This is a genomic window from Ferruginibacter sp. HRS2-29, assembly GCF_024343615.1.
Taxonomy (GTDB): Bacteria; Bacteroidota; Bacteroidia; order Chitinophagales; family Chitinophagaceae; genus Ferruginibacter.
The window spans coordinates 1-57671 of record NZ_RJUB01000011.1 but is presented as its reverse complement, the minus strand read 5'-3'; the positions used below and the strand labels follow the sequence as shown (position 1 = coordinate 57671).

General features: G+C 43.3%; 52 protein-coding genes and 1 tRNA gene (1 of these 53 running past the window's edge). 32 read left to right on the top strand and 21 right to left on the bottom strand.

All coding sequences use genetic code 11. From position 1 onward, the window contains the following. From EGI32_RS06260 to EGI32_RS06235, 6 genes are all read left to right on the top strand, one after another. Window positions 1–2729, top strand: the 3' portion of a protein-coding gene (locus tag EGI32_RS06260) for a TonB-dependent receptor (RefSeq protein ID WP_255154524.1). 382 nt of this gene lie to the left of the window's left edge; 2729 of the gene's 3111 nt are visible here — the last part of the coding sequence; its start codon lies off the left edge, out of view; it ends in the stop codon at window positions 2727–2729. Between the two features lie 17 nt (window positions 2730–2746). Beyond that, complete coding sequence (locus tag EGI32_RS06255; protein WP_255154523.1) at window positions 2747–4225, top strand: RagB/SusD family nutrient uptake outer membrane protein; 1479 nt, start codon at window positions 2747–2749, stop codon at window positions 4223–4225. A 222-nt stretch (window positions 4226–4447) separates the two neighbouring features. Continuing rightward, window positions 4448–5515 carry a glycoside hydrolase family 130 protein gene (locus EGI32_RS06250; protein ID WP_255154522.1) on the top strand — a complete coding sequence of 356 codons (1068 nt, stop codon included), beginning with the start codon at window positions 4448–4450 and terminating at the stop codon, window positions 5513–5515. After that, window positions 5505–6803, top strand: coding sequence for an MFS transporter (locus EGI32_RS06245; protein WP_255154521.1), 1299 nt, complete (start codon window positions 5505–5507; stop codon window positions 6801–6803). Before EGI32_RS06250 ends, EGI32_RS06245 begins: the two co-directional genes overlap by 11 nt. 175 nt (window positions 6804–6978) lie before the next feature. Continuing rightward, the gene (locus EGI32_RS06240) at window positions 6979–8679 is read left to right on the top strand and encodes a hypothetical protein (protein WP_255154520.1); all 1701 of its coding nucleotides are present in this window, start codon (window positions 6979–6981) and stop codon (window positions 8677–8679) included. 433 nt (window positions 8680–9112) lie between these two features. Next, on the top strand, window positions 9113–9766 hold the full coding sequence (locus tag EGI32_RS06235) for a hypothetical protein (RefSeq protein ID WP_255154519.1): 654 nt from the start codon (window positions 9113–9115) through the stop codon (window positions 9764–9766). A 143-nt stretch (window positions 9767–9909) separates the two neighbouring features. Here EGI32_RS06235 and EGI32_RS06230 read toward each other — a convergent pair whose 3' ends face one another. Further along, window positions 9910–10251 carry a hypothetical protein gene (locus tag EGI32_RS06230; protein ID WP_255154518.1) on the bottom strand — a complete coding sequence of 114 codons (342 nt, stop codon included), beginning with the start codon at window positions 10249–10251 and terminating at the stop codon, window positions 9910–9912. A gap of 332 nt (window positions 10252–10583) precedes the next feature. On the opposite strand from EGI32_RS06230, the gene EGI32_RS06225 reads away from it, so the two are divergent. The 8 genes from EGI32_RS06225 to EGI32_RS06190 all read left to right on the top strand — a co-directional run bounded on the left by EGI32_RS06225 (window position 10584) and on the right by EGI32_RS06190 (window position 18126). Further along, window positions 10584–12491: a histidine kinase gene (locus tag EGI32_RS06225; protein WP_255154517.1), complete on the top strand. Its 1908-nt coding sequence runs from the start codon at window positions 10584–10586 to the stop codon at window positions 12489–12491. A gap of 3 nt (window positions 12492–12494) precedes the next feature. Continuing rightward, entirely contained in the window at window positions 12495–13241 is a 747-nt protein-coding gene (locus tag EGI32_RS06220) for a LytTR family DNA-binding domain-containing protein (protein ID WP_255154516.1), read from the top strand. Window positions 13242–13371: 130 nt separating this feature from the next. After that, window positions 13372–13761, top strand: a complete 390-nt coding sequence (locus EGI32_RS06215) for a hypothetical protein (protein WP_255154515.1) — start codon at window positions 13372–13374, stop codon at window positions 13759–13761. Between the two features lie 13 nt (window positions 13762–13774). Continuing rightward, window positions 13775–14278 (top strand): hypothetical protein, encoded by a 504-nt coding sequence (locus tag EGI32_RS06210; RefSeq protein WP_255154514.1) that lies wholly within the window; start codon window positions 13775–13777, stop codon window positions 14276–14278. A gap of 80 nt (window positions 14279–14358) precedes the next feature. Further along, the gene (locus EGI32_RS06205; protein ID WP_255154513.1) at window positions 14359–14859 is read left to right on the top strand and encodes a hypothetical protein; all 501 of its coding nucleotides are present in this window, start codon (window positions 14359–14361) and stop codon (window positions 14857–14859) included. 102 nt (window positions 14860–14961) lie between these two features. Next, window positions 14962–16098, top strand: coding sequence for a hypothetical protein (locus tag EGI32_RS06200; RefSeq protein ID WP_255154512.1), 1137 nt, complete (start codon window positions 14962–14964; stop codon window positions 16096–16098). 197 nt (window positions 16099–16295) lie between these two features. Beyond that, entirely contained in the window at window positions 16296–17093 is a 798-nt protein-coding gene (locus EGI32_RS06195) for an MOSC domain-containing protein (RefSeq protein WP_255154511.1), read from the top strand. A 4-nt stretch (window positions 17094–17097) separates the two neighbouring features. Next, on the top strand, window positions 17098–18126 hold the full coding sequence (locus EGI32_RS06190; protein ID WP_255154510.1) for an LLM class flavin-dependent oxidoreductase: 1029 nt from the start codon (window positions 17098–17100) through the stop codon (window positions 18124–18126). On the opposite strand, the gene EGI32_RS06185 is transcribed toward EGI32_RS06190, so the two are convergent. Further along, window positions 18127–18306: a hypothetical protein gene (locus EGI32_RS06185; protein ID WP_255154509.1), complete on the bottom strand. Its 180-nt coding sequence runs from the start codon at window positions 18304–18306 to the stop codon at window positions 18127–18129. 50 nt (window positions 18307–18356) lie between these two features. Beyond that, a complete protein-coding gene (locus EGI32_RS06180) occupies window positions 18357–18614 on the bottom strand; it encodes a hypothetical protein (RefSeq protein ID WP_255154508.1) in 258 nt (85 codons plus the stop codon). Between the two features lie 185 nt (window positions 18615–18799). On the opposite strand from EGI32_RS06180, the gene EGI32_RS06175 reads away from it, so the two are divergent. From EGI32_RS06175 to EGI32_RS06165, 3 genes are all read left to right on the top strand, one after another. Continuing rightward, a complete protein-coding gene (locus EGI32_RS06175; protein WP_255154507.1) occupies window positions 18800–19150 on the top strand; it encodes a response regulator in 351 nt (116 codons plus the stop codon). Between the two features lie 31 nt (window positions 19151–19181). Continuing rightward, entirely contained in the window at window positions 19182–19334 is a 153-nt protein-coding gene (locus EGI32_RS06170; protein ID WP_255154506.1) for a hypothetical protein, read from the top strand. A gap of 110 nt (window positions 19335–19444) precedes the next feature. Continuing rightward, complete coding sequence (locus EGI32_RS06165; RefSeq protein ID WP_255154505.1) at window positions 19445–19624, top strand: hypothetical protein; 180 nt, start codon at window positions 19445–19447, stop codon at window positions 19622–19624. A 35-nt stretch (window positions 19625–19659) separates the two neighbouring features. Here the strand turns inward: EGI32_RS06165 and EGI32_RS06160 are convergent, their stop codons facing one another. Together EGI32_RS06160 and EGI32_RS06155 are read right to left on the bottom strand one after the other, a co-directional pair. Beyond that, a complete protein-coding gene (locus EGI32_RS06160; protein ID WP_255154504.1) occupies window positions 19660–20046 on the bottom strand; it encodes a VOC family protein in 387 nt (128 codons plus the stop codon). A 255-nt stretch (window positions 20047–20301) separates the two neighbouring features. Continuing rightward, entirely contained in the window at window positions 20302–21534 is a 1233-nt protein-coding gene (locus EGI32_RS06155; protein ID WP_255154503.1) for a PQQ-dependent sugar dehydrogenase, read from the bottom strand. Between the two features lie 247 nt (window positions 21535–21781). Between EGI32_RS06155 and EGI32_RS06150 the strand changes: the two genes are divergently transcribed. Continuing rightward, on the top strand, window positions 21782–22039 hold the full coding sequence (locus tag EGI32_RS06150; protein WP_255154502.1) for a hypothetical protein: 258 nt from the start codon (window positions 21782–21784) through the stop codon (window positions 22037–22039). Between the two features lie 168 nt (window positions 22040–22207). Beyond that, window positions 22208–22819, top strand: a complete 612-nt coding sequence (locus EGI32_RS06145) for a ferritin-like domain-containing protein (RefSeq protein WP_255154501.1) — start codon at window positions 22208–22210, stop codon at window positions 22817–22819. Window positions 22820–22987: 168 nt separating this feature from the next. Here EGI32_RS06145 and EGI32_RS06140 read toward each other — a convergent pair whose 3' ends face one another. The 3 genes from EGI32_RS06140 to EGI32_RS06130 all read right to left on the bottom strand — a co-directional run bounded on the left by EGI32_RS06140 (window position 22988) and on the right by EGI32_RS06130 (window position 26578). Beyond that, complete coding sequence (locus EGI32_RS06140; protein WP_255154500.1) at window positions 22988–24031, bottom strand: AI-2E family transporter; 1044 nt, start codon at window positions 24029–24031, stop codon at window positions 22988–22990. A 29-nt stretch (window positions 24032–24060) separates the two neighbouring features. Beyond that, window positions 24061–25845, bottom strand: a complete 1785-nt coding sequence (locus EGI32_RS06135; protein WP_255154499.1) for an FAD/NAD(P)-binding protein — start codon at window positions 25843–25845, stop codon at window positions 24061–24063. 352 nt (window positions 25846–26197) lie between these two features. Next, window positions 26198–26578, bottom strand: a complete 381-nt coding sequence (locus EGI32_RS06130) for a PleD family two-component system response regulator (protein ID WP_255154498.1) — start codon at window positions 26576–26578, stop codon at window positions 26198–26200. 294 nt (window positions 26579–26872) lie between these two features. Between EGI32_RS06130 and EGI32_RS06125 the strand changes: the two genes are divergently transcribed. The 4 genes from EGI32_RS06125 (at window position 26873) to EGI32_RS06110 (ending at window position 30359) form a co-directional block, all read left to right on the top strand. Further along, window positions 26873–29041: a catalase gene (locus EGI32_RS06125; protein ID WP_255154497.1), complete on the top strand. Its 2169-nt coding sequence runs from the start codon at window positions 26873–26875 to the stop codon at window positions 29039–29041. A gap of 58 nt (window positions 29042–29099) precedes the next feature. Continuing rightward, complete coding sequence (locus EGI32_RS06120; protein ID WP_255154496.1) at window positions 29100–29357, top strand: SemiSWEET family sugar transporter; 258 nt, start codon at window positions 29100–29102, stop codon at window positions 29355–29357. 71 nt (window positions 29358–29428) lie between these two features. Continuing rightward, on the top strand, window positions 29429–29785 hold the full coding sequence (locus tag EGI32_RS06115; RefSeq protein ID WP_255154495.1) for a hypothetical protein: 357 nt from the start codon (window positions 29429–29431) through the stop codon (window positions 29783–29785). A 64-nt stretch (window positions 29786–29849) separates the two neighbouring features. Beyond that, window positions 29850–30359 carry a DUF4385 domain-containing protein gene (locus tag EGI32_RS06110; RefSeq protein WP_255154494.1) on the top strand — a complete coding sequence of 170 codons (510 nt, stop codon included), beginning with the start codon at window positions 29850–29852 and terminating at the stop codon, window positions 30357–30359. Here EGI32_RS06110 and EGI32_RS06105 read toward each other — a convergent pair. Continuing rightward, window positions 30338–33346, bottom strand: coding sequence for a PAS domain-containing protein (locus tag EGI32_RS06105; RefSeq protein WP_255154493.1), 3009 nt, complete (start codon window positions 33344–33346; stop codon window positions 30338–30340). The genes EGI32_RS06110 and EGI32_RS06105 overlap by 22 nt on opposite strands. A 437-nt stretch (window positions 33347–33783) precedes the next feature. Here EGI32_RS06105 and EGI32_RS06100 point away from each other — a divergent pair, with 437 nt between their 5' ends. Then, entirely contained in the window at window positions 33784–34125 is a 342-nt protein-coding gene (locus EGI32_RS06100; RefSeq protein ID WP_255154492.1) for a response regulator transcription factor, read from the top strand. An 18-nt stretch (window positions 34126–34143) separates the two neighbouring features. On the opposite strand, the gene EGI32_RS06095 is transcribed toward EGI32_RS06100, so the two are convergent. Next, the gene (locus EGI32_RS06095) at window positions 34144–35808 is read right to left on the bottom strand and encodes an ATP-binding protein (RefSeq protein WP_255154491.1); all 1665 of its coding nucleotides are present in this window, start codon (window positions 35806–35808) and stop codon (window positions 34144–34146) included. A gap of 566 nt (window positions 35809–36374) precedes the next feature. Between EGI32_RS06095 and EGI32_RS06090 the strand changes: the two genes are divergently transcribed. After that, window positions 36375–36845: a group II truncated hemoglobin gene (locus EGI32_RS06090; RefSeq protein WP_255154490.1), complete on the top strand. Its 471-nt coding sequence runs from the start codon at window positions 36375–36377 to the stop codon at window positions 36843–36845. A gap of 51 nt (window positions 36846–36896) precedes the next feature. Here the strand turns inward: EGI32_RS06090 and EGI32_RS06085 are convergent, their stop codons facing one another. The 5 genes from EGI32_RS06085 to EGI32_RS06065 all read right to left on the bottom strand — a co-directional run bounded on the left by EGI32_RS06085 (window position 36897) and on the right by EGI32_RS06065 (window position 42269). Beyond that, window positions 36897–39113, bottom strand: a complete 2217-nt coding sequence (locus tag EGI32_RS06085; RefSeq protein WP_255154489.1) for a xanthine dehydrogenase family protein molybdopterin-binding subunit — start codon at window positions 39111–39113, stop codon at window positions 36897–36899. Between the two features lie 9 nt (window positions 39114–39122). Further along, the gene (locus EGI32_RS06080) at window positions 39123–40100 is read right to left on the bottom strand and encodes a xanthine dehydrogenase family protein subunit M (protein WP_255154488.1); all 978 of its coding nucleotides are present in this window, start codon (window positions 40098–40100) and stop codon (window positions 39123–39125) included. Further along, window positions 40097–40687 (bottom strand): (2Fe-2S)-binding protein, encoded by a 591-nt coding sequence (locus EGI32_RS06075; RefSeq protein WP_255154487.1) that lies wholly within the window; start codon window positions 40685–40687, stop codon window positions 40097–40099. The genes EGI32_RS06080 and EGI32_RS06075 overlap by 4 nt, the downstream gene beginning before the upstream one ends. Before the next feature lie 83 nt (window positions 40688–40770). Further along, window positions 40771–41745: a hypothetical protein gene (locus tag EGI32_RS06070; protein ID WP_255154486.1), complete on the bottom strand. Its 975-nt coding sequence runs from the start codon at window positions 41743–41745 to the stop codon at window positions 40771–40773. Window positions 41746–41900: 155 nt separating this feature from the next. Then, complete coding sequence (locus EGI32_RS06065; RefSeq protein WP_255154485.1) at window positions 41901–42269, bottom strand: helix-turn-helix domain-containing protein; 369 nt, start codon at window positions 42267–42269, stop codon at window positions 41901–41903. Window positions 42270–42391: 122 nt separating this feature from the next. Here EGI32_RS06065 and EGI32_RS06060 point away from each other — a divergent pair, with 122 nt between their 5' ends. The 3 genes from EGI32_RS06060 to EGI32_RS06050 all read left to right on the top strand — a co-directional run bounded on the left by EGI32_RS06060 (window position 42392) and on the right by EGI32_RS06050 (window position 46015). Beyond that, window positions 42392–43186: an SDR family oxidoreductase gene (locus EGI32_RS06060; protein WP_255154484.1), complete on the top strand. Its 795-nt coding sequence runs from the start codon at window positions 42392–42394 to the stop codon at window positions 43184–43186. A gap of 42 nt (window positions 43187–43228) precedes the next feature. Then, window positions 43229–43543 (top strand): nuclear transport factor 2 family protein, encoded by a 315-nt coding sequence (locus tag EGI32_RS06055; RefSeq protein ID WP_255154483.1) that lies wholly within the window; start codon window positions 43229–43231, stop codon window positions 43541–43543. 399 nt (window positions 43544–43942) lie between these two features. Then, window positions 43943–46015 carry a hypothetical protein gene (locus tag EGI32_RS06050; protein ID WP_255154482.1) on the top strand — a complete coding sequence of 691 codons (2073 nt, stop codon included), beginning with the start codon at window positions 43943–43945 and terminating at the stop codon, window positions 46013–46015. A 1075-nt stretch (window positions 46016–47090) separates the two neighbouring features. Here the strand turns inward: EGI32_RS06050 and EGI32_RS06045 are convergent. Next, complete coding sequence (locus EGI32_RS06045) at window positions 47091–47684, bottom strand: hypothetical protein (protein WP_255154481.1); 594 nt, start codon at window positions 47682–47684, stop codon at window positions 47091–47093. A 71-nt stretch (window positions 47685–47755) separates the two neighbouring features. On the opposite strand from EGI32_RS06045, the gene EGI32_RS06040 reads away from it, so the two are divergent. Continuing rightward, window positions 47756–47998, top strand: coding sequence for a helix-turn-helix transcriptional regulator (locus EGI32_RS06040; RefSeq protein ID WP_255154531.1), 243 nt, complete (start codon window positions 47756–47758; stop codon window positions 47996–47998). A gap of 5 nt (window positions 47999–48003) precedes the next feature. Here the strand turns inward: EGI32_RS06040 and EGI32_RS06035 are convergent, their stop codons facing one another. The 5 genes from EGI32_RS06035 to EGI32_RS06015 form a co-directional block, all read right to left on the bottom strand. Further along, window positions 48004–49764 carry a DEAD/DEAH box helicase gene (locus tag EGI32_RS06035; RefSeq protein ID WP_255154480.1) on the bottom strand — a complete coding sequence of 587 codons (1761 nt, stop codon included), beginning with the start codon at window positions 49762–49764 and terminating at the stop codon, window positions 48004–48006. Then, window positions 49761–51671, bottom strand: a complete 1911-nt coding sequence (locus EGI32_RS06030) for an ATP-dependent endonuclease (RefSeq protein WP_255154479.1) — start codon at window positions 51669–51671, stop codon at window positions 49761–49763. The genes EGI32_RS06035 and EGI32_RS06030 overlap by 4 nt, the downstream gene beginning before the upstream one ends. A gap of 1003 nt (window positions 51672–52674) precedes the next feature. Then, the gene (locus tag EGI32_RS06025) at window positions 52675–52932 is read right to left on the bottom strand and encodes a helix-turn-helix domain-containing protein (protein WP_255154478.1); all 258 of its coding nucleotides are present in this window, start codon (window positions 52930–52932) and stop codon (window positions 52675–52677) included. 113 nt (window positions 52933–53045) lie between these two features. Beyond that, window positions 53046–54269 carry a site-specific integrase gene (locus tag EGI32_RS06020; protein ID WP_255154477.1) on the bottom strand — a complete coding sequence of 408 codons (1224 nt, stop codon included), beginning with the start codon at window positions 54267–54269 and terminating at the stop codon, window positions 53046–53048. Between the two features lie 348 nt (window positions 54270–54617). Then, a tRNA-Lys gene (locus EGI32_RS06015) sits at window positions 54618–54690 on the bottom strand. Window positions 54691–54895: 205 nt separating this feature from the next. On the opposite strand from EGI32_RS06015, the gene EGI32_RS06010 reads away from it, so the two are divergent. The 3 genes from EGI32_RS06010 to EGI32_RS06000 all read left to right on the top strand — a co-directional run bounded on the left by EGI32_RS06010 (window position 54896) and on the right by EGI32_RS06000 (window position 57597). Further along, window positions 54896–55705, top strand: coding sequence for an SDR family oxidoreductase (locus EGI32_RS06010; RefSeq protein WP_255154476.1), 810 nt, complete (start codon window positions 54896–54898; stop codon window positions 55703–55705). A 41-nt stretch (window positions 55706–55746) separates the two neighbouring features. Further along, a complete protein-coding gene (locus tag EGI32_RS06005) occupies window positions 55747–56577 on the top strand; it encodes an S-adenosyl-l-methionine hydroxide adenosyltransferase family protein (RefSeq protein WP_255154475.1) in 831 nt (276 codons plus the stop codon). Window positions 56578–56766: 189 nt separating this feature from the next. Next, the gene (locus EGI32_RS06000; protein WP_255154474.1) at window positions 56767–57597 is read left to right on the top strand and encodes a DUF2911 domain-containing protein; all 831 of its coding nucleotides are present in this window, start codon (window positions 56767–56769) and stop codon (window positions 57595–57597) included. Window positions 57598–57671: the final 74 nt, after the last annotated feature.

Genomic DNA, 57671 nt, shown 5'->3' with positions numbered 1-57671 from the left:
GCCAGCGCAAAAATTCCATCACGGGGGCGGTCAGCTCTGTTAACATGACCAATATTTCAAAGACACATATTCCGGATGTTGCCCAGGCATTGCAGGGGCAGATCGCCGGTGTTTTTGTGGCAGCCAATACCGGTGCGCCCGGCGATGGTATCAAGTTAAGGATCAGGGGTGAAGGTACGCTCGGCAACAACGACGCATTGTACGTGGTAGACGGTGTGCCTACCCGCGATATCACTTTTTTAAACCCTTCCGACATCGCTTCCATGACGGTGCTGAAAGATGCGGCATCTGCTGCTATCTATGGTTCACGTGCGGCGAGTGGTGTGGTGGTGATCACAACGAGGCTCGGCCAGAGAGGAAAAACAAATTTTACGGTAGATTATTTTACCGGCTTTTATAATGCTATCAACCTGCCTAAAATGCTGAACGCGGATCAATACCTTTCAGTAAAAGATATGGCCTGGCACAATGCATTTCCCAACAGTACCGATTCGAGCCCTTACATGAAAGATCGTTTCAATGGTACAAAACTGGCAAACATCAATTACCTCGATGAATTGTTTACAACAGGTATCGCCAACAGCGTACAATTGTCTGCCAACGGTGGTTCTGATAAAGTTCAATTCACTTTGTCTGCGGGGTATTATAAACAAAATGGTATCGTGGTAGAAAATCACGATCAGTACGAGCGTTTCAACTTCCGCACCAATGTAAATGCGAATGTTACCAACAGGCTTACGTTGGGTACGAATATTTTGCTGAGCTATCAGAAACAGGATAAGCTGAACTCCAGTGGCGATGCGCCTGGTGTTATCAGGCACGCCCTGATACGCCCGCCGGTTATTGCTATCTATAAGGATCCAAGCGATCCAACCTGGACGGCGGGAAATCCGTATACTGATCTGCCTTTTTATACCAACGAAAACAATGGCTGGAAACCCCAGTATGAATACACTTCCAATCCATTGGCGATCGTACATTTTACAGATGATAAAAGAAAGACCTTCCAGACTTTCGGAAACGTATTTGCGGAGTTTGCTTTCTTACGCGATAAATCTTTAAAGTTCAGATCGAATGTCGGGATCGATATCGCTTTTCAGCATAACAAAAACTTCGCTTCCAATTACGGGGATGATAATAATGCTGATCCGAACGATCCTTTTCCCGGGCAAGGAAGGATCAACAGGCCCAATAACCTGGATGAGAACTTTGGCGAAACAATGACATTTACGCTTTCGCAAACGTTGTCTTACCTCAAAAATATCGGCGATCATTCTATCAATGCAGTGATCGGTACTGAAAATATCAGCAGCAAATCAACCGGTATCGGTGGAAGCAGGCAGAACTTTTTCAACTCATCGGACGCTTTCCGTTATCTTGATTTTGGTGCAACACCCAACATGAGAAGCGGTGGCAGCGAAACCAGCTGGGATCTTGTTTCCTTTTTCGGATCAGGAACGTACGCTTACAAGAACAGGTACTTCGCTACAGCAGCAGTAAGGGCGGATGGTTCATCCCGGTTTGGCGCCAACAACAAATGGGGTTATTTCCCTTCGGTGTCTGCAGGCTGGATAGTGACACAGGAAAATTTCATGCAGGAAGTGAACTGGCTGAGCAACCTTCGCCTTCGCGGAAGCTGGGGTAAAGCCGGTAACCAGGAAATTCCAAACTATGCTTACGAGACTTACGTAAGTCAGACGGGTGGCGTGATCTCTACATCGCGTTATGGTAACCCCGATATCAAATGGGAAGAAACAACCCAGACAGATTTTGGTGTTGATATGGCTTTCCTGAAAAACAAACTGAACATCTCGGTTGATTATTTCAATAAAGTAACGGATGATATTTTGCTGAGTGTTGGTTTACCAGCGGTAACTGTTGGTGTGATCGATCGCACGTATGTGAATGCAGGTTCGGTTTATAACAGGGGCCTTGAGGTAAGTGCAGGTTATCAGAACAACGATCATAAATTTAAATACAGCATCAATGGTAACGTTGGAACGATCAGGAACAGGGTTACAAAATTGTTCACTTACGTAAAAAATATCACCGATAATAATTCACATACTATCACGGCAGTAGGCCAGCCTATCAGCTCATATTATGGTAAAGTGTTCGATGGTATCTACCAGAACCAGGCAGAAATAACAAAGACCTTATTTTCCAATCCTGCAAATACGCAGCCTGGCGATATCAAATTTAAAGACCTGAACGGCGATGGTCAGATCAATGATGATGACAGGACTTACATCGGTAACCCGATCCCTAAAGTTACTTTTGGCGCTTCTTTTTATGGCTCGTTCAGGAGTTTCGATTTCTCCTTCCTGGTGCAGGGAGTACAGGGGGTTGACAGGTACAATGACCTGAAACAGATATTGGATTATGATAGCCGTCCGTTCAATTCTACTACTGCAGTACTGGATGCATGGCATGGCGAAGGAACCAGTAACACTACGCCCCGCAATACTTTGAGCAGCAATGGTGGTGGTGAGGTTTCAAGCGTATTTGTGGAAGATGCCTCTTATGTACGGTTGAAAAATATTGAAGTAGGCTATACTCCTGCTTTCAAACTGAATGGTGTGAACAATATCAGGTTCTATGTTTCGGCACAAAACCTTTTCACCATCACTAAGTATAAAGGACTTGATCCGGAATCTACCTTGCTGAAAGATGCAGGTACGTACCCGTTGTCAAGAGGTATTTTATTGGGAGCAAAAATTAATTTGTAAAAGTTAAAACTAATCAGATGAAACATACTAAAATAATATATCCGGCGCTGTTCTTATTCCTTTTTGCGAGTTGCAAAAAGCAGCTGGAAACTACGCCGATAGGGCTGGTTACGCTTGAACAGGTGAATACCACGCCAACGTTGAACATGATGGAGAGCTCGATCAGTTCGGGTTACCAATTACTATCCAATCGCCTCAACATCCTTGCACAATGGGATTGGCAGGGTGGGCTAGTCTTTCAGAATGATTACATCGTTCAGGATGTGGCATCGGATGATATGCAGAAAAAATGGAACCCCGATGGTGATCAGCCATGGATGGATGATATAGATAACTACACGTTCACTGCATCCAACGGAGGTCCTAACGGGCTTTGGAAATATAATTACGAAGGTATCAAAAGGCTGAACATCGGTATCAGCCTGCTGCGCAACCCTGATATAGAACAGATCACAGGGATTACTACTGCACGAAAAAATCAATTGCTTGCAGAAGGTTTATTCCTGCGCAGCCATTATTATTTTTCACTGGTCAATAATTTCGGTGATGTGCCACTGATATTGCAACCTGTAAAAACTTACCAGGAAGCATTTGAATTTGCAGTACGTGCTCCAAAAGCCCGTGTGTGGGATTCCATTAAAGTAGATCTTCAGGCGGCGATCGCTTTGTTGCCCAATTCAAAATACAGTTCTGCTACAGAAAAATGGCGTGTGTCAAAAGGAGCTGCCATGGCACTTTTGGCTAAATCCCAACTCTATACCGGCCAATGGCAGGATGTAGTGACAACAGTTGGCCAACTGGAAACGACTAACTTTTACAGCCTGAATACAAATTATTTCAGCAGTTTCAATACCGAGTTCACAGACAACGAAGTGATCTTCGCTTATGATCATAAAAGCGGTACTGACCCGCGTACCGGCAATGGTATCTGTGCCCCGCTGGGCTGGGGTTTCTTTGCACCTACAACAGATTTTCTGAATGCGTTTGAACCAAACGATCCGCGGAAATTATATACAGTGAATGCCCCTGCTCAAAATGTAAATAAAATATTGGGTACCATCGACGGAGGTAATAAAGGAAATGATGATGCATCCAACAACAGGATCTATATCCGTTACGCCGATGTATTACTCTGGAAAGCGGAAGCGTTGAATGAGCTGGGGCAATATCCGCAGGCGATAGCGCTCATCAACCAGATCCGTGCCCGTGCCCGTAACTCCGTTGATGTTAACGGCAACCTTCCTCCTGCCGGTACATTGCCCGACAGGCCTGCTTCTACAGATAAAGCAACAATCAAGGGCTGGCTTATTTCGGAAAGAAGGGTTGAGCTTGGTTTCGAATCACAACGCATGCTCGATCTTAAAAGATGGGGCATCGCCAAACAGGTGATGACTGCTCATGGTAAAAATTTCCAGGACAAAAATTATTTATACCCGATCCCACAGGGCGAAATTGATGCATCAGCAGGTACATTGGTGCAGAACCCGGGATACTAAAAGTTCAACAGTTTAAAAGTTCAGAAGGTTCAAAATGTTTTGCGGAGAAAGTATAACCTCTTGAACTTTTGAACCTTCTGAACCTTTTAAACCTTTCAACCTTTTTCAGTGCAATCAATGGTCGGTCTTCATCCCTCCTCTTCATTTTAGGGGAGGCGATGTCGACCAAAGACTGCGATACATTTTACCTCATCCGCCGGGGCGGAAACAAAATTACTCTGCATGAAAGATATCGCAACACGTTTTGCAGGCAATCCTCTATTATCTCCGGGTGACTTGAAACCCAGTATCGACGGGCTTGAAATAGCTTGTTTACTGAATCCCGGGGTTTTTCAATTTGAAGGGAAGACCTGGCTGCTCATCCGCGTTGCGGAAAGGCCGAAGCAAACCGACGATCTTATTTCTTTTCCCATTCTTACAAAATCCGGTGGTATCGAGATCATGAAAATTCCTTCCGGCGATCCCGAACTGGATGCTTCCGATGCAAGGGTGATCAATTACAAAGGATTGGATTACCTCACTACCTTATCGCATCTGCGACTACTTTGCAGCGATGATGGGAAAAATTTTTACGAGCCCGAAGGGTATCCCTTACTCACTGGTGAAGGTATACTTCAGACATTTGGAATTGAAGATTGCCGGGTTACCTGGCTCGAAGAAAAATATCATCTTACGTTTACAGCTGTTTCTGATAATGGCGTGGGCGTTGGGTTACGCACTACCACCGACTGGAAAGATTTTACTTCGCATGGAATGATATTGCCTCCGCACAATAAGGATTGCGCCATTTTTGAAGAAAAGGTAAACGGGAAATATTATGCCCTGCATCGTCCGAGCAGCGTGGATATCGGCGGAAATTTCATCTGGATAGCTTCTTCACCGGATGGCATTCACTGGGGCGATCATAAATGTATCATCAAAACCCGCAGCGACAAATGGGATAGTAAAAGAGTGGGGGCAGGCGCTGCGCCGATCAAAACGGAGCAAGGCTGGCTCGAAATTTATCATGGGGCCAATGAAGCGCACCAATATTGCCTCGGCGCATTTTTACTCGACCTGGAAGATCCTTCCAAAGTGATCGGCAGAACTGATGCCGCCATCATGGTGCCACAGGCAGCCTATGAGCTTACAGGTTTTTTCGGCAATGTGGTGTTTACCAACGGGCACATCCTTCAGCCGGATGGGGATACGGTGACCATTTATTATGGGGCATCCGATGAGTTCGTATGCGGCGCAGATTTTTCGCTGAAAGAAATTTTATCATTATTAAAATCCGATCATGGCCAATAGACTGAAAACTGAAGTGGATCACTTCAACAGCCAGCCGCGGAATTTCCGTGTGCTCACTTTCACCAACATGATCTATGCGCTGGTTTTGCCCGTGATTGATACGTTCATGGCTGCATACATCATGCGTAGCACACACGGCGATCTTACCAAAGTGGTCATCTATCAACTGACGATATACACCGGGATTCCACTGACTTTTTTATTGAACGGATTTTTATTGCAACATTTCAATATCCGTAAATTATATTCAGCAGGTATGATGCTGAGTGGCATTTCAATGATCTATATGATGTCGCTGAGTGAGCTGGATGTAGTAGGATTGGGCATTGCGGGACTTATCATGGGATTGAGCTTCGGGTTTTACTGGGCCAATCGCGATGTGCTGGCATTGGCGATCACCAATGATTCCAACCGGAATTATTATTATGGAATGGAAACACTTTTTTATACCATTATCGCCGTAGTGGTTCCTATCTGTATCGGATTTTTTATTGATTCACGATCCGGCGCAGACTCCAAGCAATCTGCTTACGTGATGATCACCGGGGCAGTATTCATTATCACGATAGCAGCATCCATCATGTGTTTCAGGGGAACGTTCACCAACCCCCCGCAAAAAAAATATGTCTTTTTCAAATTCCATCCGCTCTGGTACAAACTGCTTACGCTGGCTTCACTTAAAGGATTGGCGCAGGGTTTCCTGGTAACAGCCCCCGCCATGCTTATCCTTAAATTTTTTGGGAACGAGGGCGCACTTGGCTCCGCAACATCCATAGGAGCGGTCATTGCAGCCCTTATCATGTACATACTCGGCCGTATTTCAAAACCTTCGGACAGGATAAAAATATTTGCAACAGGCCTTTTGTTATTTGCCGCAGGCGCTGCCATCAATGGTGTATTGTACAGTCAGCTTGGTGTGGTGATCTTCATCCTCATGCTGCTCATCGCGAAACCATTGATGGACCTTGCTTATTTTCCGATACAGTTCCAGGTGATCGACATCGTTTCAAAAATAGAAAACCGGAATGAATATGCCTACATCCTCAATCATGAAGCGGGATTGTATGTCGGAAGATTTTTGGGCGCAGCCACCTTTCTTGTCATGGCACGTTTTGGTTCGGCAGACATTGCTTTGCGATATGCGGTAGTGATCATCGGTGTGTTGCAGCTTTGTTCTATTTTTGTTGGCAGGCAAATCATTGCCCAGGGTAAAAAGATCATGCCTGAAGCAGAACGCGAAATTGATGACAGCCGGGTGATGGAAAAAGTATCGGAAGCGATCGCATAAGTCAATGGTGAATGGTGAATGGTGAATAGTCAAACCTTTGTGGCTTTAAACTGAAACGCAAATTTGTAACCGGTAGTCGGTTGTCTGTCGTCGGTGGTCCGTGGTCCCTGATCCGTCGTCGGTGGTCTCTGGCCTGTCGTCATATCCAGTCTTTTCAAATTATAATCAAATCCAGATGCTCAAAATTTTCAATATATTTTTTTTAGGAATAATCCATTTTTCTGTATCAGCCCAGGTAGCTCAAAAAAACATTCCCCGGGTTGATAAGATGGCTGATATGCCCAAACCCTTACGCATCATAGATTACAAGGCGCTTGCCCTGGATTTTGATAAAAAGATCTACGATTTTAATGCGAAGGGAAAATTCTGGCCGATGATCTGGATCGATAGCAGCAACAGGAATTTTGCCCAGCCTGTAGCGGGTCTTTATACTGCTGTTGGTGATGTGCGACAAGGGTTGCAAAACAATAAAGGCATTTTCCATGAAGCGCTTGCTACTATGGGTGCGGTGATGGGCGCCAGTCTGGTTGGCATTGATAAAAGCAAACAGCAACACGATTATGTGGGCATGCTGAAAAATTATTTCAATAAAGAAACGGGGTGGGATATCATGATGAACAACACCTGCCCGGAAGTGGCGCTGCTTGGCGGCGGTTATGGCCGCGACTGGTGGTATGATGTATATCCAAATGTATTGTTTTATGCTATCTATGATCTTTATCCTGAAGAGCCGGGTTTTACCGAAATTGCCCGCAGCATAGCGGATAAATTTTACCGGGCCGATTCTGTGCTTAATGGAAATTATGATTGGTCGTATTTCGATTATGCAAAAATGCAGCCGATGAAAAACAATATCTGTACTCAGCCTGATGCCGCGGCAGGACATGCGTGGGTATTGTATTCCGCATATAAAAAATTCGGTGATGAACGATACCTCAAGGGCGCTGTGAGTGCACTGAATGCATTGCAGTCGCAACCGCGAAATCCGACTTACGAAGTGTTGATGCCTTTTGCTGCATACCTGGCCGCCAGGATAAATGCAGAAAAAAATATGCAATACGATATGACGAAGATGCTGGCGTGGAGTTTTGATGGCACACCGCTTTGTCGCGAAGGATGGGGTGTACTTGTCGGCAACTGGAATGGAATTGATATTTCGGGGATCGTTGGAAGTACGGTGGATCATGGAGGGTACGGATTTTTGATGAACACTTATGATGCAGCATGGCCGCTGGTTCCGATGGTGCGGTATGATAAATCTTACGCCAAAGCAATCGGTAAATGGATGTTGAACGCAGCCAATGCGGCCCGTTTTTTTTACCCGCAATATATGCCTGAAGAGCACCAGACCTTACCTGGGCTGGCTTCGGTAACCAAAGGTGTTATAGGGTATGAAGGTATTATCAAACAATCATCTTATAAAAAATATGAACACCTGAAAGGCCCGGTAGCACAGGGCGACGGACCGCTATGGGTGGCTGATAAAAATCCGCAGGAATCGCAGTTCAGTGTTTATGGCAGCGGACACGTAGGCATCTTCGGTAGCATCATACGCACTACCAATGTTACCGGCATATTACAATTGAACTTACTGGCAACGGACTTTTTTCACGACAAAGCTTACCCGACCTATTTATATTACAATCCCTTCAAGGCCATAAAAAAAGTCAAGGTGAATGTGGGCAAAACCAAGACTGATATTTACAATACGGTCACTTCTTCCTTCCTGGCTAAAAATGTTTCAGGAAATGTAACGATCACATTAACTTCCGAAACCGCTGCAGTATTGGTATTGGTACCATCGGGTGGAAAACAAACCACTGTTGGTAATCAATTGCTGATTGACGGGGTGGTGGTGGATCATCAGAATAAATAAACCTGATCGGCGTCACGATAAAAAGTTGCTGATGCCGGAGACTGGGTGCCGGACGATACTGGTAGTTGAGTTTTCGCTAATTCTTTGCTACGATATCCGGTACTGGTATCTGGTATCTTGCATCCAATCATCAACGATGGTTGTAAAGGTTGTTTGTTATTACAAAATGTGAACTGCTTGTACCTTTATGTTGCCCGAAATATTCGTCAACATTCTCGGTAGTCAACCCTGGGTAGTCTACTCCGGGTAGTCTACTCCGGGTAGTCAACCTTCGGTAGTCAACCCCGGGTAGTCTACTCCGGGTAGTCAACTCCCGGTAGTCAACCTTCGGTAGTCAACCCGTGTTAAAGTCCTCACCATTCCAAAAGAAAAACAACATTGATTTACGTGGAAAAATACATTTTTTGAAAGAGGTTATTGGATAATTTCGGTGATGCCTATATCAAAAGAATTTACAGCCATTTTCGAGGAAAATTCGATTTTCCACATCTACGCAAAAAGCGTGGGGAATAACTTGCTATTTTATGAGGACGCAGACAAATATCAATACCTGAATAAATACTTTATTTTTCTTCAAGACTATGTTGATACCTATGCATACAATTTATTGGATAATCATGTTCACTTTATTGCCAGAATTAAAGAGCAGCATTTTATTATCGATTATCTAAAAACTGTTCCGAAAGAATTTTTGACATTAACCCAGGCGAAATTCTTAGAAGGGAAATGTTCAGTGAATACGTTGATTAAGCAACAGTTTCAAAGATTGTCGGTTAGCCATACTCAATACATAAACTCATCCTATAACCGGAAAGGAAATCTATTTACCCGCCCGTTCAAAAGAAAACTTATAGCAACAGAAGATTATCTGAAAACAGTCTTTGTATATGTTCACGCAAACCAAATGCATCACAAACTTGCGACTAGCTTTGAGGAGTGCAAATGGTCATCTTATAATGAAATCATCGAAACATATCCTACCAGGATAGCCCGCGACGAAGTGCTGATAATTTTTAACGGATTGGAGAATTTCATTTTACTCCATGAAGAATTAGCGCAGAAATACCTTCAGCACGATTTTGATTAGATACCCCTAACGTTAGTCACGGGGATTTACCGCTCAGTATTCAACTCCGGGTAGTCAACCCTGGGTAGTCAACTCCCGGTAGTCAACCCGTGGTAGTCAACCCACGATAATAATGGGTGAGCGGGTACTCTTCTCATCAGTGTCTACCTCGAAAACCTCCCGGCAACATGATCATATACCTCTTTCTCTATCGCTTCAAATTTCTTTTTGTAAACGATCAGGTATACCGCCATAGGGATGACGATGCCACCGATCAGCAAAATACCCATGGCCAGCAGCATTTTGCCGGGAGTAGGAAAAGTACCTTGTATCAGTAATTTTTTTTGCGTGAGTACGAGTTTGCAGGCAATGGTTGCATCCTGGGCAACTACGATCTCGTTCCTTCCATTATCCGTTACCGTATATTTCTTGCCAAAATGTTTCCACAGGTCATCGGAAAGTTCATTGAGCTGTACCGTTCCCGGAATTAGTTTAAGTGTCTTCATTATTTTGCTGGATTGATTCCGGGTGTAAGATAGTTGAACGCCTTACAGAAATTGTCTCAAATGAAGGTTTTAGCTGTATGTTTGAAAATTCGTCGGCAAAAAGTTTTTATCCGTATCCGATATCAGCGCTGATGAATTTCAAAAACTTCATGAAAATTTAATACACAATTATTGAAAATTCGTATGCTCCCGGTGAAAATGTGTAACTGAATTTTTATGCTTTTTAGTAAAAAAATATATTCTTAGGAAGACAATCTCTGCCCTGGAAAAAAAAATACCAATTGTCATAAATATTTTTGTCAAAAGAAAATTCAGTTATTATATATTTGCTGATGTTCAGTCAGCGAGTGAGAAAAACCACCAAAACAACTTTATTTTTTTTATTCTCTTTCTTCTGTAATCATCAACTTTTTGCCCAGGCAATTGATACCAGCGAAATAAAGACGAATATCCAGGTATGTGTTGATAGCATTGCCACCAATCCACAATTTGCTAAAAGCCTTGCCGGGCGGATGTTGCAGGCTTCTAAAGATATAAAATATCCCTGGGGCATTTTCATGAATACGATGGTCATTGGTACTGTTTCCTGCAATGCAGGCGATTACAAAGAAGCTATCAGGCTGCACGAATATGCATTAGGGTATTGCCGCGCCAATAAGTTCAGGCATAAAGAATCGGTGGTACTGGCTAATATCGGTAAGGATTATAATTTGTCAGGCGACCATAGAAAATCGATCGGTTTTTACCAGCAGGCATTGGTGGTAGCACAGGATATCAGGGATACGGTACAGATGGCGCAGGCGCTGGAAGGCATGGGAGAAATGTATAACAGGATGGGTTATCATGCAGAAACCGTGCGCTATTGTGGCGAAGCAGTTGTTTTATTCAAGCTGAAGAACCGGTACAATTCGGCAAGGATCGCGTACAACAACATCGGCGCGTCTTATATCCAGGCCAAAAAATACGATAGTGCTTCTAAATATATATGGCTTTCTCAATATGAATTTGAAAAAGCTTCACCGGGCGCTCCGCCGCCGGCAGATTTTTACCTGAATCTCGCTCTTTGTTACGATTCATTGGGAAAAAAAGATTCTGCCACTTATTGTTATAAAAAAGCGGTGGAAATATGCGAAGAAACCGGTGACGAAGTTTCTTCACAAGCCGCTTTATACTATCTTGGCGTAGCGAGCGAACGCAAAGGGAAAATTGCAGAAGCACGTAAATATTATAAACAGTCGCTCAAATTCTGCGAAAAATACAACAACCTCGAAGGTATCATAGAGGTCACGAACAGCCTGGCTACTTCTTATGCCTCAACCGGTGATTATGCGAATGCATACGCATACGGCGTGAAAGCTTCAGAAGCCAGCGACTCACTGCTTGGCCGTGAAAAGGTACAGGCGATCGCCGAGCTGAATGCTCGTTTTGACAATCAACAATTGAAAAATGAATTTGACCGGAAAACATTGCTGAGTAAAGTGGAACAGGAAAAAAAGCTTGCCCGAAGGAATATACTCTTGTATACTTTCATTTCCATCGCGGCCTTATTGCTGGCAGGTATTTTCTTCGTGGTGAAATATTTCCGTCAGAAAGCCATCATCAATGCCAACCGGAATAATGAACTGAAACAGCGATTGCTGCTGACGCAGATGAACCCGCATTTCATTTTCAATTCGGTCGATAATATCCAGAGCCTCATTCATGCCAACAAAGATGAAGAGGCTATCAGTTATCTTACAAAATTCTCGAAGCTCACCCGGCAGATACTGGAAAATTCACGCGAGAATTACATCACCCTGAGTGAAGAATTGAATATGCTGGATAATTATATGACGATCCAGAAATTGTTGTACAATAATAATTTTGCTCATACGGTGAAGGTGGATGACAATATCGATCCCGAAACCGTATTGCTGCCGCCCATGCTCACACAGCCTTTCATTGAAAATGCCATCAGGCACGGGTTGAAAGACAGGAAAGAAGGAGGCATGGTGAATGTGCGCTTTTATTTGAACGAGGGCCAGTTGTTTTTTGAAGTGACTGATAACGGCGTTGGAATGATCGTGAAGGAAAAGGAAAAGGCGCAGCGTTCGCTTTCCACGCAGATCACAAAGGAACGACTGGAAAGTATCGCTTCAAAAAAGAATATCATCATCCAGACCTTGAATATCACAGGTAATGATAATATGATCCATGGGGTAAAAACATTTTTTGAAATTCCTTACATTTATAATAATTAAGGTATGTTAAGAACCATCGTTATTGATGACATGCAGAATATCCGGCAGAAAAATGTGGCGGTCATCAAGCAATATTGTCCTACAGTAGCGGTGATCGCGGAAGCTGATGGCGTGGTTTCCGGCGTGGCCGCAATAAAAAAATATCTGCCCGACCTGGTGTTCCTGGATGTTGAAATGCAGGATGGTACCGGATTTGACCTGCTTCAGCAATTGAAGCCGATCGATTTCAAAGTGATCTTCGTAACCGCTTTCCAGGAATTTGCCATTAAGGCATTCCGCTTCAGCGCCATCGATTTTTTACTGAAGCCGCTGGATCCTGCCGACCTGGCGGAAGCGGTGAAAAAAGCAGAAGAAACACTGAGTAAGGAAATGCTGGAACTTCAGTTCAATACGTTGTTTTCGAACATCGAGCGGCCGAGAAACCTGCAAAAGATCATTCTTAAGACAGCGGAAAAAGTTTATTCCATTCATGTGCAGGATATCATCCGCTGCGAGTCTGAAAAAAATTATACTACTTTTTACATGGTCAACGGACAAAAACTGCTCGTTTCCACAACACTTAAAGAATACGAAACAATGTTATTACCCATGGGTTTCTTTCGCACGCACCAGTCGCACCTCATCAATATGCTCTATTTCGACCACTACATAAAAACCGATACGGGCAGCATCATCATGAAAGACAAAACTGCCATTCCCTTATCCGTCAGGAAGAAAGAAGAATTCCTGAATTCCCTCAATTCCATCTGATGCAGATATGCACTGGTCTGCTACGAATGTTCAGACAACGCTATCGAATTTTCATTTGGCCGGGATGTGACGAAAGAGCATACTATTTTGCAACTCTAATTATTATATAACCAAAAAACCAACAACTAACATGACTTCAAGATTCACAATGATCGGGGCCGGAATTCTTACAATTATTTCCGCATGGTTACCATGGGTGACCTTAATGGGTATCTCTCAAAATGGCTTCATGGGCGAGTACAGGGGCAATCCGGGAATAGTATTCGTAGTAGTAGGTGCCATTATCGCTATCATGGGTTTACTCAACAAAAAATGGAGCGCTATCGTCGCCATTCTTTTTTCACTTTGCGTCGCAGGTCTGGGCTTTAAATACTACAGTGATGCAACCAGCGGAGATGCAGCAACAGTAGGCGCTTCAGCAGGTTACGGTGTTTATTGCATGATCGTTGCCGGCCTTGCAGGAATCGTAGGTGGTATCCTTCGTTTCACAGCAAAGAAAAACACGGTAGTAGCAGCCTAAACGATTAATACAAATGAAAAGATCAGCTTTTCTCCTTTCGCTCACTTTTTTCTGCTGCTTGTTTTTTTACCAGGTCAAGGCTCAAACAATTGAGACGGTTACCAGCACCAGGCCGCATTGGATCAGCCTCGACATCGTGGGCATCAACGGAATGATAGAAGTACCCGCCGGTGTAGAACTGATCAGGGACAATCCCGGCTTTCATCTTGGTGATGGCAAAGGGTTTTATTTACAGGTCATTCATACAAAAGAACGATTTGGAAAAATAACCACCGCAGTCGAAAATGATAAGAAACGCCGTTTTGTAAAATATGTACAGGACGATTTTTCGGGCTTTATCGCAGAAGTGAAAGTGAAGGGAAAGACAGAATACGATTTTTATCATTTCATCCATATCGGGCAGGAGAAATATGTGTTGAAAGATTCGGAAAAATTGAGCCATACAGATCTTAAGATCATCTATGAAATGTATGCTGCTGCGAAAACTATTAAAGCGAAATATTTTATTTATAATTAGATTTCAGCAAACCTTAATAGCAGGCAATTTTAAACCGGGTATTAATTCTAAACCAACAAAAGCAACAAAAATAATCAATCATGAAGAAGAGATTTTTGCAATTATCTGTGATCGTAGCAGCATTAGTATTTCAATCCTGCAGCAAGCCTACGGCAGAAACAAAGCTTGACAAATATGACCTGACATTCACCAGCGTGCAACTGTCTGACGTACCTGAATTTATGGATACGAAAGTATCTGAAACCGACACGGATCTGAGTAACTACGATTTCAACATCGGCGGCCATGCAAGGGTTACCATCGGCGAGATCACCGAAAGCGTTTACCCTGTAAACCTGGATATGCTGAAAAAAGCGATCACTGAAAGTCCTGATTTCGTAGAACTGATCGATGCCAAACAACTCAAGAACGGTGCATTCGGAGTTATCTTCAAGGAAAAAGGTTCTGATGGTACCAGCATCATCAAAGATTACCGTTTCTATTTCAAGAAGGGTAACCGTTTCTTCAAGATGAGGCCGGTTTTCAACAGCGAATTGAAAGATCTTGATAAACAAATTGCGGCGTACGAAAGCCTGAAATAAATTTCCCGTTATGAAAACAGAAAGCTGGTTGTTCCCATGGAAGATCAGCTTTCTTTTTATGGTTCGATGAGAAATAAATTACTAAACTAACTTTCTGATTATATGAAATACATTCGTTTTATCCTGGTTCTTTTAGCAGGATTCGTATTTAATGGTTCGCAGGCGCAGATCACAACTTATATCAATGGTAAACCGTTGAAAGCCGGTTCTACGATTGATAAAGCCGATCTGAAAACGCTTGAAATAAGTTTTAAGAATCCCAAATTACCTTCCGTCATCAGCGGAAAAGCCTTGTTGTATGTGCAGATCAATGATGCCAAAGATAGAAGCATCGAAGAATGGTATATCCTGAGAGACGGGTATGAAGCCTTCACCGATTTTTTGAAAAGTACGCCAGCTACCAAAAAATTCAAGGTTTTTGAAGGAAATGAATTCAGGCAGAATGGCAATGACCTCAATTGGGTATTGTCTTCTTCCCTCGGCCAGGATGCCCGCCAGAAAGTAAAGGTGGTGATCACCCTTTTCTTCAGGCAGGAGATCGGGTACAAGGAATACGGGCAGGCAGTTAACCTCCTGGAGCCAGCATCGATCACTGTTCCGCTTTGGGATACAAAAAATCTTTTTCTGCCATACCTCGACCTCAGCATCGATAAAACAAATATCCCTGGCGATATAGATCTTAAGCAGAACGGCCGCCTGGGCGATAAAGGCACAGAGCTGGGTTATCATTTTAAAGATAAGAACGCCAACTTCTACAGCATCTATGCATTGGATAGCAAAGACTACCCGGGGCTGAATGCCAAAGAACTTGCCGATGATTTCATCCATGCGGCGGCATTGTATGCATCCCAGGATTATGTGACGAAGTTCAGCAATTATGATATCGAGAAATATACCATTCCATGGGATGATATCAACAACCTGCTTTCAGAACGCAGAAGGATCCCAAGCCTGAGCTGGAAGAATAATAAGGATATCAAGAAAATGGACCTGATGACCCTGTACACACCGGTGACCATCAACGGCCTGAAAGGCTATATGTTCAGCGGGGATGAGCAAGCCCGCATAGACAGGAGCTCCAAATGGCAGGACAAGGGGAAGTTTGTGATCTACATATTAGAACATCCTTCCAATCCGGATCTTACGTTGGTTACATCCATATCATTGTACAATGAAGTGCAAACTACCGAAGAGATTGACAGTTTCCTGAAAACCGTGATCAATAGCATCAAACATTAAAAAGCATAAGTGGATTTATGACTGACGCAGGCTGAGAGGCCTGCGTTTTTTGTTTAGAGATGAGGGTTTAGGTTTAGAAGGTTAGGGGTTTAGAAAGTTTAGAAATGTTCTTTCAGGAAATCCTTCTAAACCTCTAAACCTTCTGCTAAACCCCTGATCCCTGATCTCTAAACTAATTCTCGTAATTTTGTGAAGCTATGACGGTAAGCCAACTCTATATTTACCCCATCAAATCTCTCGGCGGAATTTCTATGGAAACGGTGAATATAACCGACCGGGGTTTCGAATACGACCGGCGCTGGATGCTCGTAGACGACCAGGACCGGTTTGTTTCACAAAGGGAAAATCCGATCATGGCTTTGTTGCAGGTGGAGCTGACGGAAGACGGATTGAAAGTATTTCACAAACAACATACGGATCAGTTTTTACACATTCCCTTCGGGCCTTATTCCTCCGATACAATCAAGGTGCGGCTCTGGGATGAAACTGCGGTAGCAGTATTGGTAAATAAAAATGTTGATGCATGGTTTTCAACTATGCTCAAAATGCCCGTTCGACTGGTATACATGCCTGATGAATCGCATGTAGTGGTGAATGAAAAACATGGTATTTTCAGCCTCACCAGTTTTTCCGACGGGTATCCCATCCTGTTATTAAGTGAAGCTTCGCTGGAAGATCTGAATAACAAACTCGCAGAACCTCTGCCGATCGACCGGTTCAGGCCCAATCTTGTGATCAATGGAACAGGTGCATTTGAAGAAGACGGCATGAAAGAATTCCGCATCGGCGATATTACGTTTTATGGAGTATCGCTTTGCCCGCGGTGTGTGGTCACCACCATCAACCAGTTTACTGCTGAAAAAGCAAAAGAACCTTTGAAGACATTGGCTACTTATCGCCGTGCCGGCAACAAGATAAATTTCGGCGTGAATGTGATCGCCGGAAATACAGGACAGATCAATATTACCGATAAAGTGGAACCAATAAAAAATTAAAATCATGGAAATAGGAGTAGATAGTTTTGCGTCGGCCATGTATGGCAGCAACGAATTGAGCAGCGTGGATGCAATGGCGCAGTTGCTCGACAGGATAGCATTAGCAGATGAAGCAGGGCTGGATATTTTTGGTATAGGCGAACATCATAAAAAAGAATTTCTCGATTCGGCACCTGCGGTCATCCTCGCGGCTGCTGCGGCAAGAACCAAACGTATAAGGCTCACCAGTGCTGTAGCAGTATTGAGCACGGCCGATCCTGTGAGGGTTTATCAATCTTTCGCCACGCTTGATCTGATATCGAAAGGCAGGGCAGAACTCGTTGTGGGCCGGGGCTCCGCCATTGAAGCATACCCGCTTTTCGGTTTCGACCTCGATGATTATGATGCACTTTTTGCAGAAAAACTTGATCTTCTGCTACGCATACGCGATGAAGAATTTATTACCTGGTCGGGAAAATTCAGACCAGCGATGAAGGATCAGCCTGTGTATCCGCGTGCCCTACAGGAAAAATTGCCCGTGTGGCTGGGTGTTGGCGGTACGCCGCAATCCTTTATCAGGGCGGGGTCGCTGGGACTGCCCCTGATGGTGGCGGTGATCGGGGGTGAAACAGAACGCTTTCGTCCGCTGGTAGACCTCTACCGCGAAGCTGGTGCCAGGGCGGGTTTCAAGCCGGAGCAACTTAAAGTAGGGCTTCACTCACCGGGTTATGTAGCTGCTTCGGATGAGGTGGCAGTAACGGATTATTATCCCGGTTATGCAGCACTATGGACAAAACTTGGAAAAGAACGCGGATGGCCGCCGGTGACCAGGACACAATTCGATCACCTTATCGGGCCAGCTGGCGTATTGGTGGTTGGCGGCCCGCAACTGGTGGCGGAAAAACTGCTCAGGCATAGCGAAGCACTGGGCGGGGTAGACCGCTTTACCTTCCAGATGGACAACGCCGGGCTGACGCATCAGCAGCTGATGAGCTCGATTGAACTCATCGGAACAAAAGTGATTCCTCTTGTAAAAGAAAAACTGAAGCCCTGATCATTTGCCGCGAAGTTCATCACCCGTTTCCCCGGCTTCATCATCGTCCAGGCCATCCGCCCCTTCATCGTCATTTGTTTCACCGAGTGGTGGTTCGGGTGTGGAAGGTTTGTTGTGCCCCTGCTGTTTTTGTTCGGGAGATAAGGGTTCACCCTGATGTTGTAGGTCTTTTTTATCCATCTTGACAAAAATTTTCAGTTGCAGATTCTTAATTCTTAATTTTTAATTCATCATTTCCTCGTGTACCATTCAAGGTATTCCTTTCCTTTTTGCGTAACATAAAACGCCATATAAGTTCTTTTCGTGGTAGGGCTTGTATACATCCTGGAGGTGAAAAGGCCCCGCTGTATCAGCCCTTTGGCCGATTGTGTCTTGTAAGTATCGCATGGCTCCAGGGTCTGCAATTCACGCTCGTGGCAATCCATCATCATTTCAAGCATGGCGGGGGTAAGTGCTTTCATTCCCGAGAATATCTTGTTCTTATTCATATTTATTGATATATGCAATAGCTGTGCCTTCATTTAAAAAAAGCTCTGAAATTTTACCTTTTACGTATAAGTCCTGAACCAAACGGGGTAGTTTTTAAGTTTCGAAAAATATCGATAAATACTTCCGATGGTGAATTGCTTCATTAAGCGTATCTTAGTTACTCCATCAAACAACTAACCTTGCTATGGCGAAAATTCTAATTGTTGATGATTCACAGGAACTACTTGAACTTTTTTCACTTGCCCTTTCCAAAAACAATCATGTAAGAACGGCTTCCAATATTGCGGCGGCAGAAAAACAGTTGCTTCATGGGGTAGTACCCGATATAGTATTCATTGATGTAAATCTTGAAAATGAAGATGGACGGCAATTTTGCCACGCCCTTTCTCTTGAGTACGCGTTACCGTTAGTACTCATCTCCGGCGATCCGGAAAAGCTGGATAATTACACCAGGTTTGGCGCCATAGCTGTGCTGGAAAAACCTTTCAATGGCGAACAGGTGGAAGCGATGATAAGGGCCGTAGTGGAAAAATAATGCGCCAAAATCAATGCTATAATATTAACCGGTGATACTGAAAGCCGGCGATGTGCTTTTTATTCCCGCAGGAAAATTCCCTACTGCCAAAAATATCGGCTCGGTCAAAGCGGTTGAACGGGCCAATTATATTGTAGAAAAGGGCAAGCTATTGCTGACATTGAATCAAAGAGGCGGGTTATAAATAAAAGCTGATTATCAGCATCTTGCAAAATTAAGTAGAAATAAATCTACAGCAGGATGATAGTATGTCTTACTTTATCGGCTAAGTAACTGTTGTAGGTTTGCGTTGCAATGCTCAACTCAACTATTTCAGAAACGGATATCCATCTTCGCCTCGAGGAACTCATGCATCTCTGGGACAGGGGCGAATTATCGCAGGTGCTCAAGGAGTATGTGATAAAATACCTGCCTTTTCTTCAGCTGGTGAATCAGCACGAATTTCCCGGCAATATTTCAGTACAGCCTTCCTGAAAATTTTTTGATGGAATAAAACCTTCCTTTCATATTTACATGTAAAATACATTGAACCTGTGCCCATCGGGATCGGCGAATACAAACCCATAGTACCCCTTGCCAAATTCCTCCGGCCTCGAAACGATGGTGCCACCGGCCTGCAAAATTTCTTTTTCCCAGCTGTCCACTTCTTCTTTGCTTTGGGCAGAAAGGGTGAAAATTATTTCATTGCTGATCGTTGACTCCGTTATTGGTCCTTTCATGGCCGGTTCCAGTATTTCTTTCAGGAAAAAATGGATGATAAAATTTTCATCCCCAAAGAAGAAACTCGTGAGTTGATCGGACCAACCATTCGGTTTGAATCCAAGTGCTTTGTAAAAATCCGTGGTTCTTTCCAGATCCCGTACACCAAAATTCGCCCAGATCTTTTTTGTTTTCATGGATCCTGTTTTATGATCTATAATGTCTATTCTATTAGAATGAATGGAACAAATAATATGCCCATAGCCGCTGTATTTTGACAGGAATAATTTTATACCGAAACGTTTGTATATTTAATTGCAATGAAATATTTCCCCACTATACAGTTACTCTCCGTTGGGTTATTCCTCCATTTCCTGCATAAAATAAAAAACGCTTAGATCAAAGATCTAAGCGTTTTTCAAAAAAATAATTTGTATTACTCGCGGTTGCTATCAGTTTGTTCTGTCGATGCGATACAATCTTCCTTCATCCGTAATAGCGTATAAGGCTTTATCGGGGCCTTGTGTGATATCGCGAAAGCGTTGGCCTTCGCCCGCCAGCAGGCGTTCTTCGCCAATGATCATTTCGTTGTGTACAATCAATCGTGCAATATGTTTGCCGCTCAGCGCACTTACAAAGAGATTGTTTTCCCATTCAGGAACGCGATCGCCTTTGTAAAATGTAATCCCACTTGGGGATATTACGGGATCCCAGAAATACCTCGGCTGTTCCATCCCTTCCTGTTGTTGTATGGCTGCGCCTATTGGCTCACCGGTATATTCAATGCCGTAAGTGATCACTGGCCATCCGTAATTATATCCCGTTTTCACCCTGTTGATCTCATCGCCGCCGCGTGGGCCATGTTCGCTTTGCCAGAGTGCACCTGTAATAGGGTGTATAGCAAGCCCCTGTGGATTTCTATGCCCGATGCTGTACAATTCCGGCAACGCCCCGCTTCCCGTAAAAATCGGATTGCCGGCAGCAGCGCCGCCATTTTTATTCAGCCTGATAATTTTCCCCAGCGCTGTAGATACCGATTGGGCTTGTGGCCGTGTAGCAAGAATGGAACGTTCGCCGGTGCTCACCAATAAACTTTGCGTAGCATCAAAAAGTATTCTTCCGCCATAATGAAGGGTGCTGTTGGCTGCAGGCCCGGCCCTGTATATCACAGTGGCTCCTTCGATGGTGGTTTCATCAGCCGACAATTTTCCTTTGGCCACTGCAGTCAGCGTACCTCCTGAAGCATTTTCGGAAAATACCCAGTATATCATCCTGTTGGTAGAAAATTCCGGGTCGATGGTAACACCCAGCAGGCCTCCCTGGTCGGTTGAATTTACCGGGAGTATACCCGTGATATCATTACTCACTGTGCCTGTAGGAGTAACGATCTTCATCGTTCCTGCCTTTTGGGTGATCAGTAACCGGCCATCCGGCAGGGCTGTTATTCCCCAGGGTGAAGCGAGTGTGGAAGTGAGAATGGTAGACATGTAAGGAGTCGTAGTAACGGCGCTTTTAGCCCTTGTCTGTTCGGGAAAGGCCGGTGCATACCCTGTATTAGGTGGAAGTGTTTCTACCGGGTCGCCCATGCCGGGTTGCGGCCCGCTATCATTGATATCGTCTTTTGAGCATGCCTGCAGGCAGAGCATAAATGTGGCCAATATGGTAAGTCGGGTAAAAGGTGTCATAAGTTATATTTTAGGTGTTAATGATAATTTGGGATTAATACAAATTCCCTGCCTTAATTTTTTGGGAAAGATTTTGTTCCACAGGTTGTAGAAAAATGAGGACGAGGCATTGAGCAGTTGAATACCAACCCTTAGCTGTCTAACCGTACATTTAGCGTACACTGCGGGAAAGATGATCCGGCCTGAATGGGGCGTAAAAAATAATCTGAATTACAACCTTGATCAGAACTGGTCACCCCAATTGATTATGAAATTATTTCGAAAAGTATTGCTCATCACATCCATCGGTTACATGCTGATCTGCCTGCTGCTTTTTTATTTTCAGGAAAGCCTTATTTTCTTTCCGGAAAAATTACGGAAAGAAGATGCCTTTTATTTCGATCAAAAATTTGAAGAAATATATGTGCAGACTAAAGATGCTAAATCCCTCAATGCTGTGTTGTTTAAACCGGACAGTTCGAAAGGAGTGATTTTTTACCTGTATGGAAACGCCGGTTCGTATTGAAAAGAGAGGGCCGAAATTGTTGGAGGTGCATCGGAAATGGCATTTTCAAAATGCGGGATACAAAAAATAAAACCAGGGTTGGGCAATGACCGATCGTACATAGTTGTTGGCATAATTATTATTATACATACAGTATTACTCACACAATTCTTAAAACAATCAAACACTATGGCAACGAAAGCAGCAGCAGGTAAAAAATCTGCTCCAAAAAAATCGCCCGCAAAGAAAACGGCCCCAAAGAAAAATTCGTCATCATCCAATGGTAAAGTACCAGCTAAGAGCGATGCGGCTTCAGGGCTTCGCGATCTTTTTGAAGATTCACTGAAAGATATTTACTGGGCCGAAAAAGCCCTCACCAAAGCACTTCCGAAGATGGCAAAGAATGCCACTTCGCCTGAATTGGTAAGTGCATTGAACGATCACCTGGCCGTAACCAAAGAACAGGTTTCGAGGCTGGAACAGGTATTTGAACTGTTAGGAAAAAAAGCGCAGGCTAAAAAGTGCGAGGCAATGGAAGGGCTCATTAAAGAAGGTGAAGGCATCATGGAAGAAACGGAAGAAGGAGTAGTAAGGGATGCAGGTATCATAGCTGCCAGCCAGAAAATAGAGCATTACGAGATAGCTACTTATGGCACGCTCGTATCTTTTGCCGGCACCCTCGGTGAAGATGATGCAGCGGCCCTGCTCGAAGAAACGCTTAACGAAGAAAAGGATGCAGATTCCACGCTCAGCGAAGTGGCGGAAACCGCTGTAAACCTGGAAGCGGCCGAACAGGATTAAACCAGATGATGAAAACGCGCCTTCGGGCAAGAACGCCTTCGGGCGTTTTTTTATGACCTGATTTTTTGCAACACTATTTGTTGAAACATTTCCCCATGTGACCGATCTGCATAATCCTCAGCTATATCAGCAGGTAGATGAGCCGTTTTTTCACAAATAAATTTCGCCTCACTTTTTATCTTCACCGATCAAAAACCCAAAAGGTTGCAGATCGTTTACATGGTCGAAAATGATCTCGCCAATGCCCATCACCGGGATAGCCACCACCATTCCCGGAACACCCCAGATCAATTCCCCGGCCACAATAGCGAGGATGCTAAACAACGGGTTCAGCTTTACCTGTGCACCCACCACCAACGGTTCGAGTACATAAGTTTGTAAAAACTGTACTACCCCATAAGTGATCAAAACACCGATCACCATGTTGGTGCCGCCACCTTGCGCCAATGCCATGATAAGCGTGATGCCGGTACCGGTGATGTTTCCCACGAAAGGGACTATCTCCAGTAAGCCACAGAGGATGGCAAAAAATAACCCATTTTTTACACCCACTATGCTGAAGCCGATCCCATACAATACCCAAAGCATTACGATCATCAAACCCAGCCCTGATAAATATTTACCGGCAGCTTTGGCAGATTCGGTCATCACTTTTTCCGCGGTTTTTTTATGACCGGTATCAACAAGTTTCAATACAAACTTTTTCAAATGGAGGCGCAGCAGCAGGAAGAGAAACATATATACCAATACCAGGATGGTATCTACCAGTAAACCCATTATTCCACTCATGATGCCGGCAACCAATGCCCCGGCCTTTCCTCCACCTGACGACTGCTGCTCTTTCATCATGGCATCCTGTTGTGCCTGCGGGATACCGAGTTTATCGCTGATGGTTGTTTTAACCTTGCTGATAAGCTCGCCTCCCTGCTCCTGGATGTCGGCCATATCTTCCGCAAGCCCCGAGATCTGCCATCCCAGCAGCATAAAGATCCCCGCAATAAGGAGCAGGAAAGAAAATACGGCTGTAAAAGCCGATAATCCGCGGCTGAGATTTTTCCTCTCCAGCCATTGACAAAACGGAAGGAACAACATCGCAAGGATGCCTGCAATTGTAAGAGGAACAAAAAAAGGCTTTCCAAAATACAGGACTACTACTGATAATATAAACAGAAGGATAACCTGGTTGGATCTGAAAACGGGGGGTAAACTCATGCTGAAATAGTTTTCTTTGCTTAAATAATTCAGGCCCGCGATACCGACATTAAATTGCCGGACTGTTCCGCATCTTTTTGACTCATCTTTTCTTTCATATCACCCACTATGAGTGCGGAGGCGTGATCGCAAAAGTCAAGTCCGGAATAATCAGGATTATAACCTCCCATAAAAGGAACTGCCATGAGGTATACCCGTGGGTTGGCAACGCCCTTTTCATCCACGATATTGAAACTGTCGGATATTTTAAATCCATCCACCACCAGGTGTTTCTTTCCGTGAATATCTGTGAGGATTTTTTCAGGCATTTTTTCTTCAAATCCGGTTGCACAGCTGCTATCCCTGAATGCAAGGGTCGCCTGCGAAAGGCATCCATTATCCGATAAGGAACTGAAAGGGAATTCTTTTTTCGATAAATGTGGCTGCCCTGTACAATTCACGTACGATTGGTAATGGGTGATTATTTCTTCACCGTTTTCATCCGTGTAATGATAATTTATCCCGCCGGCCGGATCTGTTTCCACCCGGCTGTTTTCATCCACGGTAATCATCTCAAGCCTGCCTGCATCGTGCAAGGCGAGCAGTTCTTCGCAGGAATCCTGGGGAACAAATGCGATAACGATGGAAATCAGCGGCATCAGTGTTTTTTGCAGCCTCAGCATATCTTCCGCGGAAAAATGTTTGGCCGGGTAATTCATTTCATAACTGAGTATCGCCAGTAACTCTTTCCAGTATACCGATTTTTCTTTTTTGATGGAATTGGCAGCTTCCCTGTATTCAGCAGCAAATAATTCGAATGGGTCAAGACGCTCCCGCATGGCCATCACTTTTTCTACAAATTCCTCCATCTGCATGTCACGGATAGTTTCATACAACGCCGGATCTTTATGTTTTAAAATTTCTTTGTAATCTTTTTCAAAGATGTAATCCAGCGACAGGAAACCATCATTGTCAGCCATGTGCCTTGCGATCTCTTGAGGCGTCAATGTTCCTTTTGCAGATAAACGCGGATCATCGAGGTGAAAGCGAACTGCAGGCAGCAATCCTTTTAAGGAATGCAGTACGATCTTAAATTCGTTGGCATCGGGATGGGGAAAATACCTGGTAGTGCCCTCCTGTTCTTCGAACTTCCCATTGTTGCGGGCAATAGTCCTTATCGCGTCAATAGCGGTTAACCCACTGCCCCTTATTGCCACTGCATGATTACAAAGCGACTTGAGCTTGACAGGAGGGTAGGGTGAATCATAAAATCCCGGTGCTTTTCCTTCCTCTGTTACCGGCCAGAAATGCCCGGTGCTGATGATGGCGGTTTTGTAAGCAGCGGTGTAAGACTGGTTGCATTCCACAATTACATAGCCCGAAAACCTGAGGTCGATAATATCCGTTACCTGTGTGTTGAGGAATATCCTTGTTTCAATATTTTTTTCTTTTGCTATATCAAGCAGCAAACTGAACTGGTGCCGTAGATACTCACCGAATACCAGCCGGGGCAGCACCATGAATTCGTGAAACGTTTCGCGATCGAGCCCGTTCTCAATAAGTAACGCCGATGGCGCATCATTTTTCACCCAGTGTACCACGGTAGTCACCAGTGCTGGTATTTCATTGCCCGATACATTGGTGATGTGCTCGTGTCCCGAGCCATTGGGGCTGTAGGGCATACCCATACCGAGTTTGTCGGTAGCTTCAAAAATATGCACTGCATAATTTTCCATATCAGACCGGAGAAGGTTTTTGAAAGCGAATAATCCTGCCGGGCCGCCCCCGATGATGGCTATGCGGTGTTGTTGATTTAAAATGTACTGTTCATTCATATGCTTGCTGATTGTAAAAAATATATTTCTATAATTATGCCAAGAGGGGAATTACGGGAAGCCTGCCGGAATGTGGATGCATCCGGTAAATCAGCAGTTATTTGTAGATTATTCTATACGTTTCGGGATAACAAAAGCCATCGCAATGGTGCAATGGCTCTGAGATTTCAAAACGGGATTACATTTCAAACGAAGGTTTCAATTTTTTGCATCAAGGTTTGGTATTTCTTCCGGCATATCGCTTAGATGGCTTTTAGGTATTTAAAGTATTTACCAAAATGATGCTTAAATTCTACAAAAAGTAGGAATGGGGAATTACGGAGACTCTCTTACAATACGATCACAGGGAAATTTAAATTTCGTCCAATACCCTGTTAAGCTCAAGAATGACTTTGGCAGTTTCAAAAGGTTTGTAAACAAATCCGCTTGCGCCGCAATGCCTTGAAACGTATATCACATCATCGTTGCCGGATAATAATATGATAGGAATGGAAGCGGTGGTCTTATTGTGCTTAAGCTGCACACAGAGGTCGGCCCCGTTTAAATTTTTCATCGAAAGATCCATAAAGATCACATCCGGCTTATTTTCGTGGATACTGTCGAGCAGGTGGTTGCCATTGAGTGAAGTAAATACGGTATAACCCTTTGTGCGTAGCGAAACACTCAACAACATCAGCAAATCCGGCTCGTCGTCTACGGCAAGTATTTTAATATGGGCAGGATCGTTGTTCATACTTATAATAAATCAACAATACTGCCCATGGCTCAAAATGAGGATAACTTTCAGAAAGTTCAAGAAAGTAACATGTTGGAGAGGTATTTATTCGTGCATCAGTGGCAGCTAAAAGCGCCGAACAGGATTTATCCCCTTCCTGTCTTTCCGGTAACTACATCGTCATTTTTTAATCTTATAAAGCATTGTTGATGTCCCTGATCCGGGTACCTCCACGTGTAGTATTTCAGGCATATTCCCACAATCCTAGCATGTGTTTTGAAGTTATCAATCATCACCTTTAAAACTTTTGACATGGCCACCAAAAAAAACAAACAAATTTTATCCGATAAAAAAGCGGATGATCTCAGTCCTGATATTGAAAATGCCGAAGGGCAGTTTCTGACCACCAACCAGGGTTTGCGGATAAGCGATAATCAAAACTCGTTGAAATCGGGAGAACGTGGTGCTACCTTGCTGGAAGATTTTATACTTCGGGAAAAGATCACGCATTTTGACCACGAGCGGATACCTGAGCGCATTGTGCACGCCCGCGGATCAGCGGCGCATGGGTATTTTGAAACCTACGAATCGCAGGCACACCTCACCAAAGCCGGCTTCCTGCAAAAACGCGGGCAACGGACCCCTGTATTCGTTCGCTTTTCTACAGTGGCGGGATCGCGGGGTTCCACCGATTTGGCCAGGGATGTGAGAGGGTTCTCCGTAAAATTTTATACCGACGAAGGAAATTACGACCTGGTAGGAAACAACATGCCCGTATTCTTCATACAGGACGCCATTAAATTTCCCGATCTCATCCATGCTGTAAAACCCGAACCGCACAATGAAATGCCACAGGCGGCATCAGCGCATGATACTTTCTGGGATTTCATTTCACTGATGCCTGAAAGTATGCACATGATCATGTGGGCCATGAGCGACAGGGCTATTCCCCGAAGCCTGCGCATGATGGAAGGATTTGGGGTACATACATTTCGGTTTATAAATGCCGAGGGAAGATCCTCCTTTATTAAATTTCACTGGAAACCGTTGCTGGGTGTTCATTCTGTGGCGTGGGATGAAGCTACCAGGATATCAGGTAAGGATCCCGATTTTCATCGCCGCGATCTCTGGGAAGCCATTGAGAGCGGGGCGTTTCCCGAATGGGAACTGGGCATACAGGTGGTAGCGGAAAAAGATGAGCATAAATTTCCGTTCGATCTCCTCGATCCTACAAAACTTATTCCTGAAGAAATGGTGCCCGTACAGCGCATCGGTAAGATGACGCTCAACAGGAACCCCGATAACTTTTTCGCGGAAACAGAACAGGTGGCCTATCATCCCGGTCATCTTGTGCCCGGAATTGATTTTACAAACGATCCTCTGCTACAGGGCAGGTTGTTTTCCTATACAGATACCCAACTATCGCGATTGGGAAGTGCCAACTTTCATGAAATTCCCATCAACCGGTCTGTGAATACAGTACATAACAACCAGCGCGACGGGCATATGCGCCAACAGATCAATAGTGGCAAAGTGGCTTATGAGCCCAACACGCTGGGAGGGGGTTGCCCTTTCCAGGCGGGCCGTGCGGCGGGAGGGTTCAGTTCATTTACAGAACGCATAGATGCAAAAAAGATTCGGGGAAGGAGCCGGAGTTTCTTCGATCATTTCAGCCAGGCCACATTATTTTTTAACAGCCAGGGCGAAGCGGAGAAAGCGCATCTTACGGATGCTTTAAGATTTGAGCTCAGTAAGGTACAGGTGCCGGCAATCCGCGAGCGCATGGTGGGGCTGCTTACACAGGTGGATAAAAAACTGGCGGCAGATGTAGCGGATGCCCTTGGGCTGAAAGTGCCGGCCGGGCCTATGCTTCCCATGAACCACTCGGTACCGGCCAATGAAAATCCGAAAAATTTTCAACCGGTGAAACTAACCTTGCCCATTGAAGCATCTCCTGCACTCAGCATGGAAAATACCCGCAAAGATTCCATACAAACCCGGCAGGTGGCCATCCTGACAGCCAACGGGGTAAATGATGCGGCCCTTGCGAAAATGAAAGATGCCTTGCTCAAAGCCGGGGCACAATGCAAACTCATTGCGCCAAAGCTTGGTTTCATCCAGGGGATTTCGGGCGCTTCCTTACCCGTAGACCAATCGTTTCTTATTGCAACTTCGGTTGTATTTGACGCGGTATATGTGGCAGGTGGCGAAGGCTGTATACAACAACTCATAGCGGAACCCGATGCATTACACTTTGTAGAAGAAGCGTACAAACATTGCAAGCCCCTCGCATTTGAGGCGGATGCCAGGGAGCTGGCAGAGTATACTTATCTACATCATAAGTTCGATGAGGAAACATACGATCCGACCGCTGATGGGGTGATCATGCCCGGGAAAGGAAATTTCCCCAACGATTTTATCAACGCTATCAAACAGCACAGGTTCTGGCAGAGGGAAAAAGCCGGAAAGATACCTGCCTGATAATTTTATCCATTCATGTTGCAGGTGTAGCATACCTGCAACATTTTAAACCCTTCTGATGGATCTCATAACAATGGTAGGCCTGGGGGCCAGTGTGGCCACAGGGGCATCGCTGTTGCCGCAGCTTTTTAAGATCATTCGCGATAAACAAGCGGAATCCGTATCCTTATGGATGCTGGCTGTGCTCTTCCTGGGGCTGGCGGGATGGGTATGGTACGGGATATTGAAGAACGACTGGATCATCATCATCTCCAATAGCTTTTCGATGATCGTCAACCTGGCGATAGCGGTACTGTCGGTACGGTATAAAAAATAATGCCCCATGGCAGGCAGTATACCCATTGGTATGGTGCTGTTTTTGCTGATCAACCTGTAAAACATTTTACCATGCGCAACGAATTACATTTTGAAAATGGCGACCTTACCGGTGAAATATCCGTAACATTTAAAGAAGGGGAAACACTCAATGAACTTTTTTCGAGGTACATCCACGATTTCAATGCGGACCGACTGGAAGCTTATGCGGTAAGGCTGCTGATAGGCAAAGAAACTATTCTGACGCTGTATGCCGCCGACCTGCGCAGGCAGGAAAATACCACTGTGATCACGGAAAAGATCCCCGTAAAAAAATTCAAGATCCCGGATGTATCCTTATCGGAACTGGTGAGCCTGTTTGGCGAGATCAACCTCACCCTTACCAATAATAATTTCCCCATCAACGAGATGCAGGTCATCAATAAATGACGTTGGCAGGTAGCAAATATATACACCTGGTAAATATTGGTATGGCTTTGGTAAATGCTCTGGTATGAACCCGTCTTCTTTCGATTATAACCTGGATTTCGCTTCCATTGATTTTCGCCAACAGCCTGAATTGTACCGCACCGGAAAAGGGGAGCAGGGTGTGTTGCTGGCAGAGCCCTACAAATCGGAGATACTTCCATACTGGAGATTCAAGACGCCCGAAGTAGCCAGGATCTCAGCGAAGAAGATCTACGAATTATTTGTAGCCTATGGAAAGCAAAAAGATTTTGCGGGCATGGATATGGCCCGGAAATTTTTGCAGATGGGGTATACCCGCAGCAGGCGGTATGCCAATCATAAGTCTGGAAAAAAATATGAAGGGGATGTGCCCGCCGATAAAAAGGGGCAAAGCGGCAGCCATGGAAGAAAAGAATTGCCGAAAGAAGGAGATGATGAAAAAGCTGAAAGTGCAAAAATATTTTACAGCTACTGGATGAAGGCCAACTCCAATAATACCTACCGGCTGTTGTTGGAGATGCATAAAAAATCCGCCTACAATGGGAGGGTGAAGTAAAACGTAGATCCTTCTCCAGGTTCACTTTCCACCCATATCTTTCCTTCGTGGCGTTGTATGATCTCAGCACATACATAGAGGCCGATGCCAAAGCCTGCAATTGAAACAGGCTGATCTTTTACGCGGTAATATCGTTCGAACAACTTCTGCTGGTCTTCCGGCCGGATGCCCATACCCTCATCGGCAACGGACACCTGGGCAGAGTTGCCTGTAGAAATGCAGGCCACATGTATGGTGGTTCCCAGGGGAGAATATTTTGCTGCATTGCTGATGAAGTTGTGAATTACCTGTCCTATTTTTTCCCTGTCACCAATTACAAAAGTTTCTTCTACCGGTGCAAATATTACCGTGTGGGTGGTTACGGCGATCACCGTTTCCTGCTGCACTTCTTTCAGCAGCAAAGCCATGTCGAACCTGGAACTGTCAATATGTATTTTGCCAGATTCAAGTCGGGAGATATTCAGGAACCCATTGATCATGGTCGTCATTTTCTTCACCTGTTTATTCGCCATGTCCAGAGAATTCATAGTGAAGTCGTCATTGCCATTCCTGAATTTTTCCTGCAGCATCTGCACATAAGCAGTGAGGGAAGTTAACGGCGTTTTCAATTCATGGCTCACCATACCGATAAAATCATTTTTCCGCTGCTCATCTTTTTTTGCTTCCGTAATATCCGATACCAGTCCCACCATTTTCACCGCTTTTCCACTGCTGTCATATCTTGCTTTTCCATAAGCTTTGATCCAGTGCCGGGAACTGTCGGGCCAGGCTACTTCATATTCAGACTGGTAAATACTTTTGTTTTCAATCGCGATGGCTACCAGTTTTTTTATTTTATCCCTGTACTCTGGCAGCATAGCGTCAAACAGATCGGGATAGTTGAATATCTCGTCTTTCGAACGGCCATAATATTTTTTGAACTGTTCATTGCACTGCATGGTGCCGGAAGCAAGGTCAACCTCGGTAGATCCGAGTGAGCCTGCGTCGATGGCGATGTTGAGCCGGGTGTTGATGTCTGCTATTTCTTTGCGGGCGTTCACCTGTTCCGTAACTTCTGTCAGTACCTGCAATATACTGTCTATGCGGCCTTCCTCTTCCATGATAGGTTGATAGATGAAGTTGAAATAACGCTTTTCGGCAATACCGTCTTTTATAATTTCCGCAATATTTTCTACGCCGTAATATGACTGGCCGGTGGCACGTACTTTATTGAGTATATCTATAAAAGGCTGATCCGCCAATTCCGGTAATACATCAATGAAACGCATTCCGTTTACCGCTTCCGTTTTGCCCCATATCTCCAGCATCCTGTCATTTACGCTATCGATGATAAATTCTTCTCCTTTAAAAACGTTCATGGCAACGGGAGCCTGTTTCACCAGCGAACGGAACCTTTTTTCGCTGCTTGCCAGGTTTGCGATCAGCGTACGCATTTTGGCCTGCGAGGTCATTTGTTCGGTCACATCCTGCAATACACCGCTCAGCCGGGTAGGTTCTTTATTTTCATTAAAAAGCGCTTTACCTTTCGCCCTCACCATGCGTGGCTCTGCATTGAGCTGGTTAGGTGAGATTGTATAGGATGTATCGTAATTACCGTCCGATTCAAAAGTGATGGCATGATTGATCGCTTTGATCACCCGTTCACGATCGGATGGCAATATCACATCTGTAGCTTTATCCAGTTCTATTTCCTCTTCGGGTTTAAGCCCAAACCAGGATTTCAGCAGTTCGTTGCCCGTAAATCTTCCCGTTGTGGGATTGAAATCAAACGTTGCGAGTCCGGCGGCCTCAATCGCCAGCTGTAATTCGTCCTGGCTGATGCGCAATTTTTCATACAGCTCCGCGAGTTCTTCGTTTGCCCTGTATTGTTCCTCGTTAGAAGCCACCAGTTCTTCATTCACGGCAGCAAGTTCTTCGTTGAGACTGGCGAGTTGTTGGGCGCTTTCTTCCACTTCCTGTTTTGCCAGCATCACATCTGTTACGTCTGCCGCAGTGTTCATTACACCATAGATTGTCCCGTCTTCTTCCCTTAATGCGGTGAAAATATAATTGAAATAAAAGATCGTTGGCACCCCGTTCACCACGAGGTCGATACGTTGGTTGCGGGCTTCAAAAGTAATACCTGTGGTAAATACGTGGTCGAGCTGTTGGTACACCAATTGGTTATCGAGTTCGGGCAGTACCTCGGAATAAAGCCTGCCCACAAGATCGTTCCCTTTGCCCCATACATCTGCAATGGCCTGGTTGACAAAAGCGATGCGCATTTCGCGGCCGATGTAGACCCCTATAGGAAAAGGGGCGGCTTCTATGATGGCACGGGTACGGTTTTCGCTGGCCGAAAGTTTTGTAATCGACTGGGCGAGTTTTTCGGTTCGTTCAGTTACCCTGATCTCGAGCGCTTCATTAAGGTTCTGCAGGCTGCTCCTCGCTTCGTTGAGTTCCTCGTTGGCGGCGCTGAGTTCTTCCAGCGTTGAGGCAAGGTCTTCGTTGGTGGTTACCAGTTCTTCGTTGGTAGCCGCCAGTTCTTCATTCAGGCTCTGTTCGCGGTTGAGCGCTTCGTCCTTAGCCAGCATTTCTGCCTGCAGTTCCCTGCCCAGGTGTAGCTCGGTTACCTCGGTTGCCGTATGTAATATGCAGTCCACTTCGCCGGAAGCATTGCGGATGGCACGGTATACAAAGTCGAAATAATAGGTTTGTAAAGTCCCGCTGCGCATCAGTTGCGCCGGAGTGTCGGTACCTTCATAGGTGATGCCGGTAGCCAATACCTGGCGTAACAGCCCGAAAAACGGCTGGTCATGCAGCTCAGGTAATACATCGATCAGCGACTTCCCGATCACGCTCCTGTCGCGGCCCCATAAAGCCAGCATAGCATTGTTGGCGCTTTGTATGGTGAGTTCTTCCCCGGTGTATATCGCCGTAGCATTATGCGATAAGGAGAGGATCTCCAGTAATTGTTCCTTGGTAAAACGGGAAGATTGTGACTGCATCTATAAAATTGCTTATAACAAATATACTTTAAGGTACCTTAATCTGAATGATTCTTTTCCACGGCTGATGAGGTCAACCCCTAATACCCCGGTATTTTTTATAGCTCTTACAATTACCACGCCATTAGGTATTACGCGGGTAGGTCCTGGCAGGAACAACTACCAATGTGTTTTGTCCGGAGGAACAGAAAGGATCCGTTACCACGTATCTATTGCACAGTGGCCCCGGGTTTGAGGAACTAGTAACAAATTGTTTTCCGATGATCCAACAACCTGTACCAGAATATCCACAAGCGTTCCGGATGCTATTTCAGCGCTTTTGTTAAAAGCGTTTAATCGTTTCCGGTAGAACGCCAGTTTTCAACATTTTACAATTGCGGCACTATTGTAGTGGGTAGGGGGGCTCTGTATAGAATGCGGGAGAAAAAATACTTACTATGGCTAATGTGTTGATCGTGGATGATTCGAAAGAATTGCTCGAATTATTGTCCCTTACTATTTCTAAGAATAATACCGTGCGTACTGCTATTGACGCAGGTGCAGCAGAAGCGCAGCTCAATAAACTGAAGCCAGACATTGCATTTGTAGATATCAACCTTTGCACGCAGGATGGGCGGCAGTTGTGTCACCTGCTGGCCACGGAGCATCAGGTTCCGGTAATACTGATCTCGGGTGATCCTGTTAAACTTGAAAACTTTTCCCGGTTCGGGGCAGTGGCAGTATTGGAAAAGCCATTTCGTTCGGATGAAGTGGAAGCCATGATCAACGCGGTGTTATAGCGAGCGGCTGAAATAGATTCACGAAGGCAGGTCCGCCGGCAGGGTGAACCAGAATGTACAGCCTTTCCCGGGGGCACTCTCCACCCCGATCTCCCCATCGTGACGACGGATAATTTCGGCACAGATATACAGGCCAAGTCCGAGGCCTGAATATTTTTCCCGGTCGTTCTTCGCCTGCCAGTAACGGTCAAATATCCTTTCCTGTTGTTCGGGGAGTAAGCCTGGTCCGTGATCTTTTACACACACATGTACAAAATTGCCGGTCTTGCCCGCGCTGAGGTAGATGGTATTGCATCCCGTAGCATATTTCACCGCATTGTTTACAAAGTTCACGATCACCTGGTCGATTCTATGCTCATCGGCAAATACAAGGATATCTTTTTCACATTCTATGATCAATTCGTGTTGCCCGCCAAGACGAACATGATTGCAACATCCTCCCAGCAATTCGGTAATACTGAAGATCGTTTTCTCGAGCTTCAGTTCGGCCTGGCTATAACGATGCATATTCAGCAGGTCGTCTACGAGGTGGTTGATCTTTGTCACACTTTTTCCGGCAGTATCCAGCAAGCCGGAGACCATATCATTTCCGATCTCCTCTTTCATGATGTCCATCAACTGTATGCTGGCCTTCAACGTAGTGATGGGTGTTTTGAGTTCGTGGCTGACGATCGCCAGGAATTCCTCCTGTGCCTTTTCCGTCCCTTTGCGCATGGTGATCTGTTGCATCACGCCGGCAATACGTTCTATCTTTCCCGAATTATCGTAACGGGGCTGGCCCCAGGTGTTTATCCAATGGGGTTCCCCATTCTTCCAGGTTATCTGGTAATCTATATCAAATATTTTATTTTCTTCTATGGCAGCAATCACCGCCCTTTGCACCTGCAGTTTCTGTTCGGGAATAATGGACTGAAACAGTTCCTGGAAATTGAACTCCTCATTATCTGCTAACCCGTAGTTGAGCCGGCAGGTATCGGTACAGTTTACTTTTCCCGTGTTAAGCTCAATATCAAACCAACCCATCCTTCCGGCGCGTAATGCCATATCGAGGTTGCTGTTTATTTCCGAAATTAATTCAAGGCTCTGTTGCTGTTGGGTATGTACCTGTCCCAGACTCTTTGAGGCCAGAGACAGGGCATCATTGGCCTCTTGCAATTGCTCCACTTTCCTTCTCAATTCCAGTTTATCCATCACCTGTTTGCCCAATACTATCAACGCTTCCTGTTGTTCGGGGCTGAGGCGGCGGGCCTGCTGATCCAGCACACACAGTGTACCGAGTGCCATCCCATCTTCATTTACCAAAGGAACCCCGGCATAGAACTTCACATTGGTGGGACCCGTTACCATAGGGTTTTGATAAAAACGCTGGTCCTCCCGGGTATCTTCCACTATCATGATCCGGTCGTTTGCCGCGATGGCATGTGTACAAAAAGAAAACTCCCGGAGGTTTTCTGTCAGTTCAGTTCCAAAATGAGATTTGAAAGTCTGACGGTGCTCGTCGATGAATGTGATTAACGCAACCGGAACTCCACAGATAGCTCCTGCCAGGGCGGCAAGCTCATCAAAATCCTGTTCTTCGGCTGTATCAAATATTCCATACGATGCCAGTGCGATCAGGCGTTGCTGTTCGTTTTCAGGATAAGGAAAAGGCGATGGTGAATCCGGATTTCGCTGTAATTTCATTCCGATATGGCTGCCTGGTTATGGAGAACCAAAATGGAACGCCTGTAGCAGCGTTAAAGGTAAAGGTATTTATGGGCTAAAACCGATGGTGTGTATAAGAATGACGGTCAGTATTGACCAGGTATCGGGCAAGCGGCACGAACCACTACAGCAGGAAGAAAAAAAGGGAGTAGATAAAAATGAACTCCCGTTTTCAAGGTAAGAGAAGTCTTTCGGATGGGATATTGTATTGAATGCAATATCGCTACATGTGTGCCAACCCGGCTAAAATATTTTTCGATACTGATGTAGTAAAAGTTTTATAATAGAAAAGCGTCGTTCATTTTTGTAAACGGTGGCCCTGGCCGGTGTTGTATATCAACAGCGCTGGTAGGAGCTAAGTGACATCCTGCCGGTGTGGCATATGTTCAACAAATCAGCAGGGCTCTTATCCATTTGCCGGTATTGCACACAGTATAAAAATAGCAGATAGCAGACGGGAGCCCTAAGTCGGCCGAAAACGAACGACTAAATCGTATATTTATGCAGGACAAAAAAGCGGTCCCTGTTTTACAAATACCAGCAACATGAAAAATATACCAACCCTTTTTGAATGGGCAGGCGACATGAAAACCTTCGAGCAATTGTTCAACAGGTTTTATGATAAGGTGCTCAAAGATGATCTGCTGGGTGAAGTATTCAAAAACATGTCGCCCGAACACAGGGTGCAGGTAGCGCATTTTGTGGCGGAAGTATTTGGCGGCGATAAACTTTACACGATGGCAGACAATGGAAGCCATGCAGCCATGATCGGTAAGCATATCGGCAAGATGCTTACGGAAGAAAAACGCCAGCGCTGGGTACAGCTTTTATTGCACACAGCGGATGAAGTGGGGCTCAAAAGCGATCCGGAGTTTCGCTCGGCATTTGTAGGATATATAGAGTGGGGGTCGCGCCTGGCCGTCATCAACTCACAGCTTACCGAAAACCCTATGGAGGAGGCGGAGCCCATGCCCAGGTGGGGTTGGGGCGAAACCGGCGGGCCATATGAGCCTTGAGCCGCAAATATGGATGACTTATTTGTACCAACACCACTTTTCGCGAAAACTTTATCCCATCAATACCTTATCCGGTGTTATCGGCAGGTCCCGCAGCCGTTTACCGATAGCATTATAAATTGCGTTCGCAATTGCCGCGGCTGCACCAATGATGCCAACTTCACCCAATCCTTTTGAGCCGGAGGGGTTGCTGTTTACATCCGGTTTGTTTACAAATATTACTTCTACAATGGGGGCGTCTGCATTTACCGCGAAGTGATAACCGGCTAGGTCGTTGCCGATGGCTGTCCCCAATTTTGGATCGATGAGCTGTTCCTCCATCAATGCCATCCCGATGCCGCCTACTACCGCACCGGATATCTGGTTGGCAGCTGCTTTTTCATTTACAATCGTACCACCATCTGCAGCGCATACCATTTTTTCTATTTTTATTTTGCCGGTTTTGGTATTCACTTTTACCATGCAAAAATGTGCAGCCGAAGAACAAAAGGCCAACTGTTTTCTTTCATCGCCGGGTGCTGAACTGGCTTCCACTTCCAGCACCTGCAGGTTGTTCTTTTCCCAGATGACGGAGTAGGGCACAAACTGCTGGTTGGTGGTTTTGTAAGAAATTCCATTGTCCGACAAAATAATGTCGGCCCCCACTACATTTTTATAGGTATCATTCTCAGCGGCGGCAAAGCCGGCCAGTTTCATCTTCAAAGCATTTACCGCGGCAGCCACCGCTCCGCTGATGGAAGAAAGGCCGGTGCTGCCTCCCTGGCTGGGGGCAGGGGGAAGGTTTGAATTGCCCAATTCGATCCTGATCTTTTCTTTGGAAATACCGGTGGCGTCTTTTGCTATGTTTTGCATGGCGGTACCAGTGCCGGTTCCAATATCTGTCATGGCTGTCTGCACAGTGATGCTGCCGTCTTTCAGCATTTTTATTCCCGCGCTGGCGTTGCTCCTTCCGGCATTCCACATGCCTACTGCCATACCGTAACCTGTTTTCCAGTCACCGTCGCTGATAGCGCCTATAGCGGCTTTCCTGTTCTGCCATTGTATTTTTTCCGCAGCCAGTTTTATACATTCATCCACAAAATTAGTCGACCATTTCTTCCCGCTGTCCGGGTCTTTTTCAAGCGCCAGGTTTTGCAGGCGAAGTTGAACGGGGTCAATGTTCAATTTGTAACTAAGTTCATCAATGGCACTTTCAATGGCGAAATCACCGGTGCAATCCCCCGGCCCACGCATCCAGGTGGGCATACTGAGATTGAGCGGAACGGTGGCCGATTCTGTTCGCAGGTTCGCGAAATTGTACACCAGCCTTGCTATACGGGTGATGCCTTCATTGAAATTATCATACACGCAGGTAGCATGCCGTGCCTGGTGCAATATGCCGGTAAATTTTCCGCTGTTGTCGGCACCGATCTTTACCTTCTGCCACGATTCAGGGCGATAACCCACCAGTGTAAACATCTGCGGCCTTGTAAGCACTAATTTTACCGGCCTCTTCACCGCTTTGGCACCAATCACGGCGGCGAGGCAATGCGGCCACACCCTTAACCCGGAGCCAAATCCGCCTCCCACAAATTCGCTCACTACATGTATCTTCTCTGCAGGGATATTATACAGTTTTGCAAACATCCGTTGTACGTTATTTACACCCTGGTTTTTGTCAAACATTTTCAGTTCGTTCTCAGCCGTCCAATGCGCAATGGTGGCATGCATTTCCATCGGGTTGTGCACTTCGTTTTTGATGGTATATTCCGCTTCCACTACAGACGGCGTTTCAGCCCAGCTGTCAGCGGTACCCCGGTCTTTTCCGGCAGTTTTCAGTTCCGCATTTTTATAAGACTTTTCAAAATCCACATTGAACTGGTCTGCCGCATATTCCGCCGTAATCAGCGAAGCCGCGTAGGTAGCATCTTCCAGCGTTTCGGCAATCACCATCGCAATCGGCTGACCTTTGAAATAAATTTTATCCGTATGAAATACCGGCAACCCAAAGCGGGCTTCCTTTATCTTCGCTTCATCCGCAAACGCAGGTACCATCGGCCTGTTGAGATGGGTGATCACATCGATCACACCCTCGACCTGGCGGGCATTACCCACGTTTATACTTTTGATAATTCCCGCGGGTATGGTGCTGCCTACGAGTACGGCATGGCACAAGCTGGCCACTTCATATTCCGCGGAATACTTGCCGCTACCGGTTACTTTGGCGGTGGCTTCCACTCTTCCCTCCGGCGGAGCAGAGAGGCTGATAGTATCGTCAAAAAATCCCATAGTATAATATTATGCGGTTAAACAGTTTTGTAAAGCAGTTTCAATAGCGCCCTGCAGCATGACAGTTTTAAATTTGTTATTGGCCAGTGGTTTGGTTTCGCCAACGGCGATGGAAGCGGCCTGCCGGAAATTTTCAGCCGATGGTTTCTTCCCTTTCAAAAATTGTTCGGCTTTATACCAGCGCCATGGTTTGTGCGCTACGCCGCCCGAAGCCAGCCTCGCCTCGCTGATAACCCCGGCTTCCATATGCAGCGCTGCCGCCACCGATATGAGGGCAAAAGCGTACGAGTCGCGGTCGCGGACTTTCACATACGCAAAGTTTTTTTGAAACCTGTTGCCCGGTATTTCTACAGCAGTGATCACCGCATTGGCCGGTAGATTATTATCGAGCTGCGGGGTAGTGCCCGGCAGGCGGTGAAAATCTTTGAAGGGGATGCTGTGTTGTTTTTTATCCCTGCCTGTCACCAGTACATTTGCCTCCAAAGCGGCCAGCGCTATGCACATATCCGATGGATGTACGGCCACACATTGATTGCTGTAGCCAACGATGGCACTCATGCGGTTGTCGCCATCCATGGCCGAACAGCCTGTGCCGGGTATTCTTTTATTGCAGGGCACCGTGGTATCGTAAAAATATGGGCAGCGGGTCCGTTGCAAAAGATTGCCCGCGGTAGAAGCCATATTGCGTATCTGCGGCGAAGCGCCTGCCAGCACAGCTTTTGCCAATAAAGGAAATTGCGAAAGTACTTCTGCCTGTGAAGCAATGGCGCTGTTTCGTACCATCGCGTCTATGCGGATGCCCTTGGTGTTCGCGGTGATCGCTGCAGGTAAAGCATTGGTTACATCCAGCAGTTCTTCGGGCAGCGCAATATGCTTTTTCATCAGGTCGAGCAGGTTGGTGCCCCCGGCAATGAATTGCGCCTGGTTTGTCTTTTTGATCAATGCCTGGTCGGCGGTGGCAGGTTTTGTAAAAATGAATGGCCTCATATCGCAACTTTTTGAATAGATTCAACAATACCATTATAGGCCCCGCACCTGCACAGGTTGCCGCTCATGAATTCTTTAATTTCGGCTACCGATCTGGTGTGGCCTTCGTTTACACAAGCCACGGCCGACATGATCTGCCCGGGTGTGCAGTAGCCGCATTGAAAACCATCGCATTCAATGAATGCCTGTTGCATGGGATGAAGCTTATCGCCATCGGCCAGTCCTTCAATGGTGGTTACATTTTTGCCGGTAGTCATCACGGCGAGGGTGAGGCAGCTCAATACCCGCTGGCCGTCTATGTGTACCGTACATGCCCCGCATTGCCCATGATCGCATCCTTTTTTAGTGCCGGTGAGGTGGAGGTTTTCGCGAAGCAGGTCGAGCAGGGTAGTCCGCGAATCGGCTTTCACTTCATACGCTTTCTTATTGATGGTTACCGTCAGCGGCATTATTTCCTTTGTCGGTATCAGACGCTGTTTCAGTTCTGTATACAGCGCTTTTGCCTTTGGGGGTATCAGCGCCAGGGCGCCGGCAAAAGAAGTTGTTTTTAAAAAGAAACGCCGGGAGAAGGATTGCTTTCTTTCCATATAAAGTTGTTTGACTGAATATTTACTGGTATGAAGTGAAAGTTACAGCAACTTTTGCGCCTAAGTTGAATTTTCTGATTCATTCAGTTTTTTACCTGATAAAAAAGACTCAGTAACTTTTTGCGTTTATCTGTCAACGGGTTCTTCATAGGTTCGTATTGCCCTGTTTGTTTACCATCCTTTACCACTACCACCTTGAAAGGTTGGTTTAGCTGTTGTGTAAGGTGATATACAGTTACTAATTCGGCCAGGTCTTCGTGCCAGCTGGCGGTGGCATATAGAGAAACAAAAGGAGTATTCCCGAGTGCCTGGTAAACTTCCGTTGCTTCCGAAGTGGCGAACCGGCGGCCTCCCGGCCTGAACCGGTTTTTGACTACCAGGGAATCTTTAAGCGGCCATGCAACGGTGTTGATGTTTGCCCATATACCTTTTGAAAGATCTTCCCCGAAAGTACCCGGGAGAGTTTTGCCTGTAACGGTATCGGTGGCGATTAGGTGAACGGAACCATCTACCACATGGGTACCTTCATGAAGCAGCACATAGGTGAATGCGCTCATCAACCCTGCCTGTATCGAAACCCTGTACGAAGTATCTTTATTTTCATAGCAGGTAAGTTCTTTTTCCGTAGCCCATTCTGAGATCTTTTGATGCAGGATGCCAGCACGAAACGTGATGTGGTACAAATTAATACTATCATCTTTTGTGACAGGAGAGGTGAGGGCGGTGTTGGGCATATTGTCCAGGAAACTGATACTTTTTAAATGCTGTTTCAATACCCGTTGGTGCAATGGCGTAAGAGCCGCAAAGGCATTAACTATGATGGCCTTTTCGGCTTTTGTAAGTGGATGTTCTGTTGGCGACATTCCTGCATCCCTGAACATTTTCAACACATCGTCCGGTGTTGTTGTTACCCGGGAAAAAAGTGCTTCGCGTGGGTTAAGGCCGTATTTACGCTGTACATCACGCAAGGCTTTGGGCTGCGCAAAACCTGTGTTCAGGTTTACCAGGAGCAGCGCTGAAAGTGCCAGCATGTTCAATTGTCTGTAAAATATCTTCACTGCAACAAGAGGTTTTGTAAGTGTGAGGTTAAAAATTTATAGAGAAATTACATGGTTGATTTAGTTTGCTATCCGCATAATTGACAAACCAACACCGTTCCGGATAAGCAGCCGCATACAATGCTGAAGTTTTCCTGCGGTATGGCTGTTATTGATCATTGATTTTCCGGTTGCAGCCTTTTTAAGATCAGCTCCCTCAGTCGGTCCTGGTGTTCATCCCCCCAGTTTCCCAGGGCTGATAGCACGGGGATCAACGATTTTCCAAATTCGGTGAGACTGTATTCTACTTTAGGGGGAACTACAGCAAAAATTTTTCTTTCTACCAGCCCGTGTTCTTCCAGTTCTTTCAGCTGGATGTTCAATACCCGGCGGGTAGCATCAGGGATCTTTCGTTGCAGTTCACTGGGCCGTTGATGCCCCTGGTGGATAAACCATAACAAACGGATCTTCCATTTGCCGTACAGCACTTCGCCGATCAGGTCGAGGCCACAATCCAGGTTTGGTAAAATCTTTCGTGCATACATCCTGTAAAATTAAGGTATGTTCCAAATAGCGGCATAGGGGAAAAATTTATCCCTATCCGAATCGTATTTCCGTACTTGTCTGTCGGGTACATAACTACCAATTTTGCATAAAAGAAAAAACAATGAACAACCATTTTAATTTCAACAACGAATTGTCCGGCAAAACTGCACTGGTAACCGGCGGTACTAAAGGAACGGGCCAGGCCATTGCCGAACGGCTGGTACAGGCGGGCGCAACTGTAATTATAACTGCCCGTAACAAACCCGAAATTACCCCGGCAGGCCAGCATTTCATCGCTGCAGACCTGGCTAAGCCTGAAGGCACGAATCAATTCGCGGGAGAAGTAACCGCCACATTCGGAGGGGTCGACATCCTGATCAATGCGCTCGGGGGGTCGGAAACAAGGGCAGGGGGCTTTTCTGTGCTCACCGATGACGATTGGGAAGATACCCTGCAGACCAATTTACTCGCGCCTGTGCGATTGGACAGGGCTTTTCTGCCCGCGATGCTCGCTAAAAAAAGCGGTGTGATCATCCACATCGCCTCCATCCAGGGAAGGCTGCCCCTCTACGAATCCACCTTGCCTTATGCAGCGGCAAAAGCAGGGCTTATCAATTACAGCAAAGGATTATCGAAAGAAGTTTCTCCCAAAGGTATCCGGGTGCTCACGGTTTCGCCGGGGTGGATCATGACCGGGGCTGCCAAACGGATGATGGAAAGGATCGCAGCAGGATCTTCGATTTCCATAGAAGCGGCCACGCAAAGCGTGATGGATGCGCTCGGAGGGATCCCGATGGGGCGCCCCGCCGAACCGGCAGAAGTAGCAGAACTGGTGGGCTTCCTGGTATCACCAAGGGCGGGTTATCTCACAGGTGCCGAATATGTGATCGATGGGGGAACGATACCTACTGTTTAAAACAAAAAAAATAAGAAATAAGAAACAAAAAAAATAAAAAATATGAATACTCCAACCGTAATTGAACATTTGGTAGCAGCACAAAACAATGCTGACAGCCAGGCATACGCCGATTGTTTTTCAAACAATGCCATTGTGCACGACGAAGGAAAAACACACCAGGGAAAACCGGCCATCAAAAGCTGGATCGAAGAAGCGAATGCACGTTATCAAACGCGGATGAAGCCGCTTGAGTATTCCGCTGCTGATAAAACTTTAAAGGCTGAAATTTCAGGTACGTTCGATGGCAGCCCCATCGTGCTTACATACCATTTAGCATTCACAGAAGGGCTGATTCAATCACTCAGCATTATTTGAAAAAAACAACGGGGATCGTAGAAGCTGATATCAACAAAGAAACGACGTATCACAACATATCAACCTGTTATTTTATCAAATTAATTTTACAACAAAATGAAAAGGTGATCCATGTACCCGGACGTATTGTAACTTCCGTTTTTGGAGCTAACCTTTTTGTGCAGTGTAAATGATTATTATCCTTTTGGATGCTGATGCCAGTGATCGTTTTCCCAGCCTTTACCCCAGAAACCGGTATAGCCTGCTTCGTAGCATATAAGCGCGCCGAAGACAATAACTGTAGAAAGCTTGTAAATTCAAAATATTTTTTCTTTATTTGACACTAATATAAAAGGTTTTAAGCCAGCTTGTTTTATGCCAAATTACCAAAGCGACCACCATTTAACTAAAAATAACTCTATGAAAAAAAGTATCATTACCTTTTGTTTGTTATTGATTGCTTTTATCGTTACAGCACAACAGCCAATCATTGTTTCAATAGGCGGAGGCTTTAATAATTCCTCTTCCGGCTCAAAATCCAAAGCTTACCTGGGTAATGGCTATAACCTACAGGGAGACATATTTATTCCTTTTGAACGTAAAGGCTGGGACGGGGCTGTAAAAGGCAGCAGGAAATTTGTCTGGGGTGCAACTGCCGGCGGAACTTACTTTACTTCTAAAAACCTGATGCCTGATATTGCCGGCACGCAAGCGGCGTATCAACTATACAGCGGAAGTTTGAGCATAACAAATGATCAAAATGTAGCATCATCTAATAGCGGCTTTATAGCCTCAGTGGGCTTACAGGCGAATTTTATTGTTGGCTCATTTATTCTGTCTCCTTCTTTAAGCGGTGGTTATTTAAGTATAAAGCAAAATGGTTTTGCCCAACGAAGTACAGCAGATTCAAAGCCTGTTATTCTAACTGAATTACCACAGACAAAACACTCAGGCTTTACCGTCATTCCACAAATGCGGATTAGTTATTCTGTTACAGGGAATCTGAATATTTATACTTCCACCTCTTTTTTAATGGGACCCAAAATCACTACTAGTGAACGTAGATTGGTGCCAGCAGGTGGCTTTAATGATCAACATACTTATGAGCCTAAACAGCTTTCGGATGGAACAATGACTGAAAAATCAGTTAACACTGCTTACCAATCTTTGATGATAAATGCAGGTGTGAGTTGGAGTATTCCAAGAAGTTCCAGGCACTTAAAAGGAAAAGTTACCAAGCCTGGTGATAATGGCATGTTACGTGCAACCCTTAGTACAGACAGTACCAAAAAAGCCGGTGGCGCTGTATCATCTTCTTATGCCGCGGGAAGGGCTGTGCAGACAGACAGCACAAAGAACGGCGGGATGCCTGGGAGTTTGTCAATGACCCCGGCCACCGCACCGCAAACATATCGAACCGGTAATTCAGATAGCACTAAAAATCCTTTGTATGAAGCAGGTGGCCATAACGGTAATAATCCATTGCATAACCCGTCAGTATTCGCAAAACCCGGGAACCCTATTGGTGGCATTATTGTAAAAGGGGGCAAAAATCCCGGGCCCCGTGACATGATTGCAGTTTCAAATGAAAATGGTGAAGTAACATTTACCCTGACCGAAACAGGTGAATATACATGGCAAATTATTATGCCTGAAGCGCCTGGAAAAAGTATCAGTGAGCAGGGCGTAAAAGGTAACCCACCTGCAAAGAATAAAAGAATTGTAACAACATATAGCGGTGACCGCAAAAATGAAGGTTCAAATCAAGACATATTGGCCGCTCCGGGAAATCCTATCGGTGGTATAATTGTAAAGGGGGGTAAAAATCCCGGCCCCAGGGACATGATTGGAGTTTCAAATGAAAATGGCGAGGTAATATTTACCCTAACTGAAACCGGCGAATATATATTGCAAATAACCATGCCCGAAGCTCCTGCAAAAAGTATCAGTGAACAAGGTGTAAAAGGTAACCCTCCTAAAGGAAATAAAAGAAAAGGAAGAACTGGTGATGGTCGTAAAAATGACGCCTCAAATCAGGACATACAAGCGCTTCCCGGAAATCCTATTGGTGGTATTATTGTAAAAGGAGGTAAAAATCCTGGCGGGAATATGATGGTAATTATCAGTAATGATAAAGGTGAATTTGAATTAAACGGACTGGAAACCGGCAATTACCAATTCACTCTCACTACACCTGAAACACCACAAGGAAAAAGTATCAGAGAAGGAGTAAAACGTAACGAAACTACAGAAGCAGCCAGGCCCGGTAACCCTATTGGTGGTATTATCGTAAAAGGGGGCAAGAACCCCGGTGGAAATATGACAAACCTTACGGTTAAAGCGGGCATCATACAGTTTGATGTGCTGGAAGCAGGAAATTATAAGTTTAACATTCAAACTCCTGGAAATACGAATGGAAGCAAAAAAGAAAAAGAGAAGGTCAAAGAAAAAGCTACGAGCGGATTAAAGGATACCTTAAAAACAAATGTTTGATTATTTAAGGTACAGTCTCATAAACTGCGTAAGTGATCAGGAACCGGGAGTACCCCAAGTTCCGGGTCACTTTTTTTATAACTTTAAAACACAGTTTATTTTATAGACAACGAACAACAACTCACGGATGCTTTTTTAAAGCAACTTAACACGGGGGATCAGCTCAACAGTTTTTAGTCCAGCTCCCAAAGCGAGGTATTGAAAAGATTCTGGAAGGGGAACTGGATGCCCATCTGGGCTATAAGTCCTTTGTATTTACTTCAAATTCTGTAGAAATTTCACAGCGTTTCCCGTCAATAGTTATTCGTGCACAAATTGGGCACTTGTCTTTGCTGGTGCGATTTTTTTCTGAGCTAAAGAGAATAGTTTGTTGTTTTTGAGTGTTCATGGTGGTGACCTTTAAAGTTTAGAAATTTTCTTAAATGCACCTCAGTTCTTAATAATCGATTCGAATGATGAGTATGCGATTCCGTTTAGAAATCGGTTATCAAAATAAGGACTCTTTTAGGTGACCGGACTATGATACATCTTTTACGTTTGCGGGCATAAAAAAACGCTTAAACCATCTGATTTAAGCGTTTTTAGTATCCTTTAGAATACTTTCTGTGAACTGGCTGGGAATGCCACCCAAGTTCTGGAAGCCTTATCTGTAAAGGGTTTCATGATTATATAAGTTTAAAGGTTACCAATTAGGTTACCAAATGAATGATTTTGAGCTTTCGGTACAGGTATCTTCGGCTAGAATAGTTATAAACTCTTATAAAATTTTCTATGAGAATTTTGATTAGCCGATACACGCATTAGGGGCTTAAATTTCATCTTATGCTATTTATATTATAATAGCCCATAATTGTTATTTGATGGATGATTCAGCCTAGAAAGCGGCTTTAGGTACATATCAGGTCTTTTATGCTGATGCAGTTTTTTATTTACTGTAGAGGTTGGTTCTGATATGAATCAAAAACTGCAAAGGCACATACCCCATCCCCCAAGTTGCTACGCAACGACTAGGGGCGTTGGATTAGAGGTACTAATACTAAACACATATATCTTGACTTTTTAGCTAGGAAAAAATTTATTGTAACTTTTTGCCGTCTACAATGATAGCTTTAATATTTGTTATCATCAATGCATAATTAGCTGTAGGGAAGTCTTTATCTGTATAGACAAAAAATATAGAGGCATCTTTAGTCCCAATACCATCCACAATAAAATCTGATTTTTTATTCCGATAGTCTAAGACATAATGAATCTTGTTTTGATTAGCCTCGTTTATCCTTACAACTTTCGCAGGGGGAGAGAGATTATAACTGGCATTACTAAAAGTTTGTACCTCTTTTCTTGTAATCTGCCCCGCTGCTATCTTTTTGTCATAATAAAATAGTATTCTGACAACGGTATCAATTTTAGAACTTTCACTATTTGCTAATTTGAATACAGTCACTTGCGGTTTTACTAAGTAGTACAGTGAATCCGAATTCATTTGTTGATCATAATCACTCGTAATCATGCAGAAATTCGCCTCTGAATAAAGTAATGGGTGATTATTGTTCATTTTTCTAATTGAAACAGCATCGCCAGTATATTGCAGTATTATATCTTTTTGATCCTGACATTTGGAATCTAATGTAATGCCCATAAAGAAAACTGAGAAGATTATAAAGCGCATATAAGAATATTTATCGCAATATATGGAGAATTCTCCATTGTTACAATAAGGGCATATTCTTCTCTTTGAGTGTGAAAGAAAAATCTCCTAAAAGGGCTTATTACATTAATAAATCTGCGTTAACACTTGTTGGTGCTAAAATTCGGGAGATACGTTTATCGAAAAACTTATCAATAGAAACTTTGGCAAATACTTCTAGTATGGATTATTCTCAATTGGCTAGAATGGAGACTGGTAAAGTGAATTTTACAATTTCATATTTATTTAGAATTGCAGAAGCCTTAGGACTAACCCCAAAAGAATTGCTTCCGTAGATAAGTTAAACAAACTCGATTTTTTTTAGAAATTTTTTTTCGATTTCTCCTTTCTGAACAGCATCTTCAATTGCAATAGCCAATAAGTATCTAGGTCTTGACATAGCAACATACATCATTGTCTGATTTTCAGTAAATTCATCAACACAAGCTTCTAAGTCTCCAATTGAAATAGAACGGCGATCTTTACCAAGAAATAGTAGAATTGAATCTAATGTCATTCCTTTTACTTGATGAATTGTTGTTACTGGAAAGTTCCACTTCCGCTTTTGTTCAGTAAACAAATCATTCATCATTTTCTTGTGTGCAGGTCTAAATGTACCTTTTTTAAGTTCCAAATTTACTGAAGTCGACAAGTTAAGGACGCTAGTTAATTCTTTTTGAACGAATGAAGTCCAATCATTTAAGTTTAAATTGAAATCGGAAAATTTATTAAGCATTTGATTTAATTTACTATTCCAGTCATAGTCAACTTTTAAATCAGCTAGAATTTTTCGTTTATCAGTATAAGTTATATCTGGAGCTTTTATATTGATTGCAATTTCCCTAAAATTATCAATTGCAGTTTTAATCTTAGCATTACGTAACTCTGCAATGCATGATATTAATTTAATACCATTGGGGTTTTTCCAATAGTTCATCGCTCCGTTACCATCATCATTCAATAAACTCGACAAAGTTGTACCCCTAGTAACAGCTTGATTTCTCGTATAGTCTTTACATAATTCTTGATATTTTTTTAATGCTTCAGCTTCATTCCCTTTTGAAAACCGTATTATGTAAATAGGTAATTCGGTTTTAAAATTAGTTCTAGCGGTAATTTTGTAATCGCCAGCTTTTCGTAAAATAGCATATGTATCTATAATCGATTGTGTTGATCTCCAATTGTCACTCAACTCTAAGCCAGTCCACAATGGGTCATTGAATTTTTCTATAAATGTTTTCGGTTTTGCGTCTCTCCATGCGTATATGCATTGATAAGGGTCGCCCACCAATTCTAAATTTAACAGGCCATGTTCAACTAACTTATCAAAAATAGCATGTTGGATTTCGGATGTATCTTGAGCTTCATCGATAATTATATGCTGAAATCTTTTTAAAAGTCCTTTGCAGACATGAGGGAATTTATTTAAAATCTTGTATGCAACTACAATCGAATCTGAATGGGTCAATATTCCATTTCTAAGCTGCCATTCCTTGATTGTCTTAGCATAATTTTCAAATACAGCAATCTCAACTTTATTCGGATCTGGCTTTTTCCCATCGTATGTATAATTATCGTTTAAATCCTTACTAATTAAGCTTGGGGCATATTGGAAAAGCAATATATCACCGGTTTTAGAAAGATGCTTTGCAATACTTTTTTTCTGTTTTGAGTCGTATTTAAATAAGCCAGGAATCATCATACTATCTAATCTGGAAGCATTTTCCAATATTGTAGGCCTAATAAACTTGCTAGTTAAAAGGTAAAAGTAAGGGAGTGTAATATAATTATTTATAAATGAATCAATCGTTGAAACAACATTTGGATATTGAATGCTTTTGTGGGAAAAATTTGAATACCTTTCCTTTATTTCTTCTTTTGCAACATTTGTGAATGATAAACAGGCTATCCCACTTTTAAGATTTTTTTTTGCAGATGCTTCGATTAATTTCCAAAGTTTATATGATATGATTGTAGTTTTCCCACTTCCCGGACATGCATTTAAAACAATTTTACCTGTAGCATTCAAATAATTTTCTCTTTGTTTATCAATATCAATCATAGGCAATTTGGTGTTACAAGATGACTAAATGCTAAATCAATATAAATTGGGATATTGAAAGAATCTTTTGCTTTATCAATATTACCTAAAATAGCCAACGAAAATTCCTGTGCAAAATCTACTTTTCCTGTAATTGTCTTCCAGAATAATATTGATATTTTAAAATGCTGTTCCTCCGTTAAGTCCTCATCAAAATCTTTATAATATTCTACTATACTATTATATTTATCTGACTCACTTCCTTTAACAAATTGAACAAAAAAATTATCTTCTATTTTAGATTTTTTCGATGAAATATTATTGAAAGAAATCTCAAACTCGAATGTTTTGAATGAATTCTTAATTGTAATATTGTTATTATTATTTTTTGCAGAAATCAAGTTGGGAATTCGAGAATTTATTGGGGCAGTCGTAATTTCTGTAAATAAATTATTTAATTCTAGGTAATCATCTTTTAATAAATTCAAAAAAGAATATTTACTATCCTTGGATTGGGGAAACTGATCTCCATCGGTAATAATGGCAATCTTCTTGTTTATTCGTTTGGCGGGATTAATTGAATTAAATAGATGAATGAATGGGTAAAAAGATGTTCCTCCGACATTTACTAATTCAATCCTGTGATCTTGTAAATCGCTACCAGTGAGTTTAAAAAAAGCGGGTAATAATAACTCTTCTGTCATGCCTTCGAAGAACAATGCGCCACAAGCAAATAATAGTTGACTCTTCGTGACATCTAGATATCTCTCAAGTTGAGCTTTTCGATTATTAAAATCAACTTGTTTTAAAAAAACCTTTTTCACTGTGTCTTCTACAATCGATTCTGATAATCTATCATTAAAGCATTCATCTATCCTTAAAGCTATTAAATTTAAAACAATTAAATTCTCAAGTTTAGCTTTTGAGGTCAAAGTTGGGGAATGTGAGGTGATGAAAACCTGTGTATTTTCTTTTATATTTTCTTTGAGAAAATTTAGCAGATTTAGCTGTAATTGCGGATGCAGGTGCGCCTCTGGTTCTTCTATTAAAAGTGCAAAATGGGTATTACTATCATCCTCTGTTCTATGCGCTGCGTCGCCAAGAATAGTAGCCGTGTAAATCAAGTTATTATGCCCAAGGCTATTTTGCTGCAATTCCAAACCTATGCCTTCTAAACTTTCTATATTGAAAGGCAAAAATGGTTTTATTGTATTGATGAATGGTTCAGCTTTAGGCTCATCTAATCGCAGCCCGATTTTATTATTTGTTGTTCCAGTTTTATAGATTGCTTCCAAATTCGTATTTACATTATCCTTTGCTTGTTTAACAGCACTTTGATCTAGTAAAGCTTTATTTGCTGTTTCTATAATATCTTCGTATTTTTTTTTAGAACCTTCTTTATTGACCCTTCGCATTACCAATTTACCTAAAATATTATTTTTCGCATTTAACAAGTCCCTTGTACTATCTCTCAATGCATCTAAATAATAATGTTGAAATAATTCAAAATTCTGATAATCTGCTTTTTGTCCTTCGATTAATCCAGTATAATAACTACTTAAAGGGTTTTTGTTCTCTCTATATTGGAATTTTAAAACTACCTGAGCGAAAGTATCTTCTGCTTTTTCACCAAATATTAAAAACTCGTAGAATGCACCTTGCTGCTCGATCGACAAATCTTTAAATTGGTATTTAATTTCAATATTTTCTTGTAATATATGAGTACGTGAATCGACATGGAAATCTTTATTCTCAAGATATATATCTTTTTTTGTGTTAGAGAAATTATATAGAATCCTGATCGCGTCAATAATTGCAGATTTAAAGCTTCCATTTTCTCCTATAATAATATTCAAGCTTTTATCAAATTGGATATTAAGTTTATTAATTCCTCTAAAATTTTGAATTTCCAGATTTGCTAGGTACATGATTGGGTAGGGTTAAATTTTTGTATTCAAATATACCTTAATATATCTAAAAGTTTACTTCTACAAATGCCAGTTCGTCTAGTTAAAAAATGTTATTTCTTAAAAGTAGCCAGGTACACGAGAGAAGGGGCGATTACTAAATATTTTAAGTTTATTTGATAAAGATGGATATTCCAAAAACTTCACTTTTTTAATTCGTTACGTTTAAAATTCACTTTAAACATCTTAGGGAGGAATGATATTCCAAACTGGTTTAAAGTATAAAATGAGCCATTATACTTAAATTGTAGGACTAAAATTTCATATAGAAACCCATAAAATGTCATAAAATGCACCAGATATAATTTTAATTAATTTAATGAATTATATCTTAAATGCAGACATTTTATTAATTAAATTGATGAAAAAAACTTTTAAAATAGTCTCTCTAAAATGACTGATTATCAGATATTTACCCTATCTTTATATTGTATTAGTGTTTCATCAATCGCTTGATCAATAATGTCGTAACTGATAACGGTCAAGTTGAAATAAAACTATTAATACAATGGCTTTGTAGGCCATGTCAGAACAAAATATCATCAGCCTTGATTTGGAAGTGGAAACACCGAGGGCTGCAAGATTTCTGATGGTAATCCCTAAATAAGTCGCTGTGAGTTCTCCCTAAGTGGTTGTGACCTAAAAACTCATTGATAACGTTAAAGTATCTAAGGGGTTTAATATTCGAGTACGAGCTTCTTCATGTACACGGAAAAATATTAAACTCTATGAAAAATAGCAAAGGCCAGCGATAAAATAAGGACTGATAATCTACACATATTCTTCTTAAGCAGGTGGTTGGTAAAACCCACCTTAGCCCTGCTTTTTGATTTTTTTATTTTACTTTAACTCTGCTTTACTAAATCAGTTTTTCGGGAGAATATATCTTATAAAAAATAGGTGCAAATGCATAGCACTTACACCTTATTGTATCCAAATACTAACTTCTATTCTATTTAGAATATTATGCTGCGTTCATTAATCTATTTTTATACATTAATTCGTTTATTTCATCTTGCAAATAGTAATATCTACCTCCGAATTTACTACTAGGAAGAGTTCCATTCATACGGTATTTACATAAAGTAGTATCTCCACAATTAAGTAACTGTTTTGCCTGTTTCGATGTTAAAAATTTTTTACTTTGCTCAGGTTTTAAAGATACCTTTTCCAATACTTGATTGAGTAAGCTTTTTAATTCAAAAAAATCTTCTTTTGTCATTAAGTCCAAATTCATCATGGTTTTTAAAGTTTTTGCAGCAACCTTTTGGTTTAAATTCCAAAAGGCTGCTACGGTTAAAAATTTGATTGTTGTTATTTGTAGTCATCAAATCTTTAACAAGCAAAAACTTCAATTTTACTTCTGTTTAAAGCCATTTCAGTGCTTATTCTTCCATCTGTCATCTTTGCATATATCTGAGTAGTTCTTATGTTCTTTTGCCCTAACATCTTGCCTACACTTTCAATTGAAAAGCCGTTTGCAAGCATTATTGTTGTTGCAAAAGTGTGTCGGGATAAATGGAAATGCAGATTTTTATTAATGCCTGTAAGTGTTGCAATTTCTTTCAGAAATTCGTTCATTTTTTGATTGCTTCTGATAGGGAACAATACTCCTTTATACAAGCATTCTTTATTATCCTTGTACTTTTCAATTAATCTTTCTGCCTGTTCAAACAATGGAATATTGCATCGCTCATTAGTCTTAGTAGTATCAACTGTAAGCCATCTTTTTCCATCCTCTCCAATATAGATGTTGGAAGGTGTAAGCTTGCCTACATCACTATACCTAAGACCCGTATAGCAACAAAAAAGGAATATATCTCTCACATAAGTTAGCCTGTCTGTAAGGAACACTTTAGAACCAAGTAATTGCAATTCTTCTTTGGTAAGAACGTCCCTTGTAGGGTTCTTGTAGGTGCATTTAAAATTTCCGAATGGATTTTTGGTTGTCCACTCATTAGCAATTGCCAACTTGATCACAGTTTTTAAGTGTGTAAGTTTCTTCATTGCTGAGTTACTACTTAAACCATCTTGAAGCTTTAAAAAAGATTCAAAATCTGTCAGGAACTTGTGAGAGATTTCATCTAAGGCAATGTCTGTAGCATTATAGCAATGCTTCAGAAACTTTATTATTTTGCCTTTAGAAACTTCATAATGATTCAATGTACCCAAAGCTTTGCCTTTACCAACTTGTTTCTTTATTTGAGCATTGTGATACTCAAATACTTCTAAGAGGTTTTTCTTTTGGGTGGGCACTCCCAAAAGACGTTGTTTGATGACATTCGCTGTTAAACTGGAATTGTTGGAGAGAGAAAATTCATTCTGTATTTGCAGAATTTTGGTAGTGGTAATAGCAATGTAATTATTAACTAACTTACTGTTTTCAGATTTGCCCTTAGCTTGTTTTCTTTGAGCATCCCATTCGGCATCGTTAAGATAATAACCACTAGCTATTTCTACCTTTTTACCATTGGAGGTAATTCTAAGGTAAAGCGGTGCTTCCCCTTTTTTATTCATTTTAGACTTGTATAGCCAAAAGAGGGTTTTGATATTTCCCATCGTTTCAAAATTTGATTATCGCTTCTCGTTGAGAAGCCTGATTGAGTATTAAATTCTTACTCAAATACAGGTCAGGCAAAGTTTAATGGGTAGTGCCTTAACTATAATATTTTACCAATTTTGACTTACAATATGTAAAGAACTTTCTACCATAAAAGTACGAAATTGTGCCGAGGTGATAAAATATATTTTCTGTATTTGAGAAGGTTACCAGTAGATATTTTAAGGTTACCGGTAAGGTTACCTAGGAGTTTGTGGAAGAGTGGGGAATTATGGAGGTTCTAAAAACACAAAAGCCTTTAAACAATGAAGTCTAAAGGCTTTTAATAATTTGTGTGTTGTTAGTTGTGAACTGGCTGGGACTCGAACCCAGGGCCCATACATTAAAAGTGTATTGCTCTACCAACTGAGCTACCAATTCATCGTTATCGTGTTGGATCTTTTTGCACTGTTGCAAAACAACCAATTTTGTAACCCCGTTTTGTAATTGGGAGTGCAAAAATAAGGTAAAAACTTATTGCAACAAATTATTTTAAAAAAGTTTTTAAAAATAATTCAGATTTATTCTGAAAATAGTTTGTAAACAGCCGTATATCTAACTTATTTTTGCCTAATAATTTATTTCCATGAGCGATTTTTTTAATAATAAAGTGGTAGCCATCACCGGCGGCAGCGATGGAATTGGAAAAGCACTGATAGACCTGCTGCTGCCCATGGGTGCACGTGTGGCTACCTGCGCCCGCAACCAGGATAAATTATACGATCTGCAGCTCAGTCATTCTACAAGGCCCCTGCATTGCGTAGTGGCCGATGTAAGCAATTTCAACGATTGCAAGATGTTTATCGAATCTACCTTCAAACAATTTGGCGGTATCGATATCCTCATCAACAATGCCGGTATCTCCATGCGTACACTGCTGAAAGATGCGGAGCTGGAAGTGTTTAAAAAAGTAATGGACATCAATTATTTTGGTACAGTATATTGTACCAAGCTGGCATTGGATTCCATCATTGAAAGAAAAGGAACCATTGTAGGCGTATCGTCTATAGCCGGCTACCGCGGATTGCCGGGGCGCAGCGGGTACAGCGCCAGCAAATTTGCACTCAACGGCTGGCTCGAAGCCATCCGCACCGAAATGATAGATGAGGGGGTGAACGTGATGTGGGTGTGCCCGGGTTTTACAAAAAGCAATATCCGCAACGCGGCGCTCAACGGGAAATCGGAAGCACAGGGCGAAAGCCCGCTCAACGAATCGTCGCTGATGAGCGCCGAAGAATGCGCTATACATATACTTAAGGCGATCGAAAAAAGAAAAAGGACATTGGTGCTCACCTTCAAAGGAAAACAAACGGTTTTTATGAACAAATTTTTTCCTGCATGGACAGACAAACTCACCAAAAGCTTTTTCTTCAAAAACGGCAAGCTGGTAAAATGATGCCGCTCGTCTTCACTCATTATTTCATTTAAAAAACACGCATGCCGTTACTCACTCTTACCAGCGACATAGGTATCCAGGATTTCATGCCGGGCGCTATTAAGGGGCAACTGCTGCAAGCCAATAATAGTTTCAACATCATCGATATCACCCACCTGCTTTCGCCTTTCAATTACCCGCAGGCGGCGTATGTATGCCGGAATGCCATCCGCAATTTCCCAAAAGGTACTTTTCACCTGGTGCTCATCAATCTTTTTGATGAAAAACCCGAGCACCTGCTACTGGCCGAGCATGACGGGCATTTCATCGGCTGTGCCGACAATGGCCTGCTCACCATGATACTGGAAGAAGTGCCCCAGAAAGTAGTGGCGCTGCACCTCGAAAAATCGCAGCAGAAAAATACCTTGTATTGTGTGAACGTTTTTGCGCAGGCATTCAATGAACTGATCAAAGGAAAAAAGCTGGAAGAGATCGGAGATGCTTCGGTATCGATCCATGTGAAGAACCCGCTGAGGCCGTTGCTCGGCAATAACTGGATAGAAGGACAGATCATCTTCATCGATAATTTTGAAAACGTGATCGTAAATATCAGCAAGGAAGAATTTGAAGAACAACGAAAGGGCAGGAGCTTCAACCTTATTTTTAAACGCGATGAAGAGATCGATAAGATAAGCGAAACCTACGCCGATGTGGCCGAAGGGGAAAAACTGGCGCTGTTCAATTCTGCCGGGTATCTCGAAATTGCTATCAATAAAGGAAATGCCGCAGGGTTATTCGGGCTCCAGGGCTACTCGGAAAAACAACACAGCCTCCAATCCCAGCTGATGAACAACCGGCTGATCTATCAAACGGTAAAAGTATATTTTCAATAGTGAATAGTGAATAGTGAATAGTGAATAGTGAATAGTGAATAGTGAATAGTGAATAGTGAATGGTGAATGGTGAATGGTGAAAATATGTGGGTTGCAATAATTAATTGAAGTTTTGAAATTGCGAACTTCTAAACTTCTAAACCTCTAAACCTCTAATCTCTTTCATAAACTAAACTCTCAACAACAAAAATGAAAAAATTATTTACATCCCTCGCCCTTCTTGCCTCATTTGCCTTCGCGAATGCCCAGGTCAAATTTCCGGCGCCATCGCCTACACAAACCATCAAACAGGATTTCGGCATCGGCTCCATTGAGATCGTATATTCGAGGCCTGGTGTGAAAGGCCGTACCATCTTTGGCGGACTGGAAGCATTTGGTAAAATGTGGCGCACCGGTGCCAACAAGGCAACCAAAATCACGCTGACAGAACCCGTAGAACTGGCAGGCAAAAAACTCGATACAGGTTCTTATGCCATCTACACCATCCCCAACATCGACACCTGGGAGATCATCATCAACAAAGGATTTAACAACGGCGGCCTGGAAGGATATAAAGAAACGGACGATGTGCTGCGTTTTAAAGTAGTGCCTTCAAAATTGAAAAACCGGGTAGAAACTTTTACCATTCAATTTGATAATGTAAAACCTGAAAGCTGTGGCATCACGCTCATGTGGGACAAAACATCGGTTACCATACCGGTAACGGCCAGCTTCAGGTCCAAAGTAAAAGCACAGATCGAAGCAGGATTGCAGTCGGAGAAAAAACCGTACTGGGAAGCCGCACAGTATTACAACGAGTACGAAAAGAACCTGCCGAAAGCATTGGAATATGCTACAAAAGCAACCGAAGAAAATGGAAAAGCTTTCTGGATATTTCTGTACAAAGCAAAGATCCAGCAGGAAATGGGCGACAAAGCCGGTGCATTGGCCAGCTCACAAAAATCGCTGGAACTTGCTGCTGCCGCAAAGAATGATGCATATGTAAAAATGAACCAGGACCTGCAGAAGAAACTAAAATGATTTTTGCCGGGAAGACGGGAAGAAAATTATATGAGCCTCCAAATATTTTGGGGGCTTTTGCTTTCTTCCCGTCT

Coding starts and splice junctions, on each gene's coding strand:
- EGI32_RS06235 (WP_255154519.1), top strand. CDS start 9,113: ATGCCTATATCAAAAGAATTTACAGCCATTTTCGAGGAAAATTCGATT.
- EGI32_RS06030 (WP_255154479.1), bottom strand. CDS start 51,671: ATGTACCTAGCAAATCTGGAAATTCAAAATTTTAGAGGAATTAATAAA.
- EGI32_RS06080 (WP_255154488.1), bottom strand. CDS start 40,100: ATGAGGCCATTCATTTTTACAAAACCTGCCACCGCCGACCAGGCATTG.
- EGI32_RS06055 (WP_255154483.1), top strand. CDS start 43,229: ATGAATACTCCAACCGTAATTGAACATTTGGTAGCAGCACAAAACAAT.
- EGI32_RS06105 (WP_255154493.1), bottom strand. CDS start 33,346: ATGCAGTCACAATCTTCCCGTTTTACCAAGGAACAATTACTGGAGATC.
- EGI32_RS06035 (WP_255154480.1), bottom strand. CDS start 49,764: ATGATTGATATTGATAAACAAAGAGAAAATTATTTGAATGCTACAGGT.
- EGI32_RS06175 (WP_255154507.1), top strand. CDS start 18,800: ATGGCGAAAATTCTAATTGTTGATGATTCACAGGAACTACTTGAACTT.
- EGI32_RS06180 (WP_255154508.1), bottom strand. CDS start 18,614: ATGAATAAGAACAAGATATTCTCGGGAATGAAAGCACTTACCCCCGCC.
- EGI32_RS06255 (WP_255154523.1), top strand. CDS start 2,747: ATGAAACATACTAAAATAATATATCCGGCGCTGTTCTTATTCCTTTTT.
- EGI32_RS06150 (WP_255154502.1), top strand. CDS start 21,782: ATGAAATTATTTCGAAAAGTATTGCTCATCACATCCATCGGTTACATG.
- EGI32_RS06065 (WP_255154485.1), bottom strand. CDS start 42,269: ATGTATGCACGAAAGATTTTACCAAACCTGGATTGTGGCCTCGACCTG.
- EGI32_RS06005 (WP_255154475.1), top strand. CDS start 55,747: ATGCCGTTACTCACTCTTACCAGCGACATAGGTATCCAGGATTTCATG.
- EGI32_RS06210 (WP_255154514.1), top strand. CDS start 13,775: ATGAAAAGATCAGCTTTTCTCCTTTCGCTCACTTTTTTCTGCTGCTTG.
- EGI32_RS06230 (WP_255154518.1), bottom strand. CDS start 10,251: ATGAAGACACTTAAACTAATTCCGGGAACGGTACAGCTCAATGAACTT.
- EGI32_RS06120 (WP_255154496.1), top strand. CDS start 29,100: ATGGATCTCATAACAATGGTAGGCCTGGGGGCCAGTGTGGCCACAGGG.
- EGI32_RS06140 (WP_255154500.1), bottom strand. CDS start 24,031: ATGAGTTTACCCCCCGTTTTCAGATCCAACCAGGTTATCCTTCTGTTT.
- EGI32_RS06010 (WP_255154476.1), top strand. CDS start 54,896: ATGAGCGATTTTTTTAATAATAAAGTGGTAGCCATCACCGGCGGCAGC.
- EGI32_RS06250 (WP_255154522.1), top strand. CDS start 4,448: ATGAAAGATATCGCAACACGTTTTGCAGGCAATCCTCTATTATCTCCG.
- EGI32_RS06020 (WP_255154477.1), bottom strand. CDS start 54,269: ATGGGAAATATCAAAACCCTCTTTTGGCTATACAAGTCTAAAATGAAT.
- EGI32_RS06145 (WP_255154501.1), top strand. CDS start 22,208: ATGGCAACGAAAGCAGCAGCAGGTAAAAAATCTGCTCCAAAAAAATCG.
- EGI32_RS06050 (WP_255154482.1), top strand. CDS start 43,943: ATGAAAAAAAGTATCATTACCTTTTGTTTGTTATTGATTGCTTTTATC.
- EGI32_RS06240 (WP_255154520.1), top strand. CDS start 6,979: ATGCTCAAAATTTTCAATATATTTTTTTTAGGAATAATCCATTTTTCT.
- EGI32_RS06095 (WP_255154491.1), bottom strand. CDS start 35,808: ATGAAATTACAGCGAAATCCGGATTCACCATCGCCTTTTCCTTATCCT.
- EGI32_RS06215 (WP_255154515.1), top strand. CDS start 13,372: ATGACTTCAAGATTCACAATGATCGGGGCCGGAATTCTTACAATTATT.
- EGI32_RS06185 (WP_255154509.1), bottom strand. CDS start 18,306: ATGGATAAAAAAGACCTACAACATCAGGGTGAACCCTTATCTCCCGAA.
- EGI32_RS06220 (WP_255154516.1), top strand. CDS start 12,495: ATGTTAAGAACCATCGTTATTGATGACATGCAGAATATCCGGCAGAAA.
- EGI32_RS06090 (WP_255154490.1), top strand. CDS start 36,375: ATGAAAAATATACCAACCCTTTTTGAATGGGCAGGCGACATGAAAACC.
- EGI32_RS06135 (WP_255154499.1), bottom strand. CDS start 25,845: ATGAATGAACAGTACATTTTAAATCAACAACACCGCATAGCCATCATC.
- EGI32_RS06130 (WP_255154498.1), bottom strand. CDS start 26,578: ATGAACAACGATCCTGCCCATATTAAAATACTTGCCGTAGACGACGAG.
- EGI32_RS06000 (WP_255154474.1), top strand. CDS start 56,767: ATGAAAAAATTATTTACATCCCTCGCCCTTCTTGCCTCATTTGCCTTC.
- EGI32_RS06100 (WP_255154492.1), top strand. CDS start 33,784: ATGGCTAATGTGTTGATCGTGGATGATTCGAAAGAATTGCTCGAATTA.
- EGI32_RS06085 (WP_255154489.1), bottom strand. CDS start 39,113: ATGGGATTTTTTGACGATACTATCAGCCTCTCTGCTCCGCCGGAGGGA.
- EGI32_RS06245 (WP_255154521.1), top strand. CDS start 5,505: ATGGCCAATAGACTGAAAACTGAAGTGGATCACTTCAACAGCCAGCCG.
- EGI32_RS06110 (WP_255154494.1), top strand. CDS start 29,850: ATGAACCCGTCTTCTTTCGATTATAACCTGGATTTCGCTTCCATTGAT.
- EGI32_RS06025 (WP_255154478.1), bottom strand. CDS start 52,932: ATGACAAAAGAAGATTTTTTTGAATTAAAAAGCTTACTCAATCAAGTA.
- EGI32_RS06195 (WP_255154511.1), top strand. CDS start 16,296: ATGACGGTAAGCCAACTCTATATTTACCCCATCAAATCTCTCGGCGGA.
- EGI32_RS06165 (WP_255154505.1), top strand. CDS start 19,445: ATGCTCAACTCAACTATTTCAGAAACGGATATCCATCTTCGCCTCGAG.
- EGI32_RS06205 (WP_255154513.1), top strand. CDS start 14,359: ATGAAGAAGAGATTTTTGCAATTATCTGTGATCGTAGCAGCATTAGTA.
- EGI32_RS06225 (WP_255154517.1), top strand. CDS start 10,584: ATGTTCAGTCAGCGAGTGAGAAAAACCACCAAAACAACTTTATTTTTT.
- EGI32_RS06045 (WP_255154481.1), bottom strand. CDS start 47,684: ATGCGCTTTATAATCTTCTCAGTTTTCTTTATGGGCATTACATTAGAT.
- EGI32_RS06060 (WP_255154484.1), top strand. CDS start 42,392: ATGAACAACCATTTTAATTTCAACAACGAATTGTCCGGCAAAACTGCA.
- EGI32_RS06115 (WP_255154495.1), top strand. CDS start 29,429: ATGCGCAACGAATTACATTTTGAAAATGGCGACCTTACCGGTGAAATA.
- EGI32_RS06125 (WP_255154497.1), top strand. CDS start 26,873: ATGGCCACCAAAAAAAACAAACAAATTTTATCCGATAAAAAAGCGGAT.
- EGI32_RS06190 (WP_255154510.1), top strand. CDS start 17,098: ATGGAAATAGGAGTAGATAGTTTTGCGTCGGCCATGTATGGCAGCAAC.
- EGI32_RS06160 (WP_255154504.1), bottom strand. CDS start 20,046: ATGAAAACAAAAAAGATCTGGGCGAATTTTGGTGTACGGGATCTGGAA.
- EGI32_RS06075 (WP_255154487.1), bottom strand. CDS start 40,687: ATGGAAAGAAAGCAATCCTTCTCCCGGCGTTTCTTTTTAAAAACAACT.
- EGI32_RS06200 (WP_255154512.1), top strand. CDS start 14,962: ATGAAATACATTCGTTTTATCCTGGTTCTTTTAGCAGGATTCGTATTT.
- EGI32_RS06155 (WP_255154503.1), bottom strand. CDS start 21,534: ATGACACCTTTTACCCGACTTACCATATTGGCCACATTTATGCTCTGC.